The organism is Pseudarthrobacter sp. L1SW (assembly GCF_020809045.1).
Classification (GTDB): domain Bacteria; phylum Actinomycetota; class Actinomycetes; order Actinomycetales; family Micrococcaceae; genus Arthrobacter.
Map to the genome: position 1 here is coordinate 3,982,066 of NZ_CP078079.1, position 54,437 is coordinate 4,036,502.

Genomic DNA, 54,437 nt, shown 5'->3' on the forward strand with positions numbered 1-54,437 from the left:
CCAGTACGCGTCATGCGCATTAGACGGCGTGATGATGCGCAGGCCGGCAGTGTGCGCGAACAATGCTTCCGGGGACTCCGAGTGGTGCTCAACCGAGCCGATGCCGCCGCCGTACGGGATGCGGATGACCACCGGGACAGTGAGGTTGCCGTTGCTGCGGGCGTGCATCTTGGCCAACTGCGTGGTGATCTGGTTGAAGCCGGGGAACACGAATCCGTCGAACTGGATTTCGCAGACGGGCCGGTAGCCGCGCAGCGCAAGGCCGATGGCGGTTCCGATGATCCCGGATTCCGCCAGCGGGGTATCAACCACCCTGTCCGGGCCGAACTCGCCGATCAGTCCGTCCGTCACCCTGTAGACGCCGCCCAGGGGCCCGATGTCTTCACCCATCAGCAGTGATTTGGGATTTTGGGTGAGGGTCGCGCGGAGGCCTTCGTTGATGGCCTTGGCGATGGTCATGGTGGTCATCAGTGGCCTGCCTTTGCTGCTGCCCGGGCCTCTTCGCCAGGTTCCCCGTCTGCGAACCCTGCGCTGTATTGCTCAAACCATGCAAGTTCCTCCGCCACCAGGGGGTGGGCTTCGGCGTAGGTGTTGGCGAACGCGGAGCGGATGTCGGGGGTTTCGAGGTCATGGGTGGTGCGCCGGACGTAGGCGGCGAGTTCATCGCCGTCGGCCTTCACCTTCGCGAAGAAGGCGTCGTCCGCCAGGCCCTCCGAGCGGAGGTATTTCTCCACGCGGGCCAGCGGGTCCTTGGCCCGCCAGGCGTCCTCTTCTGAGGACTGGCGGTACTTGGTGGGGTCGTCGGCAGTGGTGTGGGCGCCCACGCGGTAGGTGAAGGCCTCGATCAGGACCGGGCCCTTGCCTTGGCGGGCGTGCTCCAGGGCCCATTCCGTGACGGCGTGGACGGCGATCACGTCATTGCCGTCCACGCGGATTCCCGGGAAGCCGTATCCCTTGGCGCGGTTGGACAGCGGCACGCGGGTCTGGACGTTGGTGGGCACCGAAATTGCCCAGTGGTTGTTCTGGCAGAAGAACACCACCGGGGCGTTGTAGGAGGACGCGAAAACCATGGATTCGTGGACGTCGCCCTCGGAGCTGGCGCCGTCGCCGAAGTAGGCGATGACGGCGGCGTCCTCCCCCGCACCGGCCGCGCCCGTTGCTGCTGCCAGCTTCTGGTCGCGCTGGATGCCCATGGCATAGCCGACGGCGTGAAGCGTCTGGGCGGCAAGGACCAGTGTGTAGAGGTGGAAGTTGGTGTCCTTCGGGTTCCAGCCGCCGTTGGAGACTCCTCGGAACTGCCTGAGGAGTTCGGCCAGGTCCACGTCGCGGGTGAGGGCCACGCCGTGCTCGCGGTAGGTGGGGAAGATGTAGTCCTGCGGCTGGCTGGCACGGCCGGAACCGATCTGCGCCGCTTCCTGTCCGGTCAGCGGGACCCAGAGTGCCAACTGCCCCTGGCGCTGCAGGGCCGTTGCCTCGACGTCGAACCGGCGGATGGCCGCCATGTCCGCGTACAGGCCGCGGAGGGCCTCCGGAGTGATCTTCTTCGCATACTCGGTGAAGACGGGATCGAAACCCAGCTTTCCGTCCGGGCCCAGGAGTTGGACCATCTGCGCCGGAGGCTCGCCCATGACTGCCTCGGCATCAGCCTCGCGCTGGTCGTCTACCGCTGTTTCGTCGAACTCGGTGGAAGGCAGATGTGTGCCCATACCGTCTCCTCGCTTGCCGCATGCGGATGCAGTGCAATGTCGCTGGGATATATGCCTCAAGAGGAATAGATTCCCGGCGCGGCATATATATTGCTGTACTGATCCTAACTTTATCTTCAGTAGGTAGCCGCAGAGCTACTTGTTAAGCGCTAGGAACCCCGTGGCGCCTTTGTATAGTTCGCACACAGCTGGAGGAACCGGGTGTTCGCCTCGACCTCGCCGATGCTCACCCTGACCCCTTCGCCGGGGAATGCGCGGACGGAAAGGGCCCGAGACCCGGCCAGCTCGGCGAACTCGGCACTATCGGCGCCCAGGTCGAGCCAGACGAAGTTCCCCTGGGCGTCGGGAACAGCCCAATCCAGGCTCCGCAGTCCTGCCGTGACCCGCTCGCGCTCATCAACCAGGCTTTGTACCCTTTCTACAACCTGGGGGTAGTTCTGCAGCGAAACAATCGCGGCCTTTTCGGCAATCTGCGACACGGCAAAGGGGGTTGCGGCCACCCTGAGGTGCTGCGTCAGCCCGGGGTTGGCCACGCTGTACCCCACCCGCAGCCCGGCCAGCCCGTGCGCCTTGGAGAAGGTCCGGAGTACCACCACGTTGGGGTACTTGCGGTACATGTCGAGTCCGTCCACCGCTTCGTCGTCCCGCACGAACTCCTGGTAGGCCTCGTCAATCACCACCACCACGTGGGGTGGGACGAGCCGGATGAATTCCTCGGTCTCGGCTGTGCGGAGGGCTGGGCCGGTGGGGTTGTTGGGTGTGCAGAGGAGGACCATCTTGGTCCGGGCTGTCACTGCCGCGGCCATCGCGGGGAGGTCGTGGCGGCCGTCCGGGGTGACGGGGATGCGCACGCTTTCCGCGCCGGAGAGGCCCACGCTGACGGGGTAGGCCTCAAAAGAGCGCCAGGCATAGACCACCTCGTCCGGCGTGCCGTCGTCGTTCCGTCCCGCGAACGTGGCCAGGAGCTGGTTCAGGGCGCCAAGGCTGCCCGCGCCGGTGACGATGTCCTCCGCGGGGACCCCCAGGAACGTGGACAGCTCGCCGCGCAGCCTGCTGCTGAGCGGGTCCGGGTACCGGTTGAAATCGGTCTGGTGGGCAATGGCTTCCAGGACCGCGGGAAGCGGGGGCAGCGGATTCTCATTGGAGGACAGCTTGTAACTGGCCAGCCCGTCAACGGCGGCGGGGGGCTTTCCGGCGGCGTAGCGGGGCAACCGGGCCACCACCGGACGGGGCTGGACACCGCCCGTCACAGTCTCAGATGACGTCATGCAGACCAGCCTACTTCGCAGCACCCGCCTCCCGAGGGCCCTCCGGGGTTCACCGCCCCTTAACCGCTGGGTCATCCGCCACTGGTGGGCTGGGAATCCCACGTGGACCAAGCAGAAAGACAACCTCAATGATGCGAAAACTTGCCGCAACGCTCTCCGTGGTTGCTCTGGCCGTCACTGGCATGCTCAGCGCCGGCTTATCTGCCACTGCCGCCGAGGACGAGGTGAAAAGGACCGGGCTTAGCGATCTCCGGGTCATGTCCTACAACATCCACCACGGTGCCAGCGGCGATGACGTGCTCGACCTGGACCGGATTGCGGAGGAGATCGAATCCAGTGGCGCGCAGATCGTCGGCCTCCAGGAAGTGGACAGGCACTGGTCCGCGCGCAGCAATTACCAGGACCAGGCCGCGTGGCTCGCTGAGCGCCTCGACATGCACTATGCCTACGCAGCGAACCTTGACCTTGGCCCGGAACCGGGACGTACTGACCGGCGGCAGTACGGCACGGCCGTCCTCAGCAAATACCCAATTCTCAGTTCGCAAAACCACCTGCTCACCAACATCCAGTACGCAGAGAAGCCGACAGAGCAAAGGGGCCTGCTGGAAACGGTCATCAATGTCGAGGGCAACCACATCGGCTTTTACAACACGCACCTGGACCACCGCCGGAGCGAGCAGCGCCAACTGCAGGTCAAGGAAATCCTGGACATCACATCCGAATCCGCCCGTCCCTCGTTACTCGTGGGTGACCTGAACGCCGTTCCGGCCTCCACCGAGATGCAGCAGCTTATGACACGCTTCACGGACGTTTTCGCAGCGCTCGGCCAGGACCAGGCCTACACGATGCCGGTGGAGAATCCTGACCGGCGGATCGACTACATCCTCGGCAGCGGTGACATCCAGCCTCGTTCCGCAGAGGTCATCAGCAGCATGGCGTCCGACCACCTGCCAATCGTCGCCGACGTTTCGGTGGCACAGAAGCCGAACGGCCTGGTGCGCTAACAACGGGTTGCATGGCAGGGCCACGACGATCGCCGGTGGTGTGGACGACCGTGCCACCGGGCGTTTCCGCTTGTGGGTGCGGCGCCCATGCTAACGCTGTGACAGCATAGGACCATGCGTTCATTCATTGGCCGGGTCCTTATCAACGCACTCGCTTTGTGGATTGCCAGCTGGGTTCTTCCCGGCTTGGACATCACCACCTCGGCCGCCACAGACGCGGTAGCCAAAACCGGTGTTGAAGAAGGAACGGACGTGGCAGGAACTACCCTGGCGTACTTGTTCATCGGCCTGATCTTCGGATTAGTCAATGCGTTTATCCGCCCCTTGGTGAGTTTCCTGTCCCTCCCGATCACCATCCTGACGCTGGGCCTCTTTACCATCGTCATCAGCGCCGCGATGCTGTATGTGACGTCTTGGATCAGCAGTTTCACGCCCGTGCATTTCACCATTGATTCGTTCTTCTGGACAGCAGTGCTCGCGGCCATCATCATTACCCTGATCTCGCTGGTGGCCGGGCGGCTTACCGGCATCCGCCGGTAGCCGGCACTCTCCCTTGCCGAACCCGGCGCACCTAGCGCCCGGCATAACCACGTGCTGGTTTTTTGTCATCAGCGGGAGCCGGGGCAGGACCCGGTGCCGGGGCGGCCTTCATCCGCGACAAGGAAAACCGGGTGGCCGTGGCGCCGCCTCCCGTGCCGAGTATGGCGCCCAGAGCGGCGGTGGACTCCACAAGCGAAGGGTCGCCACTATGTGACACCAGCCGGGCACCGTCCTGGTAGGTGCTGAGCGCGTGGCCGGGTCCGATCCCGCCCTCCCCCTCCGCGACCCTTGGGGTGTTGGTCAGGGTAACTGTCACACGGTCCTTCGTGTCCGGATTAGGCGCCCCGTCCGAACCCGGCACCCAGTCGCCACGGTGCTCAAGATGCAGCGACTGCACCCCCGGCACGGGAGTGATCCCAGCCACGGGGGAACCGGCGGTCAGGACATACTGAAGGTCGTAGTTGCCGAGGAAACGGGGATCCGCTGCGAGGTTCATGGCATGGATGCCGCCCTGGCTGTAACCTACTGCCACCACGGCAGATCCGTGCTCCGCCCCAGCTGCCTGGAGGGCCTGGAGCGTCGCAACGCTCACTTCGTCGGAGTTGTACACCATTGCCTCCGCTATGCCCACCTCATCAAACGGGTTCTCCCCACCGGCGCCGTAAAGGGCAGGCTGGGTGCCCGGCACCAAAAGCACATACGCTTTGTTGCCGCCATTGGAGATTTCGACAATCTCAATAAATCCTGCACCCCGCGCATCCAATTGCCGGATGCGCTCAAGCAGGCCGGCCGGAGAGGAGTCCAGGTCCACTTGCACTGACTCTTCCTGATGCACGGCCAAGGGGCGGCTGAAGACACCGGCCTGCTCTAGAGCGTCGCAAGCCCAGGGTTCCATCTCAGCCCGCCGCTTCACATCTGCGGCCTGAAGACCAAGACTGGCCACGATGGTTTCCGTCATCTTGCCGTCGGGGAAGCGGGTGGCGGCTATATCGGTCATGGAATGATGGATATCTTCGAAGCTGACTATTCCAAGCGACCGCGCAGCGCCCGCCAACCACTCCGCCATTTCATACTCGTGCTTGGAAGCCCGGACCTGGCTGCTGATGCGCTGCAGTTCGGTCCGGACCGCCCGGACGCTCCGCTCGGCTTCCCCCACCGCTGTCAGGGCCATGGTTCCCGTCCACCTGGGCAGGTCCTGGTAAGGAGTGAGGTCCTCCCAGATGCGGCGGACCTCAACCTCGATCCCGGCCAGCCTGCCTGCGAGGCCATCCAGCTTCTCGGCACCTCCGGCGAGCTCCTCCAGCTGGAAGCTGATACCGCCCACACCTCCCCGGATGGCCAGGGCTCCATCGTCTGCCGGCCCGGAAACCCGGATGGGGCCGCCGCTGCCTGAAGGGGTAGCCTCGGCCATTACGGCGTGCCGCCGTAGGAACAGGCAGCCACCAAGGTCTCCTGGCTGTGCCTGGCCACGGCGGACCTTGCCTCAACAAGGGATTCGAGCGAACGGCGCAGGGCAGCGGCCTGGAGTGATACAGAGTCCCGGTATGCCCGGCCAGCCGGTGATTCCCACTGCAGCAACTGGATATCCCTGAACCCTGCAAGGACTTCCTCTGCGCCGACCAGGCAGGCCGCCACGCGATCCGCCAGCTGGTCCACCTGGGAAGCGCGCAGCATGCCCGCCCGCAGGTCGGTGCCTGCCAGTTCGCTGCTCATTGTCCTTCCCACCACACCTTTGCCCGTTGCATCGATGAGTCCCCCGTTCCGCCCGGCGTTGCCCTTCCCTGCTCCGACGCTACGGAGGGACTGCCCCTGACCTGAAGAACCGCCGTCGGCTATGTGGACAAGTAACGCGGAGGCAGCCGCTTAAGGGGCTGCCGGACTTCGTGAAAGAATCAGCACATGCCTGAAACTGCCGCCACAGCTGACACCCGTACGCCCTCAGGACGCCTGGCCCTTGCCGCGTCCCCGGAAAGAATTGCGCTCGGCCCGCTGGACGGCCGCTACCAGTCGGCTGTCGCACCCTTGGTTGACTACCTCTCGGAGGCTGCCCTCAACCGGGACCGCGTGGCAGTTGAAGTTGAGTGGCTCATCCACCTGACCAGCAACAGCGTCCTTCCCGGCGCCGGCCCGCTCACCCCGGAACAGCAGGAGCAGCTGCGTGCGATCGTCACCGAATTCGACGCCGCCTCCGTGGCCGAACTTGCTGAAATCGAAGCCGTCACGGTCCACGACGTCAAGGCCGTGGAGTACTACATCGGCCGGCGCCTGCCCGCCATCGGGATCGAAAACCTGACCGCCCTGGTCCACTTCGGCTGCACGTCCGAGGACATCAACAACCTTTCCTACGCCCTGGGCATCAAGGGGGCTGTGGAGGACGTATGGCTGCCCGCCGCCCGTGCCCTGGTGGCCCAGATCAGCAAGATGGCTGAGGAAAACCGGGCCGTTCCCATGCTGTCCCGCACCCACGGCCAGCCTGCCACCCCCACCACCCTGGGCAAGGAGCTGGCGGTCATCGCGCACCGCCTCACCCGCCAGCTGGACCGGATCGCCAAAACCGAATACCTCGGCAAGATCAACGGCGCCACCGGAACCTACGCCGCGCACGTGGCATCGGTCCCCGGCGCCGACTGGCAGCAGGTGTCCAAGTCCTTCGTCGAAGGGCTGGGGCTGGCCTGGAACCCGCTGACCACGCAGATCGAAAGCCACGACTGGCAGGCAGAACTGTACGCCGACGTTGCGCGCTTCAACCGCATCCTGCACAACGTCTGCACGGACATCTGGAGCTACATCTCCATCGGCTACTTCGCGCAGATCCCGGTGGCCGGCGCCACCGGTTCCTCCACCATGCCGCACAAGGTGAACCCGATCCGCTTCGAGAACGCGGAGGCCAACCTGGAGATCTCCAGCGGGTTGCTGGACGTCCTGGGCTCCACCCTGGTCACTTCCCGCTGGCAGCGCGACCTCACCGACTCCTCGTCCCAGCGCAACATCGGCGTGGCGTTCGGCCACTCCCTGCTGGCCATCTCCAACGTCGCCAAGGGCCTGGAGCGCCTGGATGTGGCCGAGGACGTCCTGGCCGGGGACCTGGACACCAACTGGGAAGTGCTGGGCGAGGCGATCCAGATGGTCATGCGCGCCGAGGCGATTGCCGGCGTCGAAGGCATGGAGAACCCCTACGAGCGGCTCAAGGACCTCACGCGGGGCCAGCGGGTGGACGCCGCCCGCATGCAGGAATTCGTGCAAAGCCTCGGCCTGTCACCGGAAGCCGAGGCCCGGCTGCTCGCCCTGACGCCCGGGAAGTACACCGGCATCGCGGAGCAGTTGGTGGACCACCTTAAGTAAAAGTACGACGACGGCGCCGGCACCGAAGGGGTCCGGCGCCTTTGTTTATGGTCATCCGGGCCCGCCGGGAGTGCGAAACTGGAACCATGAAGCTGCTGCTCATCCGCCACGGCCAGACTCCCGGCAACGTGCTGGGCCAACTCGATACGGCGCATCCGGGCCCCGGGCTTACGGAACTCGGCGAACGGCAGGCCGAGGCCATGGCCCGCTCGCTGGCGAACGAGCCCATCGGTGCCCTGTACGCGTCCACGCTGATCAGGACCCAGATCACGGCCGCACCGCTGGGCCGGGTGCACAGCCTGGACGTTGAGATACTGGACGGCCTGCACGAAATCGAAGCCGGCTCCCTTGAGAAGCTGACGGACCAGGAAGCCCACAAGCGCTACATGGGGACCGTCTTCTCCTGGGCCGCCGGGGACCTGGACCGGCGGATGCCGGCAGGTCCGGACGGGCACACATTTTTTGACCGTTTCGACGCTGCCATCCGCCAGGTTGTGGACCGGGCACTGGACCAGCGGCATGAAGCCGCTGCCGTTGTCAGCCACGGCGCGGCGATCCGCACCTGGGCGGGACGCCGGGCCGAGGATGCGGACCACGAATTCGCCGCGCGGCATGTGCTGGCCAATACCGGGATCGTGGCGCTGGAAGGCGATCTTGACCGCGGGTGGAAGCTTATCCACTGGGACGGAAGCCCGGTGGGCGGACTTTCCCTCGCGGACCCAACCGCGGAAGACCCCACGGGCCGGGACGTGGCCTAGGCCAGCTGGCGGATCCGCCGGGCCGGGAAAACCGCCATCCCGCGGCAGGGGATGGCCGCTTCGCCGGCGGGAACGGGAACGAGTCGAGCGGCCATGCCCGCCGCCTCCCCCGCCGTCGGACGTTCTCCGCTGTCCATGGCCGTCAGGGACCGGAGGAAGGAACACCAGCCGGGACCCAGGGACTCCGGCACTTGCGGACTGCGGAGGGTCCTGGCCACAAGGGACTCGATGGCAGTGCCGGGAAACGCCTTGGCTCCGGTGAGCAGCTCCAGCAGGACCAGTCCCATGGCGTAGACGTCCCAGGAGGCCCGCGCCGGCCCTCCCGATGCCTGCTCCGGGCTCATGTAGTGCACAGTTCCTGATGAGATGCCTGGTTCCGGCGCCGAGCCGGCAGGCGCCACGATGCCGAAATCGATGATGCGGACAGGGCTCCGCCGCAGGCCGCTCAGCATCAGGTTGGCGGGCTTGATGTCGCGGTGCACCAGCCCCTGCCCGTGCAGGTGGGCCAAGGCTTCGAAGAGTCCCCGGGCCCACCCCGCAACAACGTCGGGGTGGTACTGGCTGGTGCGGGCAGCCTCCGAGAGGCTGGGTCCCAGGGCAAGTTCCTCAACAAGGAAAGGGCGCCCGGCGAGGGCAGAGCTGCCGGGCACCACGCCCTTGCCGATGAACCGGACAATTGAAGGATGCTGCAGGGATGCCAGGATGGCCGCCTCGGTGTGGATCCTCTCAAAGTGTTTGGCTGACACGCCCACTGCCACCTTCACCGCCACATCGGCCCCGCCTTCGAGGTCCGCAGCGCGGAAAACCTGCGCGAGCGCACCGCGGCCCAGCAGGTCCCTGAGTTCGTAGCGTCCCGCCACCACGGGCTTGGCGGCGTGGAGTGCCGCAGCCGATCGAAGGAGCACGGGCGCGGTCATGCGGGGAGCGCCGCGGAATGTGCTGGGCCCGCCACTGTCCCGTCCTGCGAACCGTAGGCATAAGGGGACTGGATCCAGGCATCCAGCTGGAAACCGCACCCGCACCGCCACACGGGCGGCAGGTACACGGGGCGGCCGTCCTCGGCTTCGAAGGAATAGCCGACGGCGGCCGGCCCCACGGCGGGGGTGACAAGGTCCATGGCGGAGCCGCAGTGGGTGGCGGGGTCGCCGACGGCCGCGCCGTCGCGGGGCGATGGGTGGAAGGACGCGCTGGGCGGAAGGGGTTCCAACGGGAACAGCTCAGTAAAGGTAACCAACACGCTCACGACTCCGGTGTAAGGATTACGGGGAATAATCGTAAGCATACATATTGCTAGCCGGTCTAGCTAGCTAGCCTAGTTACTTTTCTTCGTGTTGCGCGCGTTGCAGGGCGTCGGTCATCCGCTCGAGGAACTTGACCACCACGCGCGCCTCCTCCGCCGTCAGTCCTTCCGCCACGGACATCATCTCCCGGTGCATGGCGCCGAGCGTTACGCGGACTTCCTTGTCAGACTCGACGGTGGGAACCACCACCACTGAGCGCCTGTCCGTGGGATGCGCCTCCCGGCGCACATGGCCGCTGGCCACAAGCCTGTCGATAAGGGACGTGGTGGAGGCGCTGGTGATGCCCAGGAACTGGCTGATGTCTTTGGGAACCACGGCCTTGCCGGATGCCTGGACGCGCAGCAGGTAGCGCAGGGCGAGGATATCCGTTTCGCCCATCCCCATGGAGTCCCGGGTGGACCTCCGGACGGCCGTTTCAGCGGTCCGGTAGTCCCGCAACGACTTCAGCACCGCCGCGCTGTAATCCAGTTGACCGTCCGGCCCATACCAATACCCGGAGCCTTCGTTACCCGTAGAGCGCATGGAATCATACTAGACCAGCTGATAACTAGACAGCCAAGTGACTTGCCCTGGCCGGCGTGAACGGGACGTTATCCCGGAGCTAACCGGCAAGAAACACCGGCGTAACGGCTGCCTCTTACTCTAGGTTTGCATAACCCTTCGGCGAATCGAGGCAGAATGCAGACCAACCCCCGCCTTAACATCAGGCAGGTCCCCTGGTCCAACCCCGTGGGCGCCGACCTGCGCCGGGCCCAGCAGGCCGAACTGGACGCCCGCTTCGGCACCCCGGACCACGAACCGGGGCCGCCGCCGTCGGGCGCCGACTGCGCAGTGTTCCTGGTGGCGTACGACAAGGGCTCGGGCCAGCCGGTGGGTTGCGGCGGACTGCGGATGCTGGACTCGACCACGGCGGAGATCAAGCGGCTGTACGTCCTTCCCTACACCCGGGGTTCGGGCGTGGCCAGTTCAATCCTGGCAGCCCTTGAGGCGGAGGCCTTCAAGCAGGGGATCACGCGGATCAAGGCGGAAGCAGGGTCGGCGCAGCCGGACGGGCGGAACTTCTACGAAAACTCAGGCTTTGAGGCAGTTCCGAACTTCGGACCCTACATCGGGGTTGCGCACTCCTACTGCTACGCGAAGAGCATCAACGCGCGCAGCGCAGCCCACACCGCCATGGCCTAGGCCGCGCCGGTCCCCTGCCGGATTCCCCGGCAGGGTGCGGCTGCGTCACACTGGGTGCGCCTGCGCTGCCTTCCGCTAACCTCGCCCTATGGAAACAGCAGACATCACTTTCCGCACACGCAAGTGGGTCCGGCCCGAGGACCTCAACGCGAACGGGACGCTGTTCGGGGGCAGCCTGCTGAAGTGGATTGACGAGGAAGCGGCCATCTACGCCATCCTCCAGCTCGGCAACGGCCGTGCCGTCACCAAGTACATCTCGGAAATCAACTTCGTCAGCTCCGCGGTGCAGGGCGACCTGATCGAGATGGGGCTGACCGCCACGCGCTTCGGCCGGACCTCCCTGACCATGCGCGCCGAAGTCCGCAACATGATCACCCGCCAAAGCATCCTCACCATCGAGGAGATCGTCTTCGTGAACCTCAACCCGTCCGGCAAGCCGGAGCCGCACGGGTACACCGAGATCACGTACGACCGGGACAGGATCCCCACGCACCACCTCACGGAGACCCTGAGCCAGGACTGACCGGGCAACTTTTACTGCCCGTTCACCCGCAAACCCCCGATCGTTTTCCCATCTGGACCAGAGTGGACAGCCGGGCTGTTTATCGAATCGATAGCCATAACAGCCGTGAATTCCGCATGCCCGGCGTTAGGCTTGCCGGACATGCTCCGATTCCAGTCCAGAAATGAGTCCTGATCGTGCGTAAATTCCAAGCTTTGGTCGCCGCCGCCGTCGCCGCCACCCTCCTTGCCGGATGCGGCGGAGGATCAGCTACCCCCGCCGCTTCGGGCGACGCCTCCTCGGCGCCTGCCGCCAGCGGTGAAACCCTGGTTGTCTACACCAACTCCAACGGCGAGGGCCGCGGGGACTGGCTGACCGCCAAGGCAGCCGAGGCGGGCTTCAAAATCGAGATCGTCGGTGCCGGCGGCGCAGATGCCACCAACAAGCTGATTGCCGAGAAGAACAACCCGATCGCCGACGTCGCGTTCGGACTGAACAACATGTACTTCTCGCAGGTCAAGGCTGCAGACGCCCTGGAACCCTACGAACCGGCCTGGGCTGGCGATGTGGACAAAGAACTGGGCGACGGCGAGGCCTACTGGCCCCTGGTAAAGCAGGCTATTCTCCTTGGCTACAACTCGGACAAGATCTCCAAGGACAAGGCCCCGCAGGACTGGACCGACCTGTGGACCAAGGACGAGTTCAAGTCGCGCTACGAGCGGGTGACCGGCCTTGGCACAGCAACGGCACAGCTCGTCTTTGCAGGGATCCTGAGCCGCTACCGGGACGATTCCGGCGACCTTGGCATCTCCGATGAGGGCTGGAAGCAGGTGGAGCAGTACTTCCAGAACGGCAGCCCGGCGGTGGCAAAGACGGACCTCTTTGCCCGGATTGCTTCCGGCGAAGTGGACATGGGCCAGATGCCGTCCTCGATCATCGCCGAGCGCGAGAAGTCCTTCAAGGTGAACGTCGAAGCAGTGGTCCCGTTCGTGGGTGTCCCCCTGGCCGTGGAACAGATCGCCCTGGTGAAGGGAACGAAGAAGGAGGAGCAGGCCAAGAAGTTCGTCGACTGGTTCGGCAGTGCCCAGGTCCAGGGCGAGTTTGCCAAGCAGTTCAACTCCATGCCGGTCAACAAGCAGGCCGAAGCCCAGGCAAACCCCGAGGTGGTGGACTTCTTCGCAAGCGTCAAGCAGCAGGACATCGACTGGGAGTTCGTGCGGGAGAACATGGGCGCCTGGGTGGAGAAGATCGAGCTCGAATACATGACGTAACCGGTCCGCTGCCGGCCCCGTCAACCCGATCCTCGCTTCCCCAGACAGGTTTGCCATGATCCGCTTGGACAACATCGAAGTTTCCTTTGGTGATTTCACCGCCATCCCCCACCTTGACCTGCACGTGCGCCCGGGGGAGTTTTTTACTCTCCTGGGGCCGTCCGGCTGCGGGAAAACGACGGCGCTCCGCACCCTGGCGGGATTCATCCAGCCCACCAGGGGTACGGTGCACGTGGACGGCAAGGATGTCACCCGGCTTCCCAGCGACAAGCGGCAGGTGGGCATGGTGTTCCAGAACTATGCCCTCTTCCCCAGCATGAGCGTGTGGGAAAACATCGCCTTTGGCCTCCGGGTCCGGAAGGAGAAGCCGGCGGACAGCGACCGCCTGGTCCGGGACATCGCGCGGCGGGTAGAGCTCAGCGATGAGCAGTTGTCCAAGAATGTGGCGGAGCTGTCCGGCGGGCAGCAGCAGAGAGTCGCAGTGGCCCGGGCGCTGGTGCTGCGGCCCAAGATCCTCCTGCTGGACGAGCCGCTGTCCAACCTGGACGCCAAACTGCGCCACCAGCTCCGGCAACAGCTCAAGGACCTGCAGAGCGAGTTTGGGATCACCACTGTGTACGTCACCCATGACCAGGACGAGGCCCTGGCCATGAGCGACCGTGTGGCCGTGTTCAACAAGGGCGTGGTGGAACAAGTGGGGACGCCGCAGGAAATCTACGACCACTCCGCCACTGAGTTCGTCTGCAACTTCATCGGTGACAGCTCGGCCCTGACGCCGGAATTCGTGGCCGAACTCAACCGGCTCGCCGGGGCGGACCTTAGCACCGATGCCAAGTCCTACCTTCGGGTGGAAAAGGCGTCCCTGGCCCGTGGGGCTGAAGGAGGCGGCGCCGTCGGACTTTCCGGCGCGGTAATCTCACGCACCTACCATGGCCTGCACAGCCGCTATGTGGTGCGCAGCCATGGCGCGGAGATCCGCCTGCTGGTGAAGGAGGACGGGGCTGCCCACCCGGAACCGGGCACAGACACCACGGTCTACCTCCAGCCTGGGCACGTCCTGCAGTACCACCCGGAAACGGGCGCCGCCCTTCGGCAGCAGGACCCGGCAGCAGTCCTGCCATGAGCGGCACCGGAGTCCGGAGCATGGCCCGCTCCCCGTTCGTCCTGGTGGTCGGCGCGGTCCTGACCTGGTTCATTGCGGCGTTCCTGGTATGGCCCAACATCAACGTCCTGATCGCCACGTTCTTTCCGGACGGCAGCTTCTCCGGGCGGGCAGCAGAAAAGCTCTTCACGTCCCAGCGGGCCATGAAGGCGCTCGGCAACAGCTTCCTGCTGGCGCTGGCCCTGTCCATCACCGTGAACCTGGTGGGCGTGTTCATCGTCCTGGTGACGCACTATTTCCGGATCCGGGGTTCGCGGATCCTGTTCCTGGGTTATGCGTCCACTTTCATCTACGGCGGCATTGTCCTTGCTGCCGGGTACAAGTTCATCTACGGGGACAAGGGAATCGTCACGTCACTGCTGGTGAGGGTGTTCCCCGGGATGGACCCGGGCTGGTTCTCCGGATTCTTGGCCGTCCTGGTGGTGATGACGTTCGCCACCACCACCAACCACATGCTGTTCGTGGCCAACGCGCTGAAGGGCATCGACTACCAGACCATTGAAGCGGCCCGGAACCTGGGGGCCTCAACCTGGACCATCCTCCGGCGGATCGTGCTGCCCATGCTCAAGCCCACCCTGTTCGCCGTCACCATCCTGTCCTTCCTCACCGGGCTGGGCGCACTGAGCGCCCCGCAGGTGCTGGGGGGCCGCGACTTCCAGACCATCACCCCGATGATCCTGACCTTCACCAACAGCCCCACCTCCAGGGACCTGGCGGCGCTGCTGGCGGTGATCCTTGGGCTGGCCACCATCCTGATGCTCGCCGTGATGTCACGCCTGGAGAAGGGCGGCACCTACTTCTCGGTGTCCAAGGTGTCCTCGGCCCTGCAGAAGCAGGACATCACCAACCCGGTGGCCAACGCGGTTGTCCACGCCGTGGCCTACCTGCTGTTTGCCGTGTACACGCTGCCGGTGGTGCTGATTGTCCTGTACTCGTTCGCCGACGGCGCCGCCATCCAGACCGGCCAGCTGTCGCCCGGCAGCCTGACGCTCGAGAACTACCAGCGGGTCCTGACCCAACAGTCGGGCCTGCGGCCGTTCATCGTGAGCGTGGTGTACAGCGCCCTGGCGGCGGTGATCGCCGTGGGCGGGCTGCTGTTTGTGGCCCGGCTGCTCCAGAAGTACAAAAACTGGGTGGCGTCGGTCTTCGAATACCTGCTCCACATTCCGTGGATCCTGCCGTCCGCGCTGCTGGCCCTGGGCCTGATCATCAGTTACGACCACCCCAATCCCCTGGTGGGCGGAGCGGTGCTCACGGGCACAACCGTGATCCTGCTGATCGCGTTCGTCACGGTGAAAATCCCGTTCACGCTGCGCATGCTCAAAGCGTCCTTTGCCTCCGTCAACTCCACGCTGGAGGAAGCCGCAGCCATCATGGGAGCCAAGACGCTTTACGTGTTCCGGCGGATCCTCCTGCCGCTGGTGCTCCCGGCCGCTGCCGCCGTCACCGCGCTGAACTTCAACAGCCTGCTCGACGACTACGACACCGCGATCTTCCTGGCCCACCCCCTGGTTCAGCCGCTGGGCCTGGTGATCAAGGCGAACACGGACGGCGCGGAAGGCGTTGACGGAGTCGGCAACACCTTTGTGTACACCGTGCTCCTAATGGTCATCACCGGGGTGACCATGTACCTCGTGTACGGACGCTCCAGCAGGGGCCGCTCCAAGCGGAAGCGGCTGCCGGCCGTTCCGCCCGCATCGCCGGTGCCGGGGCCGGGGCCGGGGCCGGGACTTCCCGGAAGGCCCGCCGCGGAGGATGCCGCGCAGCCGGCAGCTCCGGCGCGCTGATCAGCCTGCCGGACCGCTGACGACGGCGGCGCGTCCGTTCCGCCGTCGGGCAAGGTTGAGCAGGCGGTCACGGAAGGGCTGGGCGGCGTCCGCGAGGGCCACTTTCATGAGTGCCGCAGATGCGAGGCTCAGCGCCTGGGTGCGGAGCCGACGCCGGCGGTCGTAGGACCTGAGGGCTTCCCCAACCGGCCTCGTGTTCAGCAGCCCTGCGAGCGTGACAGCGTCCACCAGCGATTCGCAGGCTCCCCTGCCGAGGTTGGGCGTCATGGCGTGTGCGGCGTCGCCGACCAGGACTGCGTTGCCACGGACATAGGACGCCAGCGGCGGTGTGGTCCAGATGCGCTGGGCGAGTGAAAGCTCGGGGGTGGCTGCGGCAAGCACACTGCGGATGGCAGGTGCGTGCTGGGCAAAGTGGTGCCTCGCCTCCTCAAGGGTTGACGCGACGTCAATGCCGGCAGGACCGAGGTCGGAACGGTAGCTCGCGTACCAGTTTGTTCCCCCGGCTGCATTCGCCAGGCCGAACAGGTCGCCGCGCCCCCAGTACTCGCCCACGTCCGCAGGGTTAACCGGGGCAGGAAGGACACCGCGCACGGCGAGGTAGGGCGTAAGCCTGGCGGCAGTCCTTCCGCCCCAGATGCCCCTGCGGACGGCACTGTGCACACCATCGGCACCCACCACGATGTCCGCGCCGGACGGGACGGCATCCACCCGCCTGGTGATCCGGCTGACCGACTGCGGGACCGAGGCTCCGAGCAGGCGGAGGAGGTCAATCCTGGAAACGCCAAACATGTCGCCGCCGTTCACGGTAATCCACGGCTCGCCCGCGGCGTCCCGTATCGATCCGCTGCCGATCACCGGGCTCACGGCACGGGCCTTGTCGAGGACACCAACTTCTGCCAGCGCACGCTGGGCATTGGGCCACATAGCCAGCACGGTGCCCACTACCGGCAGCTCCGGCCGTTTCTCGATGACCGTCACCTCGAAGCGGTCCTCATCAAGGCATGCAGCGAGCGCCAGGCCCGCTATCCCTCCGCCAACGATCGAGATTGTTTCCATGCCGCAATTTTACTACTTTTGTAGTGGTTCGCTAGGGGCAATTACACTGGGGCCATGCCTGACCGCCGCACGGAACTGATGGATGCCGCCCTGACGGTGGTGGCGGATAAAGGAATGAAGGGTCTCACGCACCGTGCCGTTGACGCGGCGGCACAGTTTCCTGAAGGCACCACCTCCAACTACTACCGGAGCCGCGCCGCCCTCGTGGAGGCCGTACTGGAGCGTTTGCTGGAGCTGGACGCGGCACTCCTGGAGGAGCAGGGCCCGGCCGGACCGCCCCAGGACATCGAGGAGCTGGCAGACCAGCTTTCCAGGCTGGTGCTGGCCCTCGCCGAGCGGCAGGCGGGCCTCACCCGGGCGCGCATGGCCCTCTCGCTGGACCGGCCGGAGTCGGTGACGGCCGGGCATTTTCGACTGGTGGGCGGCCTGGAGCAGGCCCTCGCCGCTTTGGGGGTTGCGGACGCGTCCGCCCGGGCCCGGGACGTTGCGGACTACGGCGACGGCGTCCTGCTCCACCTGCTCACCGTCAGGCGGGACGAACAGCCCGACGCCGCAGCCATCGCCGCAGCGGTCCGGCGGCTGCTTGCGCCCTGAGGCCAAAGTCGCCTTCCACCCCCGGCACGACGGCGACCTGCCGCCTCAGCCGGCGCCAGCACCGCCGTCGTACTCCCGGGAGTCCTTGTCAGGGCTGTCCCGGCCAGCCGGTGTAGGCCTCGGCAAGGTAGGCCATGCCGTGCCTGGACGACACCACGGAGTTCAGCTCACCCAGCTGGCGGGCGCGGGAGAAGTCATCCGCGTCCGCAGGGGTGTGCAGCATGGTGGTCATCCAGTAGGAGAACTGCTGCGCTTTCCACACCCGCTCCAGGGCGCGGTCGCTGAACGCGTCCAGCAGGTGGCCGGACCCGGAGTTGTAGTGGGTGTCCAGCCCCTCGAAGAGCATTTTGACGTCATGGATGGCCAGGTTGAGGCCTTTGGCACCGGTGGGCGGGACCGTGTGGGCGGCGTCGCCGGCCAGGAACAGGTTGCCGTGGCGCATGGGCGTGTGGACGAAGCTCCGGAAGGGCAGGACCATCTTGTCGATGACGGGGCCTTCCTTGAGTTCAAACCCGTTGCCGTTCACCCGGCTGCGGAACTCGGCCCAGATCCTGTCGTCATCCCACTCCGCCACGTTCTCCTTTGGGTCGCACTGGAAGTACATCCGCTGGACCGTCTCGGTGCGCTGGCTGATCAGGGCAAAACCGTTCGCGGAGTTGGCGTAGATGAGCTCGTCCGCGCTGCGGGGGGCCTCGGCCAGGATCCCGAACCAGGCAAAGGGGTACTCGTGGAAGTACCACTTGCGGTGCGCCTCCGGGATCTGGAACCTGCAATGGCTGCGGGAACCGTCGGCCCCCACCAGGAAGTCGGCCTGGATCTCGAACTCCACGCCGTCCGCGTCCGTGAACCAGACCTTCGGCCTGCCCTCAAGGTCATGCACCGTGGTGTCCGTGACGCTGTACCGGACGTCCCCGCCGTCGGCCTTCCTGCGGGCGGCGAGGTCCAGGAAAACGTCCGTCTGCGGGTAGAGCCACACGGATTCGCCCACGAGGTCCTTGAAGTCCACGCGGTGGCTCTCGCCGTTAAAACGCAGCTCAATCCCGTCGTGCCGGTCGCCGTCGCGCAGCACGCGGTCCGAGACGCCGCTTTCCACCAGCAGGTTGACGGTGCCGTGTTCCAGGATGCCGGCCCGGACGGTCTCGGAGATCTCCTTGTGGCTGCGAACTTCGACGACACTGGACTCGATCCCGGCCTTGGCCAGCAGGTGGGACAGCATCAGGCCGGCCGGGCCTGCGCCCATGATGGCCACCTGGGTGGTGATGATCTTCCGTGGCATGGCATTCTCGCTTCGTTGCGGGGCCGCTGCCGGCCCGTGGGTGCTTCTGCCTCCAGTGTGCGCGCGGGCCGTTCAGCTCGGTACATCAATTCCGTTGAACGGAATCAAGATTCCTCCGCTTTACCGTTCCGCAAGCCTTCGGGCAATGCCCCTGGCAGCTGTCTGCAGGGCGGGCACCAGGGCCTGCAGGCGCATCTCCTGCAAGGGAACCACGACGCCGAGCGAGGCCACCGCACGCTGGCGCGGGTCAAGGACGGGGACGGCGATGCCCCAGGTGTCCGGATCCACAACGCCCTTCAGCTGCGCAAAGCCTTGGTGGAAGGTCTCGCTGAGCAGCATCCGGACGGCGTCGGTGCTGACCTTCCCTTCGGGGTCTTCGAACTGATCGAGATACAGGCTTTGCAGCAGCTTGTCCTGGTGCGCCATCAGCGCCAGGCCGGCGGACGAGGTGTGGACGGGCATCCGGCCCGCCACCTTTGCCCGGTTGGCGACCGAGCCGCGCCGGGACAGCCGCTCGACGAACAGGGCTTCCCAGCCATCCAGCACGGCCAGGTTCACGTTTTGGTTGAGGACCTGCTGGATATCCTCCATGAACGGCATGGCCGCCTGGCGCAGGGCAAGGGTGGGGGCGGTGCGGTTGACCAGCTCCCACAGCCGCAGGCCGGGCCGCACCAACCCTCCCGGAGCAGCCTCCAGCAGGCCGTGGCCGGCAAGCTGGCGGACCAGCCGGTGGGCGGTGGTAAGCGGTAAGCCCGCGCGTTCGGCGAGGTCCGCCAACTGCAGGGCGCTGACGTCCTCGGGAAAGGCGGAGATCAACCGGACAATCCGGTCCACCACCGAGTCACCCGAGGCAGAATTGGCCACCGCACACCGCTCTTCCGTTGAATGGATGGTACAAGCCTACCCATGCCCCGGTTCAGGTGGGCCGCGCGCCCCTGCCAGGCGCCGTCGTCGTGCGTTCCCTTAAGCGGCGCCACGCTCCGGGGGCAAGCACCACGGCAATGCCGACGACGGCCCCGATCACCGTCTCGACGATGCGGTCGCGGAGGAGGATGCCGGGCGAGGACGGGACCACCAGCAGCGTGGACACCAGTGCGAGCGGCGTGACGAAGACTTGGGCCAGCAGGTACTGGCGGATGATGAACATCTCGGCGCCGAACTGGCACAGGGCCATGACCAGCACGGTCTGCCACGGCTGTAGGCCCAGCACCAGGATCCCAGCCATCAGCACCAGCCCGAGCACGGTGCCGATGATCCTCTGGACGCCACGGCGGACGCGGTGCCGCGTGGTGTGCCCCACGAGCGGAACGACGGCGGCAACCATGGCCCAGTAGTTGTGGCCAAACCCGAGGCGGCTGCCTGCCCAGGTGGCAAGTGCGCCGGCCAGCCCGGCGGCCACCAGGTAGCCGAGGCCCTCAAGCCGGGCCGCACGCTTTTCTTCCGCGGTGCGACGGATGGGCCGCGGCCGCACCCACGGCGTGCGTCGGCTGGGCAGCACCCGTGAGGAGAAGCCGACCAGCAGGGAAAAAGCCGTGGTGGCGACGGCGACCAGCATGCCCTCCCACAGCGGCGGCTGGTTGGGGATCGAGGCAATGGCCGCGAAGGCGAAGATGTGGAAGAGGGATCCCGCGGGCCGCAGCCGGAACCAGGAAATGGCAACGGAGCAGCCGCCGGCCACCAGCGTGGTGGCAAGGACCAGGAGCCAGGTGGCGCCGGCGTCATCCAGCCCCCAAGCCGCACCGGCGCGGGCAGCGAGCGCAGCGAGGAGGATCACCAGCAGCATGAGCACGCCCGCCCGCAGCTGCAGCGCAAAACGGGTGCCGTGCGGTTCGCCGCGGCCGTAAATCCCGGTGAAGGCACCAAAGGACGCGAAAATGGCCAGGTCCAGCCGGCCCAGCAGCACCAGGGTGAAGAGCGGAACGAAGACGCCCACCGCGCACCTCAGGGCCGGCTGGTGGTCCTTATTGCCGGGAGCAATGCTGAACATCTCAGCGAGCAGCTTCACGTGGAATAGCGCCTTTCCTGCGGGACAGTGTGCCTGGGGAGGCCCAGTTTCCGGTTTGACGGGCGGCCGCGCTGACGTTCCTCCAGAATCCTACGCCCGGCACGCGTCGCGAAATCGGAACGGCCGGGCAACACCCCTGAAACAGCGCCGCGCAATCCTTGGACCATGAAGTCCCCTGCAAGGACCACCCCCGAGGCTGAGCTGAGTTGCGAGGTCTGCGGCCTGATGCCGGAGCCGACCCGGACGCGGCTGACCTTAGCCAACGTGGCCGTGATGCTTCCGATCGAGCTCCTGGTCCATGCCCTGGTGGTGGGCACCGAGCTTCCCTACCTGGCCAAGGTGCTGGTGCTGACTGTCACCGCCACCGTCCTGGTCATTTGGGTGGCGGAGCCCTCCGCCGCCCGGGTGCTCCGCGGCTGGCTGCATGCTCCGGCCCTGCGGCAGCGGCGGCGGCTCGCCGTGGCCCCCGCGTTGTGGCGGGCCCGCACCGTCCTGCGGGATGAGCCGGGATCATTGCAGAAGGTCACCAAGGCCCTGGCCCGGCTGGACACGAATATCCTGAGCATCCACGTGCACCCGGTGGCCGGCGGCGTGCTGGACGAGTTTGTTCTGTCCACGCCCGGCGACGTGGATGAATACCAGCTGCTCGAGGCGCTGCAGCAGGCCGGCGGTACCCGGTCCCGCGCCTGGCCCACAACAGCGCTGGCCATGGCGGACGGGCAGACGAAGGCGCTGAGCCTCGCGGCCCGGATCGCCGACGCGCCGGATGAGCTTCCGCTCGCGGTGGCGGAACTGCTGCGGGCACGGATCCTTTCCCCGTCGGAGGCGCTGTTGGAAAGGCACGACGCCGGCACGCGGCTCAAGATTCCCACGGCCTGGCACGGCCCCATCACCTTTGCGCGTCCCGGGGAGCCGTTCACCCCGGCGGAATCCGCCCGCGCCCACCGGCTGGCCGAGCTCGCCGAGATCCTGGCTCACCGCCCGGCCCCGGGCCTCCCCAGTTAGGTAGCGCAGTTCCGGGCGGGGGCTACATGCGGACGGTCAGCGCGGACGGGTCCATGGTCATCAGGACGTGCTTGCCCTGGCCTTCGTGGTCGCCGTCCAGCTGGTAGTCGTCGTTGTGCTCGAGGGTGATCTCCACGGTCTTGCCCTGGAAATACTCCACCGCCGTGTCCTTGCCGCGGCCCTTGCCGATCATCCCGGCAACCACGGAGAGCCAGCCCAGTTTTCCGTGGTGCGGGGCCAGCACGGCCACATCCAGCAGGCCGTCGTCCATTTTGGCTTCGGGGAAGATCTCCAGGCCGCCCTGGACCTTGCCGCAGTTGCCCACCATGACGCTGCGCACCCCGCGGTGCACGGCAGTCTTCCCGTCAATCACAATGGTGGCCTTCACCGGTTTGCCCGGAAGGTTGCGGATGCCCGCGTCCACATAGGCCAGCCAGCCCACTTTGTCCTTCAGGTCCTCGTTGGTGTCGGCCATAATGGTGGCGTCGTATCCAACCCCGGCCATGACCAGGAACAGCTGCTCCTTGTCGGGGTCGCTGCGGCGGGCCCGGACGACGTCGATCTTCCGCTCGGTCCCAATCAGGGCACCGGCCATGGCGCCGTCGTAGTCCGTGACGTCCATGCCCAGGTTGCGGGCCAGGAGGTTGCCCGTGCCGAGCGGGAGCAGGCCCATCGGGACGTCGCCACCGGACAGGACCTCGGCGACGCACCGCACGGTTCCGTCGCCGCCGGCCGCGATGACAATATCGGCACCCTGGGCGAGTGCTTCCTTGGCCTGGCCGACGCCGGGATCCTCCTTGGTGGTTTCGAACCAGAGCGGTTCGCCCCAGCCGTTTTCCACGCAGTGCTTTGCCACCAGGCCGCGCACGTCGATGTCCACGGGCTTGGCAGGATTGACGATGATTGCGGCGCGCTGGAGTGAAGTGGAGCTGTTGGCAGTCATGGCGTCCTTTGGTGGCGAATGGAAAGGCTACTTCTGAAAGAAGACTAGCCTGCCCCGCGGCGGGTTCGAAGCAGGCGGGCAGCGGGACGGTAGCTACAGCGCCTTGACCGCCCCGAGCACCTGCGCCAGTGAGTCCTTGGCGTCGCCGAACAGCAGCGAGGTCTGGGGCTCGTACAGCAGGTCGTTCTCGATCCCGGCGAAACCCGGCCGCATGGACCGCTTGAGGAAAATCACCTGACGGGCCTCGGCCACTTCCAGGATGGGCATGCCGTAGATGGGGGATCCCTGGGACGTCTTGGCCGCGGGGTTCACCACGTCGTTGGCACCCACCACCAGGGCAACGTCCGCGGTTTTGAACTCCGGGTTGATCTCGCCCATTTCCTTCAGCGACTCGTACGGCACATTCGCCTCGGCCAACAGCACGTTCATGTGCCCGGGCATCCGGCCCGCCACGGGATGGATGGCGAAGTCCACCTCGATGCCCCGCCCCTCCAGGGCCAGCGCCAGTTCGGCGGCGGTGTGCTGGCCCTGCGCCACCGCCAGGCCGTAGCCCGGAACAATGATCACCCGCTGCGCGTAGCCCAGGAGCACCGCCACGTCCTCCGCGCTGGAGGACCGTACCGGACGCTCGCTCACGGCGGTGGATCCCGCCGTCGAACCTCCCCGGAAGGCACCGAACAGGATGCCCGCGACGCTCCGGCCCATGGCGGCGGCCATGGCACGGGTGAGGATGGTACCCGACGCACCTACCAACGTGCCGGCGACCACCAGCAGCACGTTGCCGAGCACCACGCCGGAGGCCGCCACGGCCAGGCCCGTGAAGGCGTTCAGCAGCGAGATGACGATCGGGACGTCGGCCCCGCCCACGGGCAGCACCAGCAGGATGCCCGCCGCGAGGCCAAGCACCAGCAGCAGCACCGCCAGCGGCAGCGAGCCGGTGACAACGACGGCAGCGGCGGACGCGACAGCGGCGAGCAGCACCGCGGCCATCACCACGGGGAGGCCCGGGAACAGTACCGGGCGGGTGGTCATCAGTTCCTGCAGCTTGGCGAACGTGACCCCCGAGCCTGCGAAGGACACGGCGCCCACCAGGAGCGTGAAGACAATTGCCAGCCGCATCCAGGGGTCACCGGCATGGCTGAGTTCCAGGAGCGCCACCAGCGCCGCCGCCCCGCCGCCCACGCCGTTGAACAGCGCCACAAGCTGCGGCATCTGGGTCATCTTGACCCGCCGCGCCACCGGGGCGGCAACGGCTGACCCCACGGCGATCGCAGCGATGATCCACGGGATGTTCTCCAGCCGCGCGGACAGGAACACCGTGACGACGGCGATCAGGGCGCCCGCGGCACCGACCAGGTTGCCGCGGCGGGCCGTCCGGGGGGAGCTGAGCCCGCGCAGCGCCAGGATGAAGAAGACGGCGGCAATGAGGTACAGGAGCGAGGTCCAGACGGGATCGAGGAGGCTCATCTGCCGTCCACCTTCCCCGCCGGCGCTTTGGCGCCCAGCGGTTTCTTCGCGTGGAACATGTGCAGCATCCGGTCCGTCACCACGAAGCCGCCCACCAGGTTGGCAGTAGCGAGGACGACGGCGAGGAGGGCCACCGCGAGCACCCACGGGTCCGCTGCCTGGCCGGCCACAATGATGGCGCCCACCAGGATGATCCCGTGGATGGCGTTGGCGCCGGACATCAGGGGCGTGTGCAGGGTGCTGGAGACCTTGGAAACCACCTCGAAACCGACGAACACGGCCAGTACGGTAATGGTCAGCAGACTGATTCCGTCCATCAGAGCACCCCTTCCCGCCGGCTGCCGGCCCGCTCCGCCAGCAGATCCGCCGTCGGCCGGTGCCGCACTTCCCCGTCGTGCGTCAGGCAGGCGCCGGCCAGCACTTCGTCCCCAAAGTCGGGGACCAGGGCCCCTTCCCGGACCATGAGCGCCACCAGGTTGGCAACGTTCTTGGCGTAGAGGCGGGAGGCGTCGGAGGCCATGGCCGAGGGGGCGTCCTTCAGGCCCACCAGCGTGACGAAGCCGGAACCGTCCGCCGTGGGCACCGGGATGTCCTGTCCTGGAACCACTGACTCCACGTTGCCGCCGGACTCTGCGGCGAGGTCCACGACGACGGATCCGGCCCGCATGCCCTGGACCATCTCGGTGGTGACCAGGAGGGGTGCGCGCCTGCCCGGGACGGCCGCCGTCGTAATCAGCACGTCCGCCTGGGCCACATGCGGGGCGAGCAGCTGCCTCTGCCGGGTGCCGGCGTCCGAACTGAGCTGGCGGGCATAACCACCGGCTGCTTCCGCGGTTTCCAGGTCCAGCCGGATGAAGGTGCCGCCCATGGAGGCCACCTCGTCCGCTGAGGCGGGGCGGATGTCGTTGGCGAAGACGCGGGCGCCCAGGCGTTTGGCGGTGCCGATGGCCTGCAGGCCGGCCACGCCGGCGCCGAGCACCAAGACCCGGGCGGGCGGGACGGTGCCGGCGGCGGTCATGTACAGCGGGAAAAACCTGGGCAGCCGGATGGCCGCTTCCAGGACGCAGCGGTAGCCGGCCACCAGGGCCTGGGAACTGAGGGCGTCCATGGACTGGGCGCGGGAGATGCGGGGCACCAGTTCCAGGGCGAAGGCCGTGACGCCGGCGTCTGCGAGCGCCTCCACCGTTGGGAGTTCGGACGACGGCGACGCGAGCCCCACGGTGACGGCGCCCCTTTTCAGGGACCGGGCGGTTTCCGGGTCGAGGGGCCGGACGTGGGCGAGGACGTCCAGTTGGGCGAGGTCGAGGTCATGGACGAGGTGCGCCCCGGCCTGGGTGTATGCCAGGTCCGGGTATCCCGCCGCCGCGCCGGCGTCTTCCTCCAGGAGTATCTCGACGCCGAGCGCCGCCAGTTGCTTCACCGTTTCCGGTGTGGCGGCCACGCGGCGTTCGCCCTCCCGACGTTCCCGCGGTATACCCAGTTTCACCCGCCGTCTCCCCTCGTTGCACGGGTGCGGCAGCGCCGCCCTGCTGGGACGTTGGCCTGTGTGGACCGTGGGTCTTCGCGGAGCGGCGCTGCTGCACGTAGTTGGCTAGAGTCTATGGCCCGCACCGCTGCCGCGGGAGTGGGGCGGCGTTCTTGGTGGTAAACAGTTACCTTACGGGTCCCCCGCGTGCCGGCGGCTGCCTTGTTCCCCGCCCGCCAGCCGGTAGGAATCCTGGAGCAGTTCCGCCAGCAGCTTCCCGTCGATCCAGTCCAGCCGCACCAGCACCAGTTGGGGAGAGCGTTCGTGATGCGGGGTCCAAAAGAAGGTTTCCGGCTCCGTTCCTGCCAGGGCCTCGCGCTCTTCGGTCTTGACGGTGAGGACTCCCGGTTCCCAGATCCGGCCCATCAGGGTCTTGGCGAACCAGGCGGGCCGGCCCCAGCTCAGCCGCTCCGTGACGCCCGGGAGTGCCAGGGAAATCCTGCGGACGTCGTCTTCCGTTGCCATGGGCCACAGTCTGCCTGCGCGCCAGCCGCCGGACAAGAGACGGCGTGGCAAAGCGTTTTTGTCCAGATATGCCGGCTTCCGCACGTCTGAGGCCTGCATACGTGCACAAAACTCCAGCAGACCCGCCTACCCCCGGGCGGTCAGGTCGGCCGAGACGAGTTCCGCCGTCGCCACAATCTCCTGCGCCACCGAAGCCAGGAAGGCTTCCGGGTCCGGCTTGGCGGCCACGGCCTGCGCCTGCAGGGAAACGTTCACGGCGGCCACCACCTTGGATCCGTCATAGACCGGCGCGGCCACGGACATGAGCCCGAGCTCCAGCTCCTGGTCCAGCAGGCACCAGCCCTGGGCCCGGACCGTGTCCAGGACGGCCAGGAGTTCCTTGGCGCTGCCCAAAGCGCGTGGGGTGAGCGGCTTGATCTCCGCCTCCGCCAGGTACGCCTTGAGGTCGGCAGGAGGCAGCGCGGCAAGCAGTACCCGGCCCATCGACGTGGCATAGGCGGGGAAGCGCGTGCCCACCGTAATGCCCACGTTCATGATCCGGCGCGTGGTCACCCGGGCGATGTAGGCGATGTCCGTCCCGTCGAGCACGGCCGCGGAGGTGGATTCGCCCAGCTTCAGTGACAGTTCCTCAAGGTGCGGCTGGGCCAGCTGCGGCAGCGACAGCCCGGACAGGTACGCATACCCGAGCTGGAGCACCTTCGCCGTCAGCGCGAATGTCTTGCCGTCGGTCCTGACATAGCCCAGCTCCACCAGGGTGTGCAGGAACCGCCGGGCTGTGGCCCGCGTCAGCCCGGTGCGCGCAGCCACTTCCGTCAGGGTCATGACCGGATGGACCGTGTCGAACGCACGGATAACGGCGAGCCCGCGGGCCAGGGACTGGACATACTGGTCACTGGCCTGCGGGGCAGGCTGGCTGTCTGAACTGACGGCGTCGGTCATGGTTACCAATCCTAGGGCCGCCGGCTATGGCGTGGCAGCCGCCGCCTTGAGCGGGACGGGCACAAGTTCCTGCAGCTCTTCCAGGGTGCAGCCGAAGGTCTCGCGGACGGTGACGCCGCCGGGTCCGGTGAGGAACACGGCCTTGTCCGTGTAGACGCGGGTGACGCAGCCGACGCCGGTGAGCGGGTAGGTGCAGGACTCCACGAGCTTGGAGGCGCCTTCGCGGGTGAGGAGGGTCATCATGACGAAGACGTCCTTGGCGCCAGTGGCGAGGTCCATGGCGCCTCCGACAGCGGGGATCGCCCCGGGTGCGCCGGTGTGCCAGTTGGCGAGGTCGCCGGTGACTGATACCTGGAACGCGCCGAGCACGCAGATGTCCAGGTGCCCGCCGCGCATCATCGCGAAGGAGTCGGCGTGGTGGAAGTACGAGGCGCCGGGGAGCTCCGTGACGGGGATCTTGCCGGCGTTGATGAGGTCCTCGTCGATCTGGTCCCCCTTGGCTTCGGGGCCCATGCCGAGCATCCCGTTCTCCGTGTGCAGCGTGATGTTCTGCTCCTCGGTGAGGTAATTGGAGACAAGGGTGGGCTGGCCGATGCCCAGGTTCACAAAGGATCCCGGTGCGATGTCCCGGGCCACCAAACGGGCGAGGTCGTCCCGGCCCAGCGGGGTGGCGGAGGTCTGGAGGGTTGTTGCGGTGCTCATTGTCAGGCCACCTTCTCGCTCATGCCGGCGGTGCTGCCGGCGGCGGTGTTGTCGGCGGCCACGCGGACCACTGTGTTGACGTAGATGCCGGGGGTGACTACGTTTTCCGGGTCCAGCGCCCCGACGGGGACAATCTCGGAGACCTGGACGATGGTCTGCTTCGCTGCAGCGGCCATGATCGGGCCAAAGTTCCGGGCCGTCTTCCGGTAGACCAGGTTGCCCTTGCCGTCGGCCTTGAGCGCTTTGATCAGGGCGACGTCGGCGTGGATGGGGGTTTCGAAGACCTGGCCGCGGCCGTCAATGATGCGGGTTTCCTTGCCCTCGGCGAGCATGGTGCCATATCCGGTGGGGGTGAAGAACCCGCCGATCCCGGCCCCGGCCGCGCGGATCCGCTCCGCCAGGTTGCCCTGCGGTACGAGTTCCAGTTCGATCCCGCCGGCCTTGTACTTGGCGTCGAAGTGCCAGGAATCGGACTGACGCGGGAAGGAGCAGATCATCTTCCGCACGCGGCCTTCCTTGATCAACAGCGCGAGCCCCTGGTCGCCCTGGCCGGCGTTGTTGTTCACCACGGCCAGGTCCGTGGCGCCGCATTCCAGCAGTGCGTCGATCAGTTCGAACGGCTGCCCGGCGTTGCCGAACCCGCCGATCATCACGGTGGAGCCGTCCTTGATGCCGGACACGGCCTCCCGGACAGTATCTACAAAATTCAGCATTCGCTTAGGCCTTTCCTGTGTTGTTTCCGGAGGCGGTGACGTTTTCGAGGACCACGGCCAGCCCCTGCCCGACGCCGATGCAGATCGCAGCGACACCCCAGCGTTCGCCGGAGGCCTGCAGCGACCGCGCCAAAGTGCCCAGGATCCGGGTGCCGGACGCGCCGAGCGGGTGGCCCATGGCGATGGCCCCGCCATGCCGGTTCACGATCGAGGGATCGATGCCCCAGGCGTTGATGCAGGCCAGGGACTGGGCGGCGAACGCTTCGTTAAGTTCGACGGCGCCCACCTGGTCCCAGCCAATCCCCGCCTTTGCGAGGGCTTTGTTCGCCGCCTCGACCGGCGCGTAGCCGAAGTACTGCGGATCGTTCGCGTGCGCCCCGCGTCCGGCGATGCGGGCCAGGGGCTCCAGCCCCAGCAGCCCGGCGGCAGCCTCGGACCCCACCCAGGCCGCGGAGGCGCCGTCGGACAGCGGCGAAGCATTGCCCGCGGTGACGGTCCCGTCCTCGGTCCGGAAGACCGTCTTCAGCCCGGCGAGCTTCTCTGCCGACGAACCTGCCCGGATGCCTTCGTCCCGGACCAGGTCCGTGCCCGGAACCGGGGCCACGAGGTTGTCGTAGAAGCCCTCATCCCAGGCGGCGGCGGACAGGTTGTGGGAGTTCGCGGCGAACTCGTCCTGGGCCTCACGGGTCACACCGTACTTCTCCCGCAGCCGTTCGGTGGCCTCGCCCAGGGAAATGGTCCACTCCTTCGGCATGGCCTTGTTCACCAGGCGCCAGCCGAGCGTGGTGGAAGCCAGGGTCATGTCCCCGGCCGGGTAGGGCTTCTCCGTCTTGGGCAACACCCAAGGGGCCCGGGACATCGACTCCGCCCCGCCCACCAGCATCAGGTCGGCGTCGCCGGCGTTGATCTGGCGGGAGGCGATGATCGCGGCGTCCAGCGAGGAGCCGCAGAGCCGGTTCACCGTGGTGCCCGGGATGGACACCGGCAGGCCGGCCAGCAGGGTGCCCATCCGGGCGATGTTCCGGTTCTCCTCGCCGGCGCCGTTGGCGTTGCCGAACACCACCTCGTCAATCCGCTCCGGATCCAGCGCCGGGGCGCGCTTCACGGATTCCTTGATCACGTGCGCGGCAAGGTCGTCGGGGCGGACGGCGGCAAGGCCGGAGCCGAATTTGCCGAACGGGGTGCGCACGGCGTCGTACACAAAAGCCTGGTTCATGGTGCTCCTCTTAATTCTGTCGGTGCCCCTCCCAACTAGGTAGCGCTAAGTGTCGTTTTGGAGGCTCATAACGACACTTGGCGCTACCTAGTTGGGCGGGCGGGGTTTAGTCGGTGTGGGTTGTGTCCAGCTCGCGGAAGACTTCTTGGGCTGTTTTGAAGGCGGTGTTGGCCGAGGGCACTCCGCAGTAGATGGCGGTCTGGAGCAGGATTTCCTTGATCTCGTCCCGGCTCAGGCCGTTCCGGACGGCGGCGCGGATGTGCATGGCCAGCTCTTCCCAGTGCCCGTGGGCTACCATCGCCGTGATGGTGACGGCGGAGCGCATCTGGCGGGTCAGGCCGGGCCTGGTCCAGATGCCACCCCACGCGATCCGCGTGATCATGTCCTGGAAGTCCTCGGTGAACTCGTCCTTGTTGGCGTTGGCCCGGTCCACGTGAGCATCACCCAGGACTTCGCGCCGGACCTTCATGCCGCCGTCGTAAATGTCCTGGCTGGTGGCGTCCGGCCGGACCACACCGTGCCGCTCCGCGCCCGCCTGTCCAAAGCTGCTCACTTGGCTGCCCCCTGCGATTCGGCCCAGGAGATCAGGCCGCGCATCAGTTCCGCCACGTGGGCCGGCGCCTCGGCGGGGGCCAGGTGCGCCACGCCCTCCAGCGTGACGGCGGTTGCGGTGCCGCCCCCTGCGGTGATGCCCGCGGCCACTTCCTCCGCGAACGACGGCGGGGCCACCCCGTCCAGCGCGCCGGCTATGACCTGGGTTGGGACCTGGATGCTGCCCAGTTCGCCACGCACGTCAAAGGCGGCAAGGGCCTCGCAGCAGAACGCGTAGCTGAAACGGTCGGCGTCGCGCAGGGCGTGCAGGAGCCGGCTGCTGAGTTCGGGCTCACGCTCCATGAAGCCCGGCGCGAACCAGCGCTCCGCAGAGCCCTGGATCATCACGGGCGTGCCCTGGCTGCGGACGGTTTCGGCGCGCTCCAGCCACCCCTCCGGGGTGCCCAGCTTGGCGCCGCTGCACTGGACGGAAAGGCTCTTGAGCCGCTCGCCATGCTTGATGCCCAGCTGCAGGCCGGTGGCGCCGCCCAGGGAGACGCCGGCGTAGTGGAAGGACGCGCCGGGGGCGATGGAATCGACGAGGTCCACCACGGCGTCAGCCAGCGCGGCGACGTCGAACGTCTCGGTGGCGGCGGGCGAGACGCCGTGGCCGGGCAGGTCCCAGGCCACCACGTCGTAGTCGTTGCCCAGCACGGAAGCAGTGCGGTTCCAGAGGATGGTGGAAGTGCCCAGGGACGGACCCACCACCAGCAAGGGGTGGTCTCCGAGGGGACGTTGGGGTGACAGCAGCGCTGCCTTCAGGGCCGGCTTAGCCACGGGAAGCTCCATTCGGATCGGTGTCTGCAGATGGGTTGGCGGCGAAGTCCGGGTAGGCGGCCAGGATCCGCCGGGAAATCTCCGGAGCCTCGCCCAGGTAGCTGCCCGGGTTGAGGAGTTCCTCGAGCCGGAGGTCGCTGAGGATCCCGGCTGGAACGGCTTCGCGGAGCAGCTTGCGGTACGTGGCGGCCTGGTCCGCGGGCGGCGCCTGGAGCGTCCGGTCCACAACAGCCTGGAGCTGCTGCTTCCCGCTGGTCCCGCCCTTGTCCGAAAGCAGCGGGGCCACAGCGGCACCCACGCCTTCCGCCAGCAGCAGCGGACCGGCAAGGTCAAGGTTCCGGCGCATCGCGTCCGGGAAGACCTGCAGGCCCTCGGCCAGCTCACGGATATGGCCGGCCGCGCCGAGCGCCAGTGCCAGGAGCTGCCGGAGCGCAGGCCACTCGGTGTGCCACGCGGCGTCCGGGCGTTCATCGTTGAAACTGGCGGCGGCCAGGTGCAGCTGGGCGGCCAGCGCCGGGGCCTGCAGCGCCGCGCTGCGGACCAGCACGGACAGTACCGGGTTCTGCTTCTGCGGCATGGCCGAGGAAACCCCCCGGCCGGCGGCCCGCGGCTCAGCCAGCTCGCCGACCTCGGGCCGGCTCAGGAACAGGACATCCGCCGCGATCTTGCCGAAGGCGTCCAGCACCGCAGCCAGGGCGTTGCCCAGCGACGTCACGGCCAGCCGGTTGGTGTGCCACGGTGCGGGCGCTGAAGCGAGGCCCAGCTGGGATGCCAGGGCGCCCGCGAGTCCAAACGGAGTGGCGGATGAGCCCGATGTCAGGACAGTTCCCGCAGCCAGCGTTCCCGCCGCGCCGCCGAACTGGACCGGGAAGTCCAGGCCCGCCAGCTGCCGGCCCGCAGCGGCCGTGCCGTGGAACCACTGGGCGGCCCGCAGGCCAAACGTGAAGGGCAGGGAATGCCGCGTCAGGCTCCTGCCCACGCACAGCGTGTCCGCATGCCGTTCCGCCAGGGCCGCGAGCGCCGCCGTCGCGCCTCTTAAGTCACCCAGCACCGCCTCCACGGTGTTGCGGGCCACCAGCATCAGCGCCGTGTCCAGGACGTCCTGGCTGGTCAGGGACGTGTGCACCGCTTTTCCTGCCCCGACATTGGCCGCATCCAGCGCCGCGACCTGCGTCCGCAGGTCCGCCAGCAGAGGGATGACCGGGTTGCCGCCGCCCTGGGCACGCCGGGCGATGGCTGCCACGCTGTACCGGCCGGGCTCCGCGGCAGCGGACACGACGGCGGCGGAACCGGCAGGTGCCAGGCCCGCCTTCTCCAGCACGGCGGCCCAGCCGGACTCGACGGCGAGGATCGCCGCCAGGACAGCGCGGTCCCCCGTCAGTGCCCCCACAAGGGGCGACGCTGAGACGGGACTCAGCAATCCGGCGTCGCCCTCCATCTCGAAAGCGGCCGGGGATCCCAGGCTGGCGGCTCCGGTCACTGGAAGTCCAGGAAGACTGTCTCGCCCTCACCCTGCAGGCGGATGTCCCAGGTGAGGCCGCCATCGGGGTCGCGGCGGGCGATCAGCGTCTTGCGGCGCTGCGGATCCAGGGAACTCAGCAGGGGATCGTTGGCCAGCGCCTCGGTGTCCTCCGGGAGGTAGATGCGGGTGAAGAGGCGGTTGGTCAGCCCGCGGGCAAAAAGCGCCACGGAAATGAACGGTGCCGCCGCTCGTTTTCCAGGGACCGGCCTGGTGGGCCCCGGGTTGACGGTGGTGAAGGTGAAGACGCCCGTGTTCCCGACGGCGCCGCGGCCCCAGCCAGTGAAGGTGTAGCCGTCCCGGACCAGGGAACCGGTCTTTTGGACCACGTTGCCCTCGGCGTCGGGCTGCCAGATTTCCAGGATGGCGTCGGGGATGGTGTGGCCGGCTCCGTCATAGACGGTGCCCTGGAGCCGGATGGAGCCGGGCGAGCCCGGGGCCACGAGCTCGTTGTCCTTCTCGAAGGGCAGGGCGTAGCCGTAGAACGGGCCGACGGTCTGGCCGGGCGTGGGTACCAGTTTGGTGCTCATCTTTCCTACTCCTCGTCGCCTGCGGCGCCGAGCGCCTCGTTTTCGGTCCAGGTGCGCTTTGGCCCGGTGAGGACGATGTCCCAGTTGTAGCCCAGGGCCCACTCCGGCTCCGTGATGCTGTGGTCGTACGTGGCCACGAGCCGGTCGCGGGCGTCCTGGTCCACGATGGTCTGGTAGATCGGGTCCAGCGGGAAGAGCTGGTCGCCGGGGAAGTACATCTGGGTGATGATGCGCTGGGTGAACTCGGTGCCGAACAGGGAGAAGTGGATGTGCGCGGGGCGCCAGGCGTTCAGGTGGTTCTTCCAGGGGTACGCGCCAGGCTTGATGGTGATGAACCGGTAGGAGCCGTCCGGGCCGGTGATGCAGCGGCCGATGCCCGTGAAGTTGGGATCGATCGGCGCGGGGTGCTGGTCACGCTTGTGGATGTAGCGGCCGGAGGCGTTGGCCTGCCAGATCTCCACCAGCTGGCCTGCCACCGGGCGGCCGTCGCCGTCCAGGACCTTGCCGGTCACGATGATCCGTTCACCCTGGGGCTCGCCGTTGTGCTGGATGGTGAGGTCGGACTCGAGTGCGTGCACGTCCTGGTGGCCGAACGCGGGCGAGTAGAGCTCGATGGTCTCCGGGTCCGCGTGCTGCAGGCTCTTGGTGGGGTGCCGCAGGATGCTGGAGCGGTAGGGCGGATAGTCCAGCCGGGGCTGGGTCTCGGCGGACGCACCGTCTTTGAGGGCCCGCGCGTAGGCCTCGCCCAGGGCATTGATCTCCGCGCTGAGGTCGGCCTGGGTTTCGATGGCGAGGTCCAGTGGCAGGTGGGCGGCCTTCGGCTCGGCGGGCGGTACGAATTCGTCCGTTTCGAGCTCGGCGCTGGTGTCTTCCGGCACGGCTGGCTCCTTTCTGGTTTTTCGGATGGATGGGGTTGTCAGGTGTACAGGGAGCGATTCAGGTGCGGTGCAGCGAGTCGTACTGCACTGCGTGGCGGACCGGGGCGTTGGGCGCCCCGTAGCCGTCGTAGCTGCCGCGGCGCTCCACCATCTCGAAGAACACGCTGCCAACCGTGGCGGTGTAGAAGTGGAGGAATTCGCCGTCGGCGTCGCGGTCGTACAGGAGGTTGAGGTCCTTGAGGGTGGCCAGGAATCCGGGGTCGAGGTCGAAGCGGGCGTCCAGGTCCTCGTAGTAGTTCGCGGGGATCTGCAGGAATTCCAGCCCCCGGTCCCGGGCCGCCAGGGCGGCAGCCACGAGGTCGTCCACGGCGAAGGCGATGTGCTCCTGGTAGGTCTTGCGGACGCTCTGCGGACCCTGTTCGGCAGCCTGCTGCACCGGTGCCAGGTTCAGCACCAGCCGCACGGCGGCGTCGGACGTCTGCATGACCTGCGAGCGCACCAGCCCGCTTGGGCTGGGAACCTCCGCGAACGGCTGCGGCTCAAGTGCCAGGGCGCTGGTGTAGAAGAGGACGGCCTCGTCGAAGTGCTGCCAGGGCTGGGCCAGGTTGACGTGGTCGATCACGGCGGCAGCGGCGGCGGACGGGTGTTCCAGCCCTTCCCCGGAGTCCCGCGCCTGGCCGAATTCAGCAGTCCACGCGGCGGTGCCGTCCGGGCTGCCCTGGCAGAGGAAGATCTCGGTGGAGTCCGGGGCCGAGATGCCCTGGAACACCTCCTCGTCGGCCTGCACCTTGCGGGCCACCACAGGCGCCTTCAGCTGCTGCGCCCGGGCTGAGGCAATTACGGGGGAATCGACGTCGAACCCCAAAGCGGCGATGGCAGGCTCAGCGTGCTGCGCCGCCTGCTCGTTGATGATCACGCGGGCCTGGCCCATGGTCCACAGCTGGACGTCCTTGGTGCGGTGCCGGCCCTCGAATCCGAAGCCGAGCTGGCCCAGGAGCTTCTCGAGCTGCGCCGTGTCGTCCGCCTTGACCTCGGCGAAGTTGAAGCCGGCGGGTTCGTTCACCTTGGGCAAGGTGGCCAGTTCCATGGGATAACGACGGCGGCGCGCGGCGACGCTGCCCTCCGTACCGTCCGTGTCGTTCACGGCCAGCCATGTGGCGCTCTGCTCCTCGAGCCAGATCAGCGAACGCATGGCATCAACGGCTGTCCGTTCGACGTCGGACTGGCGGAAGACGTCATTAAAGACTTCCAGGGAGACCGGCCCGGTGTAGCCGGCGCGGACCACATGGCCCATGAACTTGGCGAGCTCGAACTGCCCTTCGCCGGGAAATACGCGGTAGTGCCGGCTCCAGGAGAGCACGTCCATGGAGAGCTTGGGGGCGTCCGCCACCTGGACAAAAAAGATTTTCTCCGCGTTGATCTTCTCGATGGGAGCCGTGTCCCAGTCGCGGGAGAGGATGTGGAAGGAGTCCAGGCACGTGCCGAAGTTGGGGTGGTCCACCATCTCCACCAGCTTGTACGCGTGCTCGTAGTCGTTGACGTACTTGCCCCAGGCCAGGGCCTCGTAGGCCACCTTGACGCCGTGGTCCCCGGCCAGTTCCGCAAGTTCGGCAAGCTGGGAGGCGCGGAGGCCGTCGTCGTCGATTGTTGCCGTGGCCACGTTCGAGCAGACGAGGATGGTGTCCATGCCCAGCCGGGACATCAGCTTGAACTTTGCCTCGGCCCGGCGGAGGTTGGCTTTGAGCAGGTCCGGCGTGACGCCGTCGAAATCCCGGAACGGCTGGTAGAGGTCCAGCCCCAGGCCGAGGTCGGCGGCCATCTTGCGGACGTCCTCGGGGCTCAGTGGCGAGGTGACCAGGTCCTGCTCGAAGATCTCGATGCCGTCGAAGCCCGCGATGGCGCAGGCCTGCATCTTTTCCTTCAGGGTGCCGGAGAGGCAGACCGTCGCGATTCCGGTGCGCATCAGGCGGCCACCTCCTCGGCGGCCACAAGTTCCAGGAAGTGGCTCCGCATGCGGTCGGGGTCCGCTTCGAGGCCGGTGAAGATGCGGAAGGCGTCGGCGGCCTGGCCCACGGCCATACGGCCGCCGTCCAGCACGTCGCAGCCCCTGGCGCGGGCACCGCGGACCAGTTCGGTGTCAATGGGGCGGTAGACGATGTCCGCAACCCAGTGCCGGGGCTCCAGCAGGTCCAGGTCCACGGGGACGCCGGGGTGCGCGGCCATGCCCACCGGGGTGCAGTGCACCAGTCCGTCAGCCAGCCGCATCAGCTGCGGCAGCTCCGTCGTCGTCCGTGCCGCCACGGTGCTGTCCGGAAAGAAGCCGGCCAGTTCAGCCGCGCGGGCGGCGCCGCGCGCTGCGTCCATGTCCACGAGGTCCAGGTGGCGGACGCCTGCGGTGAGCAGGGCGTAGGCGACGGCGGACCCGGCACCGCCGGCGCCGAGCTGCACCACGCGGTCCAGCTTCACACCGGGTAGGCCGGCGGCGAGAGCCGCGGCAAAGCCGGAGAAGTCAGTGTTGTGGCCAACGAACCGGCCGTCCTCGATCACCACCGTATTGACGGCCCCCAGCCGGCGGGCGTCCGGGGACACCTCGTCCAGGTGCTGCAGGACCAGCTGCTTGCAGGGGTGGGTGATGTTCAGGCCGTTAAAGCCAAGGTTCCGTGCGCTCTTCAGGAGCTCTCCCACGGATTCCCCGGAAAGGCCCAGCTCGAGCAGGTCGATGGGCCGGTAAAGGTAACGCAGGCCCTGCACATCACCTTCGCGTTCGTGCATGGGCGGGGTGAGTGACGGCATCACGCCGTCGCCGACCAGTCCCACAAGGTAGGACTCAGTGCGATTACTCATCCGTGCAGCTCCTTTGGTACGGCACCCGGCGGGCGGCGTTGCTTTTGGGCGTACGCTGGCACCAGGTGACTGGAATAACGATATAACAAATGTTCACTTCTCGCACTCTTGTTCTACATACGAACAATCATGCTTTGTTCCGCGGCTTCCCGGGCGTGGTGGCACGCCCGGGTCAGCGCTGCGGAAGCCGCGCGGCGAGTTCCGCAGCCGCGTCCTGCAACAGTGGGACGTGGGCCTCCAGGCCTTCAAGGCTCAGGCGGAAGACAGGAACCGCCGTGGCCAGCGAGGCGAACGCATGGCCCTGGGAGTTGAGCAGCGGAACCGCGACGGCGCGCATGCCCGTCTCGTTCTCCTCATCCATCACCGCAAACCCCTGGCGCCGGACCTTCTCGATTTCGGCGCGGAAAGCGTCGCGATCGGTAATCGACTTTTCCGTGAGCCGCTCAAGCGGAAGCTCCGCCAGCAGCTTCTCCCGCTCGGCATCCTCGGCGAAGGCCACCAGGGCCTTTCCGACGGCGGTAGTGGAGAGGGAGCCCAGGTGGCCGGGGTCGCTGGTCACCCGGAACATCTGCGGCCCGTCCACTTTGTTCACCGTGAGGTGGTGGTGGCCGTCCCGGACGCTCAGGATGGTTGCCTCACCCGTCTGTTCCGTCACGCGGCGCAGGACCGGCATGGCCGTTCCGGCGAACCCGTGATGGTTTGAGACCCGCTGGCCCAGCTGGAAGATCCGCAGGCCCAGGTGGTACCGCCGGCCGTCCGGCTCATAGTCAACGAACCCGTCCCGCGTCAGCGAGCCCAGCAGGCGGTAGGTGGTGCTGAAGGGCAGGTCTGCGCGGCGGGAGATTTCCGCGGCACTGGCTCCGCGGGGCTCATCCCCCAGCAGTACCAGGAGGCCCAGGGCCTTGCCCACCATGTCGGTACGGTCCGCCTTGGTGGCCTTGGCGTCCGCATTGGTCTCGACAGCTACATCATCGTCAGCTGTGGTTTGATTCACACTCATACTTCGATGTTGCCACATAGTGAGAGCTATTTCTAGATGGTGATTATTTTCTTGACAAGTGACTCCACTCACAGTCATCATTGCTGTATCGCACAAGTAGCTCTCACAATGTGGCTACTCGTCCGGGTCTTCTATCGGACTCCAGCCGCAACGCGCCCCGCCCGCACCAAGGCAGCGGCGGCTGCACCCCCAGATCCATCCGCGACAATGTCGTCACACAAAGGAACTCCATGAGCCAGACACTTCCGTCCGCCGGAACGGACACTGCCACCCACGGCCGAACGCCCAAGAAAGCAGCCGTTGCCAGCTTCCTGGGCAGCGCCGTCGAGTACTACGACTTCTTCATCTTCGGTTCCGCCGCCGCCCTGATCTTCCCCAAGGTCTTCTTCCCCGACGCCGATGCCAACGCCGCCATCATGTCGTTCGCAACCTTCGGCTTCGCCTACGTGGCCCGTCCCGTGGGCGCCGTCATCCTGGGCCACTTCGGTGACCGGGTGGGCCGCCGGAAGGTCCTGATGTTCACCCTCCTGCTGATGGGTGCCTCCACCTTCCTGATCGGCTGCCTGCCGGACTTCAACACGGTTGGCTGGTGGGCACCCGCCCTGCTGGTGCTGGCCCGGCTGTGCCAGGGCCTGTCCGCCGCCGGCGAGCAGGCCGGCGCCTCCTCCATGACGCTGGAGCACGCTCCGGACAACCGCCGTTCCTTCTTCACCTCCTGGACCCTCACCGGCACCCAGGGCGGCCAGATCCTCGCCGCCCTCGTCTTCATCCCCGTCCTGGCCCTCCCGGACGACATCAAGTACGGCATCGGCTGGCGCATCCCCTTCTGGCTCAGCGCCGTCGTCGTTGTTGTTGCATTCATCATCCGCCGCACCCTGCACGAGCCGCCGGCCTTCGAGGAAGCACAGAAGTCCGCACAGATTTCCAAGCTGCCCGTCGCCGACCTGCTCAAGGGCCACTGGCGCGACGTCCTCCGCGTCATCTGCTGCGCCTTCATCGCCGCCGTCTCCACCGTGTTCGGCACCCTGGCCATCAGCTACGCCAAGACCGTTGCCGGCGTGGACGGCACCACCACGCTGTGGCTCGTTGTCGGAGCCAACCTGGTGGCACTGGGCACCCAGCCGCTGTTCGGCATGCTGGCGGACAAGATCGGCCGAAAGCCCGTGTTCATCTACGGCGCCGTGGCCAGTGCCACCCTGACGCCGGCGTTCCTGCTCAGCCTGGAATCCGGCAGCGTGCCACTGATGTTCCTGGCCGCCATCGGCATGTTCTCCTGCGGTTACGCTGCCTCCAACGCTGTCTGGCCGTCCTTCTACGCCGAGATGTTCAGCACCAAGGTGCGCTTCTCCGGCCTGGCCATCGGCACCCAGCTGGGCTTCCTGATGGCAGGGTTCGCACCGGCAATCGTGGCGGCCATGGGCGGCATCAAGCCCGGCGGCTGGGTACAGATCAGCATCTTCACCGCGGTCATCGCCGGCATCGCGGCAATTTCCGCCCTGACTGCCAAGGAATCCTTCCGGACCCCCACCAGCCAGCTCGGCCTCAAGTAGCGGCCAGCCGGGCCGGAGGCACACTCGGCCCGTTTTCACGCCCGAAAGCCCGCCATTCCCCCAAATGGCGGGCTTTCCCTGTTGAAAAACGGGCTGGCGTGGCGGCCGGCGGACAGAAAGCCCTACGGCCGGCCGGTCTCCAGTACCGACCCCAGGTCGAAGCTGACCGGCTCCTCCAGCTGGGCGTAGGTGCATGATTCCGGGTCCCGGTCCGGCCGCCAGCGGTTGAACTGGGCAGTGTGGCGGAACCTGTCGCCTTCCATGTGGTCGTAGCGGACCTCCACCACGAGCTCCGGGCGCAGCGGCACGAAGGACAGGTCCTTGCCGGCGCTCCACCTGCTGCCTTCGGCGTTCCGGGGAGTCCGTTCGCCCTCTTCCTGCTTCGCCCACGCCCACGGGTGGTCGTCAAAATCGGTCACCAGCGGCTGGAGCTGCTCGAACAGTTCCTGCCGCCGCTTCATCGGGAAGGCGCCGATCACGCCCACGCTGGCCAGGCCGCCGTCGTCCTTGTACAGGCCCAGCAGCAGCGAACCGATGGCGTCCGGCCCGCTCTTGTGCAGCCGGTAGCCGGCCACCACGCAGTCCGCCGTGCGTTCGTGCTTCGTCTTGAACATCACCCGCTTGTCCGGCTCATACCTGCCGTCCAGCCGCTTGGCCACCACGCCGTCCAGCCCTGCCCCCTCGAACTGCCGGAACCACTGCTCCGCCGTGTCCTTGTCCGTGGTGGCGGCCGTGAGGTGGACAGGGGCCTTGCTGGCGGCGAGGGCCTTCTCAAGGGCCGCCCGCCGTTCCGTGAAGGGCCGGCCGGTGTAGTCGTCATCGTCCATGGCCAGCAGGTCGAAGGCCACGAACGAGGCCGGCGTCTGCGCCGCGAGCAGCTTCACCCGGCTGGCCGCAGGGTGGATGCGCTGCTGCAGGGCGTCGAAATCCAGCCGGTCGCCGGAGGAACCGATCAGGATGATCTCTCCGTCCACCACGCAGCGCGGCGGAAGGTTCTCCTTCAGCGCCTCAACAAGCTCGGGAAAGTACCGGGTCATGGGCTTCTCGTTGCGGCTGCCGATCTCCAGCTCGTCGCCGTCACGGAAGATGATGGACCGGAACCCGTCCCACTTCGGTTCGTAACTCAGCTCCCCCTCGGGGATGCCGCTGACGGCCTTGGCGAGCATGGGCGGGACAGGCGGCATCACGGGAAGTTCCATGTGCCCCATCTTGCCGGGCGCCGGCCGCTCACGGAAGACCGCCGCTTACCCGGCCAGCAGCCAAACAGTGAGGATCAGCACCGGAGCCGCGGCCGCCGTCGAGAGCAGGATGGTCTCCCTCGCCACCGCAACACCGCGCCCGTATTTCCCCGCGAACAGGAACACGTTCTGCGCCGAAGGCAGCGCCGCCATCAGCACCACACCCAGCAGCATGTGCTGTTCGAGGTTGAACACAAAGCGGCCGACGACGTAGGCCACCATGGGCATCACCGCGGACTTCAGCGCGGTGGCAGTAAGGATTTCCGCCGTGTGGCCACCGCTTTGGAGCATCCGGGTCCCGTGCAGGGACATGCCGAAGGCCAGCAGCACCACCGGTACCGCGGCGCCGCCCAGGAGCGCCAGCGGCGCCATGACGGGTTCGGGAAGTTCAACGTTGAACGCGGCGAGGACCACGCCCAGCAGGGACGCGATGATCATGGGGTTCCGGAAGGGCTGGGTGAGCAGCAGGCGCGGCGAAACCCGGCCGGCCGCGGAAAGGTCCAGCAGGGTGAGGACCAGCGGGGCGAACAGGAGCAGCTGGACCAGCAGCACCGGCGCCACGGGGGTCGCGTCGCCCAGCGCGTACAGCGTCATGGGAATGCCGATGTTGTTCGCATTGACGTAGGAACTGGCCATCGCCCCCACCGCGGTCTCCGCCAGCGGCCGCCGGAACCACACCCGGCTGGCCAGCACGTACAGCAGGGCGGTGGCGGCGGCCGTGATCATTGCCAGCGGTACGTAGGCAGAAAACACCACGGTGAGGTCTGACTCCAGCACCACGGTGAACAGCAGGACGGGGTTGGTGATGAAGAACGCGGTTCGCGTCAGTGCCGAAACGGTGGGCTCGCCTCCCAGCCCGCACCGCGCGGCGATGTATCCCACCGCAATGACGACGCCGATCACCGCCAGCCCGACCAGCACACCGCCCACAGGGGTACTTCCTTCCGCTTCCGCCGCCTGCGCCGGAGTTTCCGCATGCGCACTGCTACAAGTTACAAACTTATCTGACAAGTGGCCGGCCGCCGGACAGGCGCCTCGCCCTGCACTGCTGGACGCCGGCCGGCCCCTCGACACAACACCTCCCCGGACGGTAGAGGTTAACGATGGTTACTGTCGGCTTCCACGCCTCGCACGAACAGATCAGTCCCGGGCAGCTGCTCAAGGACGTCCAGCACGCGGAACGGGCAGGGTTCGATGCCGCCATGTGCTCTGACCACATAGAGCCCTGGTCCGCCCGGCAGGGGCATTCCGGGTTTGCCTGGTCCTGGCTGGGTGCCGCGCTGGCCACCACCTCCCTCCGGTTCGGCGTGGTGACGGCCCCGGGCCAGCGGTACCATCCGGCCATCATCGCCCACGCCTCTGCGACCCTTGCCGGCATGTTCCCGGGCCGGTTCTGGATGGCCCCCGGCAGCGGCGAGAACATGAATGAGCACGTTACCGGCGACGCGTGGCCGCCCAAGGAAACGCGGCAGCGCCGGCTGGAGGAATGCGTCGAGGTGATCCGGCGGCTCCACCGGGGCGAGGACGTCACGCACCACGGCCTGGTCACCGTGGAGCAGGCGCGGATCTGGGACGTGCCGGACTCCCCGCCGCCCCTCATCGCTCCCGCGATCAGCGTGGACACCGCCCGCCGCGCCGCCGTGTGGGCGGACGGGCTTGTCACCGTGAACCAGCCGGCCGCCAAACTCAAGGAGATGCTGGCCGCCTACCGGGACAACGGCGGCCGCGGCAAGGCCGTGCTGCAGGTCCACCTGTCCTGGGCGCCCCGCGAACAGGATGCGGCAGCGATCGCCCTGGACCAGTGGCGGACCAACACCTTCGCCCCGCCGGTCCCGTGGGACCTTCCCACTGCCGGACATTTCGACGGCGTCAGCGGGCAGGTGGGCGAGGAACAGGTCCGCTCGGCCGTCAACGTTTCGGCGAGCCTGGACCAGCACGCCGAGTGGCTGGCCGGCTACTCCGCCCTGGGCTTCGACGAGCTCTACCTGCACTTTGTGGGGCAGGAGCAGGCGCCGTTCATTGACGCGTTCGCCTCGGAGGTCCTTCCGCAGCTGCGCGGTTCGCGGCTCCAGGCACAGACGCAGGCGCAGGCGCAGGCGCAGGCGCAGGCGCAGGCATGAGGATCGCCGAGACCTCGGACCTCTGGTGGAAGAACGCGGTGGTCTACTGCCTGGACGTCGAGACGTTCTTTGACGACGACGGCGATGGCACCGGTGATTTCGCGGGCCTCACCCAGCGCGTGGACTACCTCGCGGCACTGGGCGTGACCTGCATCTGGTTGATGCCGTTCTACCCCTCGCCGGACCGGGACGACGGCTACGACGTCACGGATTTCTTCACCGTGGACCCGCGGCTGGGCACCCTGGGGGACCTGGTCGAGTTCATGAGGGCCGCCAAGGACCGCGGCATGCGGGTCATCGCCGACTTCGTGGTGAACCACACCTCGGACCAGCACCCGTGGTTCGTGGAGGCCCGGAAGTCCACGGACAACCGGTACAGGGACTACTACGTCTGGCGGAGCGACACTCCCCCGGACACGTCCTCCGAGGTGGTGTTCCCCGGCGAAGAGAACTCTCTCTGGACCAAGGATGATGCCACCGGCGAGTGGTACCTGCACATGTTCGCCAAGCACCAGCCGGACCTGAACGTGACCAACGCGTCCGTGCGGAATGAAATCGCCAAGGCCATGGGCTTGTGGCTGGAGCTGGGCCTGGACGGGTTCCGCCTGGACGCGGTGCCCTTCTTCCTGGAAACCCGGGGCCAGCCCAAGGACGAGGCCGCCAACCTGGATCCGCACGAATACCTGGCGGCACTGCGAAGTTTCGTGAGCCGCCGCAACGGGAGCGCGGTCCTGCTGGGCGAGGTGAACCTTCCCTACAAGGAGCAGGTGGAGTACTTCGGCGGGCACGAGGGCAATGAGCTCAACATGCAGTTCGACTTCATGTCCATGCAGCACATCTACCTTTCGCTGGCCCGGCAGGACGCCCGCCCCCTGGCCGAGACCCTGAAGAGCCGGCCGCCGCTGCATCCCGATAACCAGTGGGCCATGTTCGTGCGCAACCATGACGAACTGACCCTGGACAAGCTCAGCGACGGCGAGCGCGGGGAAGTCTTTGCGGCGTTCGGGCCCGAGAAGAACATGCAGATCTACGGACGGGGGCTGCGCCGGCGCCTTCCCCCGATGCTTGGCGGCGACCAGGAACGCATCAGGATGGTGTACTCTCTGATGTTCTCCCTGCCCGGCACTCCGGTGCTGTTCTACGGAGAGGAGATCGGGATGGGTGAGGACCTGCGGCAGAAGAGCCGCGCCGCCGTTCGCACCCCGATGCAGTGGAATGCCGAAAAGAACGGTGGGTTTTCCGCCGCCAACGTATCCCAGCTGGTGGCGCCCGTAGTCCGGGGTGACTATGGCCCGGAGAACGTAAATGCCGCCAAGGCCAAGCGGGACCCGGGTTCGCTGTTCAATTTCATGGTTACGTTGATCCGCCGCTACCGCGAGTCGGCGGAGCTGGGCTGGGGCAGGTTCGCCATCATCGACCAGCCGGAACCGGCCGTCTTCGCCCATACGCTCAGCTCCGACGGCGGCACGCTGGTGCTGCTGCACAATTTCGGGGAAGAGCCCGTGAAGGTCAGCGGCTCCGTGGGCGCCGAGGATGGGCCGCGGAATGCTTTCAGGGACGCTGTCCTGCTGGACCTGTTCGACGGCGACAACTCACCGCTGGATCCCGACGGCGGCTTCACGGTTGAGCTGGGACGCTACGGCTACCGCTGGTTCCGCCTCCACCGCAAGGGCGACCGGCTGGCACCTTGAGCGGCTGGGTTTACCCGGTTGCTTCTCCCAAGTCCGCCAGGGCCTTCCGGAGGCGGGCACCGGCGTCGTCGGCTACTTCCTTGACCGCCGGGGCGCCGCTGAGCTGGACCATGGTTTGGGGGTCGATTGCCTCCACCGTGGTGACGTTCGCATCCTTGCTCCGGCGCACCACCACATTGCACGGCAGCAGGGCACCGATTTCGGGTTCGGCGGCGAGGGCGCGGCTGGCCAGCGCAGGGTTGCAGGCGCCGAGGATGACGTAGTCGCCGACGGCGTCCGCAGCTTCGGCTCCAAGCTTGGCTTCGAAGGTGGAGCGGACATTGATTTCCGTGAGGATTCCGAAGCCCTGGGCTGACAGGGCCTCCCGCGCGCGGTCCAGGGCTTCGGTCCATGGAAGGGCGACGGTGGTGGTGAGGGTGTACGTCATGGTTCTCCTTGGGTTGCCCGGATGCCGGTGGTGGACCTTTGACCACGTTATACCCCTGGGGGTGTCTTGGCTACCCCATGGGGTATTAGGTTAGCCATTCCGGGATGGTACCGGCCGCTGCCCGCGCCCGTTTGTGAAAAAATCAACCATGCGCCCCATGCAGCACTCCAGCAAGCTCCAGAACGTGCGGTACGAACTCCGCGGACCCATCCTCCAGGCCGCCAAGAACATGGAGGCCGAGGGGCACCGGATCCTCAAGATGAACCTCGGGGACACCGCCCCGTTCGGTTTGGAGACGCCCGAATCCGTGGTGGTGGACATGATCCACCACCTCCGCGGGGCCCAGGGCTACAGCGACTCGAAGGGCATCTTCACCGCGCGCACCGCCATCTCCCAGTACTACCAGACCCGCGGCCTGATGCAGATCGGGGTGGAGGACGTCTTCATCGGCAACGGCGTCAGTGAGCTCATCTCGATGTGCCTGCAGGCGTTCATGGAAGACGGCGATGAAATCCTGGTCCCGGCACCGGACTACCCGCTGTGGACCGCCGCCGTCACCCTGACCGGCGGGAAGCCGGTGCACTACCTCTGCGACGAGGCAGAGCACTGGTGGCCGGACATGGCCGACGTGGAGTCAAGGATCACCAGCCGCACCAAGGGGATCGTGATCATCAATCCCAACAACCCCACCGGCGCCGTCTACCCGCGCCACATCCTGGAGCAGTTTGCCGAGCTGGCGAGGAAGCACCACCTGGTCCTGTTCTCCGACGAGATTTACGAGAAGGTGCTGTACGGGGACGCCCAGCACATCCACACCGCTGCCGTGGCCGGAGACGTCTGCTGCCTGACCTTCAGCGGCCTGTCCAAGGCCTACCGCATGCCCGGTTACCGGGCAGGCTGGGTGGCCGTGACCGGGCCGCTCGCCGCCACCGCGGCCTACCGTGAAGGGCTGGAACTGCTCGCATCCCTCCGCCTCTGCCCCAATGTCCCTGCCCAGCACGCCATCCAGACGTGCCTCGGCGGCTACCAAAGCATCGACGCGCTGGTGCGGCCCGGCGGCAGGCTCCGTGAACAGCGGGACCTCGCCTATCGGCTCCTGACGGAGATTCCCGGTGTGACCTGCGTGCCCGCGGCCGGAGCGATGTACCTGTTTCCGCGGCTGGACCCCGATCTCTACCCCATCACCAGCGACGAGCAGTTTGTCCTGGACCTGCTGCGGGACCAGAAAATCCTCGTCTCGCACGGTTCAGCGTTCAACTGGCCGGCGCCGGACCACTTCCGGTTTGTGATCCTCCCCTCCGTCCTGGACATCCGGGAGGCCGTACGGAGGATCTCCACCTTCCTGGCCGCCTACCGCGCCAGCCTGGAACTGCCGTAGGCGAGGAAACAGCTCCGGCGCGAAAAGCTAACCCGCGCCTAACCGAGGGGAAACGCGCGCGCAACATTGCTTGGGCACACTTGATCCTGCAGGCAAGAGCCGGCACCAGCCCCAGCCAGGAGGCCACGCCATGAAGCAGAAAGCGACACCACATGTGACCAGAGTCCGCGCCTTGGACCAGCTCCACCGCGGCGATGAGATCGAAGCCCGCCTATCCGTCGGCCCCTCCTACGACGACGTGGTGATCCGCCGCGGCCGTGTCCAGGAAACGGCGCCGGGCATCGGCGTCGTATGGATCCTGGACCGGCTCACCGGCCTGCGCAAAGCCATCAATACGGACGAATGCAGTGTTTGGCGGGTGGCCTGACCACATCCGGAAACCGCTGCCGCGGGCGTAGCCAGTAAGGGCTGCCCGCCGCAGCGGACACCCCCTGCCGGCTGACGTGCGGAGCTAACCCCCGGCCACGGACTGGATGACCAGCACTTCCTGGCCCGGGGCCACCTCCGTGTCCAGGCCCTGCAGCCGGCGCACCTCGTCTCCGCCCACGTAGACATTCACGAAGCGCCGCAGCGCGCCCGTCTCGTCGCGGAGCCGCCGCGCGAGAACCGCGAAGTCCGAAGTCACCGCATCCAGCAGCTTTCCCACCGTTACCGGCCCCTCGGCGGGCGCAGTCAGGACCGACTGCCCGCCGGCCAGCGGCTGCAGGATGCTGGGGAGCACCACCGTGATGTCCCGCGCGTTGTCAGCCACCGGCGATCACGGCTGCCCGGACACACAGCACGTCCGGGAGGTGGGACACCACTTCCTGGAACACCTCACCCTCGTCCGCGCTGGCATAGACGCTTCCGCCGCGGGTGCCGAAGTAGACCCCTGCCGGTTCCGCTGTGTCCACGGAGGCAGCATCACGCAGCACGCTGTTGTACTCACGCGTGGGCAGGCCGTCGCTGAGCCTCTTCCAGGTGCTGCCGGCGTCATCCGTGCGGTGGACTGCCAGTTCGCCGTCCGGCGGGATGCGCTCTCCGTCGGCCTTGAGCGGAACTACCCACGCCGTGCCTTCGCGGCGGGGATGGGTCAGCATCACGAACCCGAAATCGGCGGGCAGGCCCTCCGCTATGGAGTTCCAGTTCTCCGCATTGTCATCCGTGCGGTAGACGCCATGGTGGTTCTGGGCGTACAGGCGCCCGTCGACGGCGGCATCCGCCGCGATCTTGTGCACGCACTGGCCGAACTCCGGGTTGGGGTCGGGCATGAAGTAGGCGGAAATGCCGCGGTTGCGCGGCTCCCAGGAGGTGCCGCCGTCGAGCGACCTGTACACGCCGCCCGTGCTCATGGCTACATGGACCGTCTCCCCCGCCGGATGGACCACGATGGAGTGCGCGGCGGCGCCGCCGTACCCGGCACCCCACTCGCTGCGGTGGGGATGGTCCCAGAGCCCCCGGTTCAGTTCGAAGTGTTCACCGCCGTCCGTGGACTTCCACACAGAAATGGGTTCCGCTCCTGCCCAGACGACGCCCGGACGGGACGCTGCATCCGGGTAGATCTGCCAGATGCGCTCCAGCGCCGCGCCGGTGTCCTCCGGGAACCTGACAGCGCCCTGCTCCGGCTCGGACCAGCTGGCCCCCAGGTCATCGGAGTGCGCAATGGTGGGCCCCCAATGCTCGCTGCGGACCCCAACCATGATCCGGGTCCGGCCTTCCCGGGTATCTATCCCGATGCTGGGGATCTCACTCATCAGGAAATGCGGGCCGGTGAAGGACCATTGGCGCCGGTCCTGGCTCGTGGCAAGCCACAAGCCCTTTTTGGTCCCGATCGCCAAGACAAAACTCTCTGCGGTTGCCATGCCCACCATGCAACCACCGCCCACAGCAGCCCGCAACGCTTTTCTTGCCGCCGGGCAGGCCTGCCGAGCTGCTAGTCCACGAACTCCGACTGGGTTTCAATGAAATCCCAGTCAGCGGCCGTGAGGACTGCCGCAGGATTCTCCGGATGCGGACCGCCGGCCTCCGCGATCCCCTGGAGCACCGGAAGGGGCAATTCCTCGGCCCGGAGGTTTTCCCGCAGCCATTCCTTGCTGGCCAGGTCCAGGTCCAGCCACCACATGAAGATTTCCATGGCTCTACGCTCCTTTACGTGTGCTTCAACGTTAGGCCCGGCCGCATCCGCGGACAAGATACTCCCCCGGCAGGCAGGTAGCCAAGACAGGTAGTCCCTCGCTGATGCGGGTACCCGCAAGTAACCATGTCGGCGGAGGGCGGCAAAAGACGAGTACCCCCTACTCAGGACTGCGCGGGGGCCGTCCGCCTAGCCTGAAAACTCACGCAAGCTGACCGTGTTGCTGGGGCAATCGGCGCAAGCCCTGTCCCTCCTCAGCATGGTCCGTTTCACCATCAAAAAACCTGGGGAGAAGACAATGAAACGTACCTTAGCCACACTGGGGGTGGTGGGACTGGGTTTGATCAGCCTCACGGCCCCTGCCCTGGCCGCAGATGGCATCAACGTTTGTCACAAGAACGGGTGCGTGGCACCATCCGTCGTGCAGCTGGTCGACGCTGCCGGCAACGGGGGAACCGGGAACGGCGGCGGCGGCAACAACGGCGGCGGCAACAACGACGGCGGCGGCAACAACGGCGGCGGCAACAACGACGGCGGCGGCAACAACGGCAACGACGGCGGCGGCAACGGCAACGACGGCGGCAACAACGGCGGCGGCAACAACGACGGCGGCGGCGGCGGCAACGGCGGCGGCAACGGCAACGACGGCGGCGGCGGCAACGGCGGCGGCGGCAACGGCGGCGGCGGCGGCAACGGCGGCGGCAACGGCAACGGCGGCGGCAACGGCGGCGGCAACGGCGGCGGCAACGGCGGCGGCAACGGCGGCGGCAACGGCGGCGGCAACAACGGCGGCAACGGCAACGGCGGCGGCAACAACGGCGGCGGCAACGGCGGCAACGGCGGCGGCAACAACGACGGCGGCGGCGGCGGCGGCGGCGGCAACAACGACGGCGGCGGCGGCGGCGGCAACAACGACGGCGGCGGCGGCGGCGGCAACAACGACGGCGAAACCGGTAACGACGGAACCGGCGGAACCGGTAACGGCGGTAATGGCGGCAACGGAGAAACCGGTGGTACCGCTGTAATTCCCGCGCAGTCTTCGGCAGCACAGCCGGCGGCACGCACCGGTGTTCCGGCAGCAGCCTCTACCAGCCTCGGCACCAACCAGGGCTACAACGCACAGACCGCCGTGGGCGGCGCCGAAGGTTCGCCCGCCTGGCTTGGCGGACTGGGCGCACTGGCAGCAGCAGGAGCGGCAGTAGCAGTGCGCCGCCGGTCCGGCGCCACCAACTGACAAGACAGCCCACGCCGCGCCACGCGGCCATCGACAAGGAAGGCGTCCCGCCAGTGCCCGGCGGGGCGCCTTCCTTCCTTCACCACCGCAAATATGCAAGGAGCATCATGGCCGAAGCCCGCAGGCAGCACGCGGCAGACACAAAACGTCCCCGGTGGCGCTTGAACCGCGCAGATCTGGCCATCCTCCTGTGCGGCGTGCTGGCCTTCCTCTCCATCACCTTTGGTGCACCCCTGGTCAACCACCCACACCCCGCCTCGGCGGGCGGCATGCTGGGGTCGGCTGTCACCGGATCCGCCGCAGGTGTCATTCCACCAGCCGCGCCCGTTACCCCAGTGGTGACGGAGACGACGGCGGCGGCAGCGGCCCCTGCCGATCCTCCCACCAGCGCTGCCCCAGGGCCTGCGCTGCCCGAGGCCTCAGAACCCCGGCGCATCCGGTACCCGTCCGCAGGCTTTGACGTTCCCGTCCACCCCCTCGAACTGGACAGCGCCGCGCAGTCGAGCCAGACCATCGTGCCGCCCACCACGAAAGACGGCTATTGGCTGACCCCTTTCGGAATCCCAGGCAAAGGCTCGGCCAACACCACCTACGTCATCGGCCATAGCTGGGACGGCGCGGAAGCACCGTTCAACCATTTGAGTTCTGCGGCCGCCGTGGGCGACGGGTTCGAGGTGGACACCGACACAGGCACCATCACCTACCGGGTGGACAACATCACCACCTACGTGAAGTCCAGCCTGAAGGACAGCCCCATCTGGGAGATCGTGCCCAACCGCCTGGTCCTCATCAGCTGCTACACGGAGGATCCCTGGGGGAAAAACGTGGTTGTGACCGCCTCACCTGCGGTTCCTTAGCGGCGGGCCACCCGGCTCCCCTGTGCAGCGGCCTTCCGCGTGGCGGACAATGAGCTATGACGTCTGATCGATTCAACGGCGTGGCCCCACTCCTGGTGGGCATCATGCCCAGGCAGCATCCCGAAGTCCTGCAGACTGCCGCAGCCCTTGCCGCACAGCTGGGCGCCCCGCTGGTCTGCGCATACGTGGACGAGGCCAGTTACCTCGTGGAGTGGGACCCTGCGCGGTCCGCCCACCGGCTGTCCCTCCATCCGGACGCGGATGACCAGGAGATCCGGTCCGTGACATCGGACCTCACGGCAGTCATAGAAGCCGCGGTGGCAGAGGTGCCTGCTGGAGAAGGCAGCGTCCAGTGGACATTGCGGACATTGGCGGGAGATCCGGCCCGCGCCCTTTCGCAGCTTGCTGCGGAAACCAATGCACCGATGATTATCGTGGGCACCTCGGAGCGGGGGTTCTCGCACCGCCTCGCGGAGGCCCTGAACGGATCCGTGGGCGCGTGGCTCAGCCACCACCAAAGCAGGCCCGTCCTGGTGGTTCCCTACCGGATGCCCGCCCATGAGGACAGGCCCTAGCCGCTCCAGCCCACCGTCTTCGCGCCCCCACTGGAGCCTCCGATAATAAACCGAAAGTAGTTATTCGGGGTGCTGGCGGTCCGCCCTACCAGCCCGTAAGCTGGTTCAAGCAAGCCCGTTCCAATGCCAGTTCTCATCGCATGGATGCCGGATTTGCCCAAGAGCTGCTCCGGAGTGCGTATCCCCCAATAACGCACTCCGGAGCTTTTTTGTGCCTTCTTGTGCCCGGCGACGCCCGGGCAAGGAATACCCCCAGGGGGTACTTGATTGGATACCCGGGAGGGGTATACGATCGTCCCATGAACAGCACGGAAGAGTCGGTGGCCACCGAGCCCGGGACTACGCACCTGCCGCCGCACGGCTACACCGGCAATAAGGACGCATACCTTCGCAGGCTCAAGCGCATCGAAGGGCAGGTTCGCGGGATTGCCCGGATGGTGGACGAGGACAAGTACTGCATCGACATCCTCACCCAGGTTTCGGCCGTCACCAAGGCCCTGCACGCAGTAAGCCTTGGCCTGATGGAAGAACACATCGGCCACTGCGTGGTGGGCGCCGCCGCCGAGCCGGACCCGGAAGCACGCGCGGAAGCCATCGACGCGAAAGTCAAGGAAGCGGCGGACGCCATCGGCCGTCTACTTCGCTGACCCGCCAAAACCCCAACCCCGCGCCGGCCACCGCCGGCAAACCCTTAAGGAGCCAGCCATGAGCACCACCTCCCCCACCACCACCACGGTCAACGTGTCCGGAATGACCTGCGGCCACTGCGTCTCCGCCGTCAGCGAAGAACTGGAAGCGCTGGCAGGCGTTGAAGAAGTCGACGTCGAACTGAACGCCGGGGGTATTTCCACGGTGACCATCACCTCCAGCGGGGAACTCTCCCCTTCTGAGATTGGCGAGGCAGTGGCGGAGGCCGGCTACCTGGTCGTCGCCAACGAAGCCTAGAACACCACTGACACGGGGAGCCGCATGAGCAACCAGGACCTTCTCCACCAGCCCGGCACACGGGTGGTGGAGCTCGACATTGAAGGCATGACGTGCGCCTCCTGCGTCAACCGGGTGGAGAAGAAACTCGGCAAGCTGGACGGTGTCCATGCCACCGTGAACCTGCCGCTCGAATCAGCCCACGTGACCGTCCCGGCCGGCGTTACGGACCAGCAGCTCGTGGACACCGTCAACGCGGCCGGTTACAAGGCGAAAGTCAGTACGCCGCGCTACCCGACCCACGGCGACGCCGCCCTGCTCCGCCCGCGGCTGGTCCTGGCAGCAATCCTGACCGTCCCGGTCTTCGTTATTTCCATGGTCCCCGCGGCCCAGTTCCCGCATTGGGGGTGGGCCGCGGCGCTCCTGGCACTGCCGGTGGTAACCTGGGCGGCCTGGCCGTTCCACCGCGCCGCGGTTGTCAATGCGCGGCACCTGGCTTCCACCATGGACACCCTGGTGTCCATCGGCGTGACGGCCGCCTACCTCTTCTCCGCCGGGCAACTGCTGGTGGATCCGCGGATGACCGAACACCCGGGGATGGAAGGCATGGACGCCGGCGGCCTCTACTTTGAGGTGGCGGCCGTCGTCACCACCTTCCTGCTCCTTGGCCGCTACTTGGAGGCCAACGCCAAGCAGAAGGCCGGCGACGCCCTGCAGGCCCTGCTCAACCTGGGCGCAAAGGATGCCACCATCCTGCGCGGTGGCGCGGAACAGCGGATCCCGGCAGACCAGCTCCAGGTGGACGACGTCCTGGTGGTCCGGCCCGGCGAAAAGATAGCCACCGACGGCGTGGTGGCAGACGGAATTTCTGCCGTCGACGCTTCCCTGGTCACCGGTGAATCGGTGCCGGTGGAGGTGGGCCCCGGCAGCCGCGTTACGGGTGCCACCATCAACACTTCCGGCCGCCTCCTGGTGCGCGCCACCCGCGTCGGCTCCGAAACGACCCTCGCCCACATGGCGCGCCTCGTATCCCAGGCGCAGACCGGCAAAGCGCCCATAGCCCGCCTTGCGGACCGCATCAGTGCCGTGTTCGTTCCGGTGGTCCTGGGGATCGCCGCGCTGACGTTCGCCCTGTGGCTCGTCTTCACGGGACCGGACCTCAGCAGTGTGGACCTGCGCTCGGCCTTTACCGCCGCCGTCGCAGTCCTGGTGATTGCCTGCCCGTGCGCCCTGGGGCTTGCCACGCCGGTTGGCCTCCTGACTGGAACCGGGCGCGGCGCCCAACTGGGCATCCTCATCAAGGGGCCACAGGTCCTGGAGGACACCCGGACCGTGGATACCATCCTGCTGGACAAGACGGGCACCGTAACCACCGGCGTCCTTGCGGTGGACGGGACGCTTGCCTTCGAGGGTTTCGAGGCGGGTGGCGTGCTGCGGCTGGCCGGCGCAGTGGAGGCGGCATCCGAGCATCCGGTGGCACGGGCCATCGCGGCGGCCGCCAACGCGGACAGCCGGAAGATGCAAACAGCGGACGACGACGGCGCGTTGCCGCCCGTGCAGGGCTTCCGTTCCGCCCCCGGCGGCGGCGTGTCGGGAACCGTTGAGGGCAGGCTGGTGGTCGCCGGCCGCACCGGCTGGCTGCAGCAGAACGGCATCACCATTGGGCAGGAGCAGCGCGCCGCACTGGCGGGGGCGGAAGCCACGGGTGCCACCGCCATTTGGGTTGCAGTGGACGGCGCCGTTGCCGGAATCATCAGCCTGCGCGACACCGTCAAGGAAGGGTCCGCCGCCGCCGTCGCTCGCTTGAAGGCGCTGGGCCTGCGCCCCATCCTGCTCACGGGTGACAACGCGGCCGTCGCCGCCCAGGTGGCCGCCGCCGTCGGGATTGGCAAGGAAGACGTTTACGCCGGAATCCTGCCGGAAGGGAAGGTCGAGGCAGTGCGCAGGCTGCAAGCCGGCGGCGCCACCGTGGCCATGGCCGGAGACGGCGTCAATGATGCGGCCGCCTTGGCCCAGGCGGACCTGGGGATCGCCATGGGCTCCGGCACGGACGTGGCCATCAAGGCGGCGGACCTGACCGTGATGGGCAACGACCTCGCCCAGGTGGCGCAGGCCATCGAGCTCTCCCGGAAGACCCTGGCCACCATCAAGACCAACCTGTTCTGGGCATTCTTCTATAACGCCGTCGGCATCCCCGTGGCTGCGCTCGGCCTGCTAAACCCGATGATCGCCGGTGCCGCGATGGCCGCAAGTTCGGTCCTGGTGGTGGCCAACTCGCTGCGGCTGCGGGGCTTCGGCAAGCCACCGTCAGGGAGGTAGGCCAGGACCTCAGGCCGCGCCGTACCGCACGGCGGCGCGGGCCTTGGCCTTGGCCGCCTCGGTTTCGCGGTCCTTGGGAGGCGCCTGGGACACCAGCGAGTCAAGGAGGTGCTGCGTGATGTGGGCGATCTCGTGGACTGCCT

Annotated in this window: 58 protein-coding genes (2 of these 58 only partly in view); 22 read left to right on the top strand and 36 right to left on the bottom strand. The window is 67.2% G+C overall.

Features of this window, described 5'->3' with window-relative positions:
- The 3 genes from KTR40_RS18425 to KTR40_RS18435 all read right to left on the bottom strand — a co-directional run.
- A protein-coding gene (locus tag KTR40_RS18425; protein ID WP_228404705.1) for an alpha-ketoacid dehydrogenase subunit beta crosses the window boundary here: on the bottom strand, nt 1–468 show its start. It extends 513 nt beyond the left edge of the window; the window shows 468 of its 981 coding nt (coding positions 1–468); the start codon lies at nt 466–468; its stop codon lies beyond the left edge, outside the window.
- On the bottom strand, nt 468–1,706 hold the full coding sequence (gene pdhA / locus KTR40_RS18430) for a pyruvate dehydrogenase (acetyl-transferring) E1 component subunit alpha (protein WP_139030942.1): 1,239 nt from the start codon (nt 1,704–1,706) through the stop codon (nt 468–470). Before pdhA ends, KTR40_RS18425 begins: the two co-directional genes overlap by 1 nt.
- A gap of 149 nt (nt 1,707–1,855) precedes the next feature.
- On the bottom strand, nt 1,856–2,974 hold the full coding sequence (locus tag KTR40_RS18435) for a histidinol-phosphate transaminase (RefSeq protein ID WP_228404706.1): 1,119 nt from the start codon (nt 2,972–2,974) through the stop codon (nt 1,856–1,858).
- Between the two features lie 128 nt (nt 2,975–3,102).
- Here KTR40_RS18435 and KTR40_RS18440 point away from each other — a divergent pair, with 128 nt between their 5' ends.
- A complete protein-coding gene (locus KTR40_RS18440) occupies nt 3,103–3,978 on the top strand; it encodes an endonuclease/exonuclease/phosphatase family protein (RefSeq protein WP_228404708.1) in 876 nt (291 codons plus the stop codon).
- 114 nt (nt 3,979–4,092) lie between these two features.
- On the top strand, nt 4,093–4,518 hold the full coding sequence (locus KTR40_RS18445) for a phage holin family protein (protein ID WP_228404710.1): 426 nt from the start codon (nt 4,093–4,095) through the stop codon (nt 4,516–4,518).
- A gap of 31 nt (nt 4,519–4,549) precedes the next feature.
- Here the strand turns inward: KTR40_RS18445 and KTR40_RS18450 are convergent, their stop codons facing one another.
- Together KTR40_RS18450 and KTR40_RS18455 are read right to left on the bottom strand one after the other, a co-directional pair.
- Nucleotides 4,550–5,929, bottom strand: a complete 1,380-nt coding sequence (locus KTR40_RS18450) for a hypothetical protein (protein ID WP_228404712.1) — start codon at nt 5,927–5,929, stop codon at nt 4,550–4,552.
- Nucleotides 5,929–6,231, bottom strand: coding sequence for a hypothetical protein (locus tag KTR40_RS18455; RefSeq protein WP_139030946.1), 303 nt, complete (start codon nt 6,229–6,231; stop codon nt 5,929–5,931). Before KTR40_RS18455 ends, KTR40_RS18450 begins: the two co-directional genes overlap by 1 nt.
- 186 nt (nt 6,232–6,417) lie before the next feature.
- Here KTR40_RS18455 and purB point away from each other — a divergent pair, with 186 nt between their 5' ends.
- A complete protein-coding gene (purB, locus tag KTR40_RS18460) occupies nt 6,418–7,860 on the top strand; it encodes an adenylosuccinate lyase (protein ID WP_228404714.1) in 1,443 nt (480 codons plus the stop codon).
- Nucleotides 7,861–7,946: 86 nt separating this feature from the next.
- A complete protein-coding gene (locus KTR40_RS18465; protein WP_228404716.1) occupies nt 7,947–8,618 on the top strand; it encodes a histidine phosphatase family protein in 672 nt (223 codons plus the stop codon).
- Here the strand turns inward: KTR40_RS18465 and KTR40_RS18470 are convergent.
- The 3 genes from KTR40_RS18470 to KTR40_RS18480 all read right to left on the bottom strand — a co-directional run bounded on the left by KTR40_RS18470 (nt 8,615) and on the right by KTR40_RS18480 (nt 10,441).
- Nucleotides 8,615–9,535: a serine/threonine-protein kinase gene (locus KTR40_RS18470; RefSeq protein WP_228404718.1), complete on the bottom strand. Its 921-nt coding sequence runs from the start codon at nt 9,533–9,535 to the stop codon at nt 8,615–8,617. The two genes, KTR40_RS18465 and KTR40_RS18470, sit on opposite strands and share 4 nt — an antisense overlap.
- Nucleotides 9,532–9,861: a hypothetical protein gene (locus tag KTR40_RS18475; protein WP_228404720.1), complete on the bottom strand. Its 330-nt coding sequence runs from the start codon at nt 9,859–9,861 to the stop codon at nt 9,532–9,534. The genes KTR40_RS18470 and KTR40_RS18475 overlap by 4 nt, the downstream gene beginning before the upstream one ends.
- A 73-nt stretch (nt 9,862–9,934) precedes the next feature.
- On the bottom strand, nt 9,935–10,441 hold the full coding sequence (locus tag KTR40_RS18480; RefSeq protein WP_139030950.1) for a MarR family winged helix-turn-helix transcriptional regulator: 507 nt from the start codon (nt 10,439–10,441) through the stop codon (nt 9,935–9,937).
- Between the two features lie 156 nt (nt 10,442–10,597).
- On the opposite strand from KTR40_RS18480, the gene KTR40_RS18485 reads away from it, so the two are divergent.
- The 5 genes from KTR40_RS18485 (at nt 10,598) to KTR40_RS18505 (ending at nt 15,823) form a co-directional block, all read left to right on the top strand.
- Nucleotides 10,598–11,101, top strand: coding sequence for a GNAT family N-acetyltransferase (locus KTR40_RS18485; RefSeq protein ID WP_139030951.1), 504 nt, complete (start codon nt 10,598–10,600; stop codon nt 11,099–11,101).
- 88 nt (nt 11,102–11,189) lie between these two features.
- Nucleotides 11,190–11,624: an acyl-CoA thioesterase gene (locus KTR40_RS18490; protein ID WP_139030952.1), complete on the top strand. Its 435-nt coding sequence runs from the start codon at nt 11,190–11,192 to the stop codon at nt 11,622–11,624.
- 176 nt (nt 11,625–11,800) lie between these two features.
- Complete coding sequence (locus tag KTR40_RS18495; protein WP_228404722.1) at nt 11,801–12,874, top strand: extracellular solute-binding protein; 1,074 nt, start codon at nt 11,801–11,803, stop codon at nt 12,872–12,874.
- Nucleotides 12,875–12,929: 55 nt separating this feature from the next.
- Nucleotides 12,930–13,997 (top strand): ABC transporter ATP-binding protein, encoded by a 1,068-nt coding sequence (locus KTR40_RS18500; protein WP_228404724.1) that lies wholly within the window; start codon nt 12,930–12,932, stop codon nt 13,995–13,997.
- Nucleotides 13,994–15,823 carry an iron ABC transporter permease gene (locus tag KTR40_RS18505; protein ID WP_228404726.1) on the top strand — a complete coding sequence of 610 codons (1,830 nt, stop codon included), beginning with the start codon at nt 13,994–13,996 and terminating at the stop codon, nt 15,821–15,823. The genes KTR40_RS18500 and KTR40_RS18505 overlap by 4 nt, the downstream gene beginning before the upstream one ends.
- Here KTR40_RS18505 and KTR40_RS18510 read toward each other — a convergent pair whose 3' ends face one another.
- Nucleotides 15,824–16,879, bottom strand: coding sequence for an FAD-dependent monooxygenase (locus KTR40_RS18510; protein ID WP_228404728.1), 1,056 nt, complete (start codon nt 16,877–16,879; stop codon nt 15,824–15,826). It abuts the gene before it with no gap.
- 54 nt (nt 16,880–16,933) lie between these two features.
- On the opposite strand from KTR40_RS18510, the gene KTR40_RS18515 reads away from it, so the two are divergent.
- Entirely contained in the window at nt 16,934–17,473 is a 540-nt protein-coding gene (locus KTR40_RS18515) for a TetR/AcrR family transcriptional regulator (protein WP_228404730.1), read from the top strand.
- Between the two features lie 88 nt (nt 17,474–17,561).
- Here the strand turns inward: KTR40_RS18515 and KTR40_RS18520 are convergent, their stop codons facing one another.
- From KTR40_RS18520 to KTR40_RS18530, 3 genes are all read right to left on the bottom strand, one after another.
- On the bottom strand, nt 17,562–18,749 hold the full coding sequence (locus tag KTR40_RS18520; protein ID WP_228404732.1) for a 4-hydroxybenzoate 3-monooxygenase: 1,188 nt from the start codon (nt 18,747–18,749) through the stop codon (nt 17,562–17,564).
- A gap of 120 nt (nt 18,750–18,869) precedes the next feature.
- Entirely contained in the window at nt 18,870–19,613 is a 744-nt protein-coding gene (locus tag KTR40_RS18525) for an IclR family transcriptional regulator (protein WP_139030959.1), read from the bottom strand.
- A 52-nt stretch (nt 19,614–19,665) separates the two neighbouring features.
- Nucleotides 19,666–20,754 (bottom strand): FUSC family protein, encoded by a 1,089-nt coding sequence (locus KTR40_RS18530; protein WP_139030960.1) that lies wholly within the window; start codon nt 20,752–20,754, stop codon nt 19,666–19,668.
- A 165-nt stretch (nt 20,755–20,919) separates the two neighbouring features.
- Between KTR40_RS18530 and KTR40_RS18535 the strand changes: the two genes are divergently transcribed.
- On the top strand, nt 20,920–21,759 hold the full coding sequence (locus KTR40_RS18535; RefSeq protein WP_139030961.1) for an ACT domain-containing protein: 840 nt from the start codon (nt 20,920–20,922) through the stop codon (nt 21,757–21,759).
- 22 nt (nt 21,760–21,781) lie between these two features.
- Here the strand turns inward: KTR40_RS18535 and KTR40_RS18540 are convergent, their stop codons facing one another.
- The 17 genes from KTR40_RS18540 to KTR40_RS18620 form a co-directional block, all read right to left on the bottom strand.
- The gene (locus KTR40_RS18540; RefSeq protein WP_139030962.1) at nt 21,782–22,702 is read right to left on the bottom strand and encodes a diacylglycerol kinase family protein; all 921 of its coding nucleotides are present in this window, start codon (nt 22,700–22,702) and stop codon (nt 21,782–21,784) included.
- Between the two features lie 93 nt (nt 22,703–22,795).
- The gene (locus tag KTR40_RS18545) at nt 22,796–24,169 is read right to left on the bottom strand and encodes an NAD(P)(+) transhydrogenase (Re/Si-specific) subunit beta (RefSeq protein WP_228404734.1); all 1,374 of its coding nucleotides are present in this window, start codon (nt 24,167–24,169) and stop codon (nt 22,796–22,798) included.
- Nucleotides 24,166–24,486: an NAD(P) transhydrogenase subunit alpha gene (locus KTR40_RS18550; protein ID WP_228404736.1), complete on the bottom strand. Its 321-nt coding sequence runs from the start codon at nt 24,484–24,486 to the stop codon at nt 24,166–24,168. The genes KTR40_RS18545 and KTR40_RS18550 overlap by 4 nt, the downstream gene beginning before the upstream one ends.
- The gene (locus KTR40_RS18555; protein ID WP_228404738.1) at nt 24,486–25,655 is read right to left on the bottom strand and encodes a Re/Si-specific NAD(P)(+) transhydrogenase subunit alpha; all 1,170 of its coding nucleotides are present in this window, start codon (nt 25,653–25,655) and stop codon (nt 24,486–24,488) included. The genes KTR40_RS18550 and KTR40_RS18555 overlap by 1 nt, the downstream gene beginning before the upstream one ends.
- Nucleotides 25,656–25,826: 171 nt before the next feature.
- Nucleotides 25,827–26,159: an MmcQ/YjbR family DNA-binding protein gene (locus tag KTR40_RS18560; protein ID WP_228404739.1), complete on the bottom strand. Its 333-nt coding sequence runs from the start codon at nt 26,157–26,159 to the stop codon at nt 25,827–25,829.
- 126 nt (nt 26,160–26,285) lie between these two features.
- The gene (locus KTR40_RS18565; protein ID WP_228404741.1) at nt 26,286–27,098 is read right to left on the bottom strand and encodes an IclR family transcriptional regulator C-terminal domain-containing protein; all 813 of its coding nucleotides are present in this window, start codon (nt 27,096–27,098) and stop codon (nt 26,286–26,288) included.
- A gap of 24 nt (nt 27,099–27,122) precedes the next feature.
- Nucleotides 27,123–27,800, bottom strand: a complete 678-nt coding sequence (locus KTR40_RS18570) for a 3-oxoacid CoA-transferase subunit B (RefSeq protein ID WP_228404743.1) — start codon at nt 27,798–27,800, stop codon at nt 27,123–27,125.
- A gap of 2 nt (nt 27,801–27,802) precedes the next feature.
- Nucleotides 27,803–28,513: a 3-oxoacid CoA-transferase subunit A gene (locus tag KTR40_RS18575; RefSeq protein WP_228404745.1), complete on the bottom strand. Its 711-nt coding sequence runs from the start codon at nt 28,511–28,513 to the stop codon at nt 27,803–27,805.
- Between the two features lie 4 nt (nt 28,514–28,517).
- A complete protein-coding gene (locus KTR40_RS18580) occupies nt 28,518–29,729 on the bottom strand; it encodes a thiolase family protein (RefSeq protein WP_139030970.1) in 1,212 nt (403 codons plus the stop codon).
- A 106-nt stretch (nt 29,730–29,835) separates the two neighbouring features.
- Entirely contained in the window at nt 29,836–30,282 is a 447-nt protein-coding gene (gene pcaC / locus KTR40_RS18585) for a 4-carboxymuconolactone decarboxylase (RefSeq protein WP_139030971.1), read from the bottom strand.
- Nucleotides 30,279–31,097: an alpha/beta fold hydrolase gene (locus KTR40_RS18590; RefSeq protein WP_228404747.1), complete on the bottom strand. Its 819-nt coding sequence runs from the start codon at nt 31,095–31,097 to the stop codon at nt 30,279–30,281. Before KTR40_RS18590 ends, pcaC begins: the two co-directional genes overlap by 4 nt.
- Nucleotides 31,090–32,535 (bottom strand): lyase family protein, encoded by a 1,446-nt coding sequence (locus KTR40_RS18595; RefSeq protein ID WP_228406199.1) that lies wholly within the window; start codon nt 32,533–32,535, stop codon nt 31,090–31,092. Before KTR40_RS18595 ends, KTR40_RS18590 begins: the two co-directional genes overlap by 8 nt.
- A gap of 38 nt (nt 32,536–32,573) precedes the next feature.
- On the bottom strand, nt 32,574–33,146 hold the full coding sequence (gene pcaG / locus KTR40_RS18600; protein ID WP_228404749.1) for a protocatechuate 3,4-dioxygenase subunit alpha: 573 nt from the start codon (nt 33,144–33,146) through the stop codon (nt 32,574–32,576).
- A gap of 5 nt (nt 33,147–33,151) precedes the next feature.
- The gene (gene pcaH, locus KTR40_RS18605) at nt 33,152–34,024 is read right to left on the bottom strand and encodes a protocatechuate 3,4-dioxygenase subunit beta (protein WP_139030974.1); all 873 of its coding nucleotides are present in this window, start codon (nt 34,022–34,024) and stop codon (nt 33,152–33,154) included.
- Nucleotides 34,025–34,082: 58 nt separating this feature from the next.
- Complete coding sequence (locus tag KTR40_RS18610) at nt 34,083–35,987, bottom strand: sugar phosphate isomerase/epimerase and 4-hydroxyphenylpyruvate domain-containing protein (RefSeq protein WP_228404751.1); 1,905 nt, start codon at nt 35,985–35,987, stop codon at nt 34,083–34,085.
- Nucleotides 35,987–36,868, bottom strand: coding sequence for a shikimate dehydrogenase (locus KTR40_RS18615; protein ID WP_228404752.1), 882 nt, complete (start codon nt 36,866–36,868; stop codon nt 35,987–35,989). The genes KTR40_RS18610 and KTR40_RS18615 overlap by 1 nt, the downstream gene beginning before the upstream one ends.
- A gap of 172 nt (nt 36,869–37,040) precedes the next feature.
- Nucleotides 37,041–37,868, bottom strand: coding sequence for an IclR family transcriptional regulator (locus KTR40_RS18620; RefSeq protein ID WP_171059143.1), 828 nt, complete (start codon nt 37,866–37,868; stop codon nt 37,041–37,043).
- Between the two features lie 230 nt (nt 37,869–38,098).
- On the opposite strand from KTR40_RS18620, the gene KTR40_RS18625 reads away from it, so the two are divergent.
- Nucleotides 38,099–39,418, top strand: coding sequence for an MFS transporter (locus KTR40_RS18625; RefSeq protein WP_139030977.1), 1,320 nt, complete (start codon nt 38,099–38,101; stop codon nt 39,416–39,418).
- Nucleotides 39,419–39,540: 122 nt separating this feature from the next.
- Here KTR40_RS18625 and KTR40_RS18630 read toward each other — a convergent pair whose 3' ends face one another.
- Nucleotides 39,541–40,617: an ATP-dependent DNA ligase gene (locus KTR40_RS18630; protein ID WP_139030978.1), complete on the bottom strand. Its 1,077-nt coding sequence runs from the start codon at nt 40,615–40,617 to the stop codon at nt 39,541–39,543.
- Between the two features lie 45 nt (nt 40,618–40,662).
- Nucleotides 40,663–41,586 (bottom strand): AEC family transporter, encoded by a 924-nt coding sequence (locus KTR40_RS18635; RefSeq protein ID WP_228404754.1) that lies wholly within the window; start codon nt 41,584–41,586, stop codon nt 40,663–40,665.
- Nucleotides 41,587–41,759: 173 nt separating this feature from the next.
- Between KTR40_RS18635 and KTR40_RS18640 the strand changes: the two genes are divergently transcribed.
- Nucleotides 41,760–42,776 (top strand): TIGR03885 family FMN-dependent LLM class oxidoreductase, encoded by a 1,017-nt coding sequence (locus KTR40_RS18640; protein WP_228404756.1) that lies wholly within the window; start codon nt 41,760–41,762, stop codon nt 42,774–42,776.
- The gene (locus KTR40_RS18645) at nt 42,773–44,467 is read left to right on the top strand and encodes an alpha-amylase family protein (protein ID WP_228404758.1); all 1,695 of its coding nucleotides are present in this window, start codon (nt 42,773–42,775) and stop codon (nt 44,465–44,467) included. The genes KTR40_RS18640 and KTR40_RS18645 overlap by 4 nt, the downstream gene beginning before the upstream one ends.
- 10 nt (nt 44,468–44,477) lie before the next feature.
- On the opposite strand, the gene KTR40_RS18650 is transcribed toward KTR40_RS18645, so the two are convergent.
- A complete protein-coding gene (locus tag KTR40_RS18650; RefSeq protein WP_139030982.1) occupies nt 44,478–44,894 on the bottom strand; it encodes a DUF302 domain-containing protein in 417 nt (138 codons plus the stop codon).
- Between the two features lie 148 nt (nt 44,895–45,042).
- Between KTR40_RS18650 and KTR40_RS18655 the strand changes: the two genes are divergently transcribed.
- Together KTR40_RS18655 and KTR40_RS18660 are read left to right on the top strand one after the other, a co-directional pair.
- Nucleotides 45,043–46,272 carry a pyridoxal phosphate-dependent aminotransferase gene (locus tag KTR40_RS18655; protein WP_228404760.1) on the top strand — a complete coding sequence of 410 codons (1,230 nt, stop codon included), beginning with the start codon at nt 45,043–45,045 and terminating at the stop codon, nt 46,270–46,272.
- A 130-nt stretch (nt 46,273–46,402) separates the two neighbouring features.
- Nucleotides 46,403–46,639, top strand: a complete 237-nt coding sequence (locus KTR40_RS18660) for a hypothetical protein (protein ID WP_139030984.1) — start codon at nt 46,403–46,405, stop codon at nt 46,637–46,639.
- A gap of 84 nt (nt 46,640–46,723) precedes the next feature.
- On the opposite strand, the gene KTR40_RS18665 is transcribed toward KTR40_RS18660, so the two are convergent.
- The 3 genes from KTR40_RS18665 to KTR40_RS18675 form a co-directional block, all read right to left on the bottom strand.
- Complete coding sequence (locus tag KTR40_RS18665) at nt 46,724–47,023, bottom strand: MoaD/ThiS family protein (RefSeq protein WP_139030985.1); 300 nt, start codon at nt 47,021–47,023, stop codon at nt 46,724–46,726.
- On the bottom strand, nt 47,016–48,122 hold the full coding sequence (locus tag KTR40_RS18670) for an exo-alpha-sialidase (RefSeq protein WP_228404762.1): 1,107 nt from the start codon (nt 48,120–48,122) through the stop codon (nt 47,016–47,018). Before KTR40_RS18670 ends, KTR40_RS18665 begins: the two co-directional genes overlap by 8 nt.
- A 62-nt stretch (nt 48,123–48,184) precedes the next feature.
- Nucleotides 48,185–48,385, bottom strand: a complete 201-nt coding sequence (locus tag KTR40_RS18675) for a hypothetical protein (RefSeq protein WP_139030987.1) — start codon at nt 48,383–48,385, stop codon at nt 48,185–48,187.
- Nucleotides 48,386–48,683: 298 nt separating this feature from the next.
- Here KTR40_RS18675 and KTR40_RS18680 point away from each other — a divergent pair, with 298 nt between their 5' ends.
- From KTR40_RS18680 to KTR40_RS18705, 6 genes are all read left to right on the top strand, one after another.
- Entirely contained in the window at nt 48,684–49,619 is a 936-nt protein-coding gene (locus KTR40_RS18680; RefSeq protein WP_228404764.1) for a hypothetical protein, read from the top strand.
- Between the two features lie 107 nt (nt 49,620–49,726).
- Entirely contained in the window at nt 49,727–50,476 is a 750-nt protein-coding gene (locus KTR40_RS18685; protein WP_228404766.1) for a class F sortase, read from the top strand.
- A gap of 56 nt (nt 50,477–50,532) precedes the next feature.
- Nucleotides 50,533–51,051: a universal stress protein gene (locus KTR40_RS18690; RefSeq protein ID WP_228404768.1), complete on the top strand. Its 519-nt coding sequence runs from the start codon at nt 50,533–50,535 to the stop codon at nt 51,049–51,051.
- Nucleotides 51,052–51,350: 299 nt separating this feature from the next.
- Entirely contained in the window at nt 51,351–51,698 is a 348-nt protein-coding gene (locus tag KTR40_RS18695) for a metal-sensitive transcriptional regulator (protein ID WP_228404769.1), read from the top strand.
- 58 nt (nt 51,699–51,756) lie between these two features.
- Nucleotides 51,757–51,996 carry a heavy-metal-associated domain-containing protein gene (locus KTR40_RS18700; RefSeq protein ID WP_139030991.1) on the top strand — a complete coding sequence of 80 codons (240 nt, stop codon included), beginning with the start codon at nt 51,757–51,759 and terminating at the stop codon, nt 51,994–51,996.
- Nucleotides 51,997–52,020: 24 nt separating this feature from the next.
- Nucleotides 52,021–54,294: a cation-translocating P-type ATPase gene (locus KTR40_RS18705; RefSeq protein ID WP_139030992.1), complete on the top strand. Its 2,274-nt coding sequence runs from the start codon at nt 52,021–52,023 to the stop codon at nt 54,292–54,294.
- 9 nt (nt 54,295–54,303) lie between these two features.
- Here the strand turns inward: KTR40_RS18705 and KTR40_RS18710 are convergent, their stop codons facing one another.
- Nucleotides 54,304–54,437, bottom strand: partial view of a DUF2277 domain-containing protein gene (locus KTR40_RS18710; RefSeq protein ID WP_079598081.1) — the final stretch only. It continues 139 nt past the right edge of the window; 134 of the gene's 273 nt are visible here — the last part of the coding sequence; its start codon lies beyond the right edge, outside the window; its stop codon occupies nt 54,304–54,306.

Coding starts and splice junctions, on each gene's coding strand:
- KTR40_RS18660 (WP_139030984.1), top strand. CDS start 46,403: ATGAAGCAGAAAGCGACACCACATGTGACCAGAGTCCGCGCCTTGGAC.
- KTR40_RS18695 (WP_228404769.1), top strand. CDS start 51,351: ATGAACAGCACGGAAGAGTCGGTGGCCACCGAGCCCGGGACTACGCAC.
- KTR40_RS18520 (WP_228404732.1), bottom strand. CDS start 18,749: ATGCCACGGAAGATCATCACCACCCAGGTGGCCATCATGGGCGCAGGC.
- KTR40_RS18670 (WP_228404762.1), bottom strand. CDS start 48,122: ATGGTGGGCATGGCAACCGCAGAGAGTTTTGTCTTGGCGATCGGGACC.
- KTR40_RS18445 (WP_228404710.1), top strand. CDS start 4,093: ATGCGTTCATTCATTGGCCGGGTCCTTATCAACGCACTCGCTTTGTGG.
- KTR40_RS18490 (WP_139030952.1), top strand. CDS start 11,190: ATGGAAACAGCAGACATCACTTTCCGCACACGCAAGTGGGTCCGGCCC.
- KTR40_RS18440 (WP_228404708.1), top strand. CDS start 3,103: ATGATGCGAAAACTTGCCGCAACGCTCTCCGTGGTTGCTCTGGCCGTC.
- KTR40_RS18480 (WP_139030950.1), bottom strand. CDS start 10,441: ATGCGCTCTACGGGTAACGAAGGCTCCGGGTATTGGTATGGGCCGGAC.
- KTR40_RS18565 (WP_228404741.1), bottom strand. CDS start 27,098: ATGACCGACGCCGTCAGTTCAGACAGCCAGCCTGCCCCGCAGGCCAGT.
- KTR40_RS18465 (WP_228404716.1), top strand. CDS start 7,947: ATGAAGCTGCTGCTCATCCGCCACGGCCAGACTCCCGGCAACGTGCTG.
- KTR40_RS18545 (WP_228404734.1), bottom strand. CDS start 24,169: ATGAGCCTCCTCGATCCCGTCTGGACCTCGCTCCTGTACCTCATTGCC.
- purB (WP_228404714.1), top strand. CDS start 6,418: ATGCCTGAAACTGCCGCCACAGCTGACACCCGTACGCCCTCAGGACGC.
- KTR40_RS18630 (WP_139030978.1), bottom strand. CDS start 40,617: ATGGAACTTCCCGTGATGCCGCCTGTCCCGCCCATGCTCGCCAAGGCC.
- KTR40_RS18680 (WP_228404764.1), top strand. CDS start 48,684: ATGAAACGTACCTTAGCCACACTGGGGGTGGTGGGACTGGGTTTGATC.
- KTR40_RS18655 (WP_228404760.1), top strand. CDS start 45,043: ATGCGCCCCATGCAGCACTCCAGCAAGCTCCAGAACGTGCGGTACGAA.
- KTR40_RS18640 (WP_228404756.1), top strand. CDS start 41,760: ATGGTTACTGTCGGCTTCCACGCCTCGCACGAACAGATCAGTCCCGGG.
- KTR40_RS18500 (WP_228404724.1), top strand. CDS start 12,930: ATGATCCGCTTGGACAACATCGAAGTTTCCTTTGGTGATTTCACCGCC.
- KTR40_RS18450 (WP_228404712.1), bottom strand. CDS start 5,929: ATGGCCGAGGCTACCCCTTCAGGCAGCGGCGGCCCCATCCGGGTTTCC.
- KTR40_RS18515 (WP_228404730.1), top strand. CDS start 16,934: ATGCCTGACCGCCGCACGGAACTGATGGATGCCGCCCTGACGGTGGTG.
- KTR40_RS18620 (WP_171059143.1), bottom strand. CDS start 37,868: ATGAGTGTGAATCAAACCACAGCTGACGATGATGTAGCTGTCGAGACC.
- KTR40_RS18615 (WP_228404752.1), bottom strand. CDS start 36,868: ATGAGTAATCGCACTGAGTCCTACCTTGTGGGACTGGTCGGCGACGGC.
- KTR40_RS18435 (WP_228404706.1), bottom strand. CDS start 2,974: ATGACGTCATCTGAGACTGTGACGGGCGGTGTCCAGCCCCGTCCGGTG.
- KTR40_RS18685 (WP_228404766.1), top strand. CDS start 49,727: ATGGCCGAAGCCCGCAGGCAGCACGCGGCAGACACAAAACGTCCCCGG.
- KTR40_RS18595 (WP_228406199.1), bottom strand. CDS start 32,535: ATGGAGGGCGACGCCGGATTGCTGAGTCCCGTCTCAGCGTCGCCCCTT.
- pcaG (WP_228404749.1), bottom strand. CDS start 33,146: ATGAGCACCAAACTGGTACCCACGCCCGGCCAGACCGTCGGCCCGTTC.
- KTR40_RS18550 (WP_228404736.1), bottom strand. CDS start 24,486: ATGGACGGAATCAGTCTGCTGACCATTACCGTACTGGCCGTGTTCGTC.
- KTR40_RS18510 (WP_228404728.1), bottom strand. CDS start 16,879: ATGGAAACAATCTCGATCGTTGGCGGAGGGATAGCGGGCCTGGCGCTC.
- KTR40_RS18540 (WP_139030962.1), bottom strand. CDS start 22,702: ATGACTGCCAACAGCTCCACTTCACTCCAGCGCGCCGCAATCATCGTC.
- KTR40_RS18700 (WP_139030991.1), top strand. CDS start 51,757: ATGAGCACCACCTCCCCCACCACCACCACGGTCAACGTGTCCGGAATG.
- KTR40_RS18570 (WP_228404743.1), bottom strand. CDS start 27,800: ATGAGCACCGCAACAACCCTCCAGACCTCCGCCACCCCGCTGGGCCGG.
- KTR40_RS18645 (WP_228404758.1), top strand. CDS start 42,773: ATGAGGATCGCCGAGACCTCGGACCTCTGGTGGAAGAACGCGGTGGTC.
- KTR40_RS18580 (WP_139030970.1), bottom strand. CDS start 29,729: ATGAACCAGGCTTTTGTGTACGACGCCGTGCGCACCCCGTTCGGCAAA.
- KTR40_RS18505 (WP_228404726.1), top strand. CDS start 13,994: ATGAGCGGCACCGGAGTCCGGAGCATGGCCCGCTCCCCGTTCGTCCTG.
- KTR40_RS18650 (WP_139030982.1), bottom strand. CDS start 44,894: ATGACGTACACCCTCACCACCACCGTCGCCCTTCCATGGACCGAAGCC.
- KTR40_RS18575 (WP_228404745.1), bottom strand. CDS start 28,513: ATGCTGAATTTTGTAGATACTGTCCGGGAGGCCGTGTCCGGCATCAAG.
- KTR40_RS18560 (WP_228404739.1), bottom strand. CDS start 26,159: ATGGCAACGGAAGACGACGTCCGCAGGATTTCCCTGGCACTCCCGGGC.
- KTR40_RS18535 (WP_139030961.1), top strand. CDS start 20,920: ATGAAGTCCCCTGCAAGGACCACCCCCGAGGCTGAGCTGAGTTGCGAG.
- KTR40_RS18470 (WP_228404718.1), bottom strand. CDS start 9,535: ATGACCGCGCCCGTGCTCCTTCGATCGGCTGCGGCACTCCACGCCGCC.
- KTR40_RS18690 (WP_228404768.1), top strand. CDS start 50,533: ATGACGTCTGATCGATTCAACGGCGTGGCCCCACTCCTGGTGGGCATC.
- KTR40_RS18625 (WP_139030977.1), top strand. CDS start 38,099: ATGAGCCAGACACTTCCGTCCGCCGGAACGGACACTGCCACCCACGGC.
- KTR40_RS18485 (WP_139030951.1), top strand. CDS start 10,598: ATGCAGACCAACCCCCGCCTTAACATCAGGCAGGTCCCCTGGTCCAAC.
- pdhA (WP_139030942.1), bottom strand. CDS start 1,706: ATGGGCACACATCTGCCTTCCACCGAGTTCGACGAAACAGCGGTAGAC.
- KTR40_RS18705 (WP_139030992.1), top strand. CDS start 52,021: ATGAGCAACCAGGACCTTCTCCACCAGCCCGGCACACGGGTGGTGGAG.
- KTR40_RS18455 (WP_139030946.1), bottom strand. CDS start 6,231: ATGAGCAGCGAACTGGCAGGCACCGACCTGCGGGCGGGCATGCTGCGC.
- KTR40_RS18675 (WP_139030987.1), bottom strand. CDS start 48,385: ATGGAAATCTTCATGTGGTGGCTGGACCTGGACCTGGCCAGCAAGGAA.
- KTR40_RS18610 (WP_228404751.1), bottom strand. CDS start 35,987: ATGCGCACCGGAATCGCGACGGTCTGCCTCTCCGGCACCCTGAAGGAA.